Genomic DNA, 54,837 nt, shown 5'->3' with positions numbered 1-54,837 from the left:
CAACCGGCCTGCTGCTCGGTCTCGTCGGCGGCCGGCGGCGCGCTACGCAGGTCTTCCTGCCGGGGTGCGCGCGTACGGTCGTCGCGGCGGCCTTCGCGGCGCGGCGCGCGGGCTTCCTTGCGGACGTCCTCGCCCTCCTGGCGCTCGCGATCGTCGGCGCGCGCCTCGCGGTTGTCGCGCCGGCCGCGGTTGCCCTGGGCGTTGCGGCGGCGGTTGCGGTTGGCCTCGCGGTCTTCGCGCGATTCTTCCTTGCGCGGACGGGCGGCGGGCTCGACCGGCTCGGCGGCGCTGCCCTTGAGCCAGCCGAACAGGCGCGACATCAGGCCGGAAAAGCCGCCGGCAGCGGCCTCGGCGGGAGCCGGCTGCTTGCCGCGGGAGCCGTTCGCGCCGTTCGTCGCGGGAGCGGAAACCGGCGCGGGCTGGGCAGGCGTGATGCCCTTGACGATGGCCTCGGGGCGCGCCTTGACCTCGTGTTCCTGGGTGGAATAGGCGAGGTTGGTTTCGGGCGCCTCGGCCAGTTCGAAGCTGGCCTTGGTGCTTTCGAGGCGGGGATCGTCGTGCCGGAGACGCTCGATGCGGTGATGCGGCGTGTCCAGGTGCTTGTTGGGGATGAGGATGACGTTGACCTTCAGGCGCGCTTCCATCTTGGCGATGTCGGTGCGCTTCTCGTTCAGCAGGAAGGTGGCCACTTCCACGGGCACTTGGGCGTGCACGGCGGCGGTGTTCTCCTTCATGGATTCTTCCTGGATCAGGCGCAGTACCTGCAGGGCGCTCGATTCGGTGTCGCGGATGACGCCGGTGCCGTTGCAGCGCGGGCAGGTGATGTGCGAGCCCTCGTTCAGCGCCGGGCGCAGCCGCTGGCGCGACAGCTCCATCAGGCCGAAGCGCGAGATCTTGCCCATCTGCACGCGGGCACGGTCGAAATGGAGGGCTTCGCGCAGGCGCTGCTCGACGGCGCGCTGGTTCTTGCCGTCCTCCATGTCGATGAAGTCGATGACGATCAGGCCGCCCAGGTCGCGCAGGCGCAACTGGCGGGCCACTTCGTCGGCCGCTTCCAGGTTGGTGCGCAGCGCGGTTTCCTCGATGTCGCTGCCCTTGGTGGCGCGCGCCGAGTTGACGTCCACCGCGACCAGGGCCTCGGTGTGGTCGATCACCACTGCGCCGCCCGAGGGCAGGGGCACCGTGCGGGCGTAGGCGGTCTCGATCTGGTGCTCGATCTGGAAGCGCGAGAACAGGGGCACGTCGTCGCGGTAGCGTTTCACCCGCTGGACGTTGTCCGGCATGACCACGCTCATGAAGGCGCAGGCCTGGTCGGCGATGTCGTCGGTGTCGATCAGGATCTCGCCGATGTCGGGCGAGAAATAGTCGCGGATGGCCCGGATGACCAGGCTCGATTCCAGGTAAATCAGGATGGGGCCGGCATTCTCGCGGGCGGCGCCGTCGATGGCCGTCCACAGCTGCATGAGGTAGGACAGGTCCCATTGCAGCTCTTCCACGCTGCGGCCGATGCCGGCCGTGCGGGCGATGATGCTCATGCCTTGCGGAACCTGGAGCTGCTCCATGGTTTCGCGCAGTTCCTGGCGATCCTCGCCTTCGACGCGGCGCGAGACGCCGCCGCCGCGCGGGTTGTTGGGCATCAGGACCAGGTAGCGGCCCGCCAGCGAGATGAACGTGGTCAGGGCCGCGCCCTTGTTGCCGCGTTCTTCCTTCTCGACCTGGACGATCAGTTCCTGGCCCTCGCGCAGCACGTCCTGGATGCGGGCGCTGCGCACGTCCACGCCTTCCTTGAAGTAGGTGCGGGCGATTTCCTTGAAGGGCAGGAAGCCGTGGCGTTCTTCGCCGTAGTTGACGAAGCAGGCCTCCAGGCTGGGTTCGATGCGGGTGACGACGCCCTTGTAGATGTTGCCTTTGCGCTGTTCGCGGCCGGCGGTTTCGATGTCGAGGTCGATGAGCTTTTGCCCGTCGACGATGGCAACGCGCAGTTCTTCCTGGTGCGTTGCGTTAAACAGCATGCGCTTCATGTATGAAGTTCTCCGTGGTCGTGTCGCGCCGAAAAACCGGCGCGCAGCCTCGGGCCGTCGGGAAGATGCGCGATGCGCGGAGCGAGTGGAGGAAACCGGTGCGCGAAAAGCCGCACCCCGCGGACTCAGGTCACGATGACTGGCCGGGTGGGAATGCGCAAGGTCGGGAGAGAGCGCAGGCACCGTGGATGCCGCAGCCATCGCCCAGGAACCGCAGCCTGCGGTGGGGACGATGGACGATTGCGGGATCGAAAGCAGTGGTATTCACGGTTTTTGCGAGCCAGACAGACTCGCCTCATGGGCGAGCCTTTGCGTATACGACGACGGTTTCTCTGTACTAGCGTCCGCGGGCGCATATCCGTCGTTGCGTGGCTGGCTTCCATGTATTTGAGGCCATTGCGGTGCGACGAGCGGGCGACCATGACGGCCCGGAAGAATCCGGCGGGCGGGACGGGTACAATTCCGGCACACTTTGCGACCTGTCCAGACCCGGCGGCGTGCTGCAAAGGCTGCATGGCCAGCCGCGATACGTTCGGCGGCGTGCCGCAGCCCGATTGGGCACCGCGGCCAGGGTTCGGAAAGGTCTCGCGCACACCAGGCGGAAACGCCGCGAAAAGCGCGTCTCGACGCCGGAAGTGCGGACTAGGGACATGCGGTCAACGTGTGCGTCAACCCCTGTGCTCCAACCCGCCTGATTCCATCAGGCTTCAGGATTATATGTCGCTCCCATTGTTGCGCAAAGCGAAATCCTCGACCGGCCGGGACCGGCCGGCCAAGTCCCCGGAACCCGCGCCGGCGCCGTCGGTGCGCCTGGTCGAAGTGGACGAGGCGCACGATGGCCAGCGGCTCGACAACTTCCTGCTGCGCCTGTGCAAGGGCGTGCCGAAAAGCCACCTGTACAAGGCCATCCGCGGCGGGGAGGTGCGCGTGAACCGCGGCCGCGTGGCGGTCGACCACCGGATCGCGGCCGGCGACGTGGTCCGCGTGCCGCCATTCCGCCTGCCGGAGGCGCCGGTGCGCTTCGTGCCGGCCACCGAGTTTCCCACCGTCTTCGAGGACGATGCCCTGCTGGCGATCGACAAGCCCGCGGGCGTCGCGGTGCACGGCGGCAGCGGCGTGGACTTCGGCGTCATCGAGCAGTTGCGCCGCGCCCGCCCCCAGGCCAGGTTCCTGGAGCTGGTGCACCGCCTGGACCGGGACACTTCGGGGCTCCTCCTGGTGGCCAAGAAGCGCAGCGCGCTGCTGGGATTGCACCAGTCGCTGCGCGACGGCCTGTGGAACAAGCACTATCTGGCGCTGGTGGCGGGGGACTGGGTGAACGACCGGCAGCACGTGCGCAAGCCGCTCACCAAGTGGTCCACCCAATCGGGAGAGCGCCGGGTGAAGGTCGATCCGGCCGGCCAGCCGGCTCACACCATCTTCACCCTCAAGCGGCGCTACGGGTCGTATTCGCTGCTGGACGCCGAGCTCAAGACCGGGCGCACGCACCAGATCCGGGTGCACCTGGCCAGTTGCGGCTTTCCCATCGTGGGCGACGACAAATACGGCGACGAGCACGCCACCGCGGCGGCCGTCCAGCGCGGGTTTCGCCGGATGTTCCTGCACGCCCACACCCTGAGCCTGCCGCATCCGTCGACGGGAGAGCCGCTGGCGTTCGAGGCCCGTCTGCCCGAAGATTGCGTCAAATTCTTACAGCATCTGGAAAATCCATGATCCGACCCGTCCAGGGCTATTCGCTGATCGTGTTCGACTGGGACGGCACCCTGATGGACTCGACGCCGACCATCATCGCCGCCATCCAGTCCGCCTGCCGCGACCTGGGACTGCCCGTCCCCCCCGACGAGGCGGCCGCCTGGGTCATCGGCCTGAGCCTGCAGGATGCCCTGCTGGCCGCGGTGCCCACCCTCGAGCAGGCCCAGGTGCCGGCCTTCGTCGCCCGCTACCGTTTCCACTACCTGACGCGCGACCCGCAACTGAAGCTGTTCAGCGGCGCCGAGCAGATGCTGGCCGGGCTGGCCGAGCGCGGCGCCCGCCTGGCGGTGGCGACCGGCAAGAGCCGGGTGGGGCTGGAGCGGGCGCTGGACGCGACCGGCATCCGCCGCTACTTCGACACCACGCGCTGCGCAGACGAGACCTTCTCCAAGCCCAATCCGGCCATGCTGTTCGAGATCATGCGCGAACTGGACGTCGATCCGGCTGCAGCGGTCATGGTCGGCGATACCTCGCACGATCTCCAGATGGCGCGCAACGCCGGCATACATGGCGTGGGCGTGACCTACGGGGCGCATGCGAAGGAAGAGCTCGCCGGCTGTGCGCCCCAGACGCTGGTGGGCAGCATCGGCGAGCTCAGCGGCTGGCTGGCCGGACGTGTCGCGGCCAGGGCGGCGTAGCCGCCCCGCGGCTGTCGTGGCGGCAAGACTTGCCCTATCCTACGAATCCAGACCTTTCATAGCGAGTTTCTTTCCATGTCCCAGGATGTCCATTCCGCCCCGCCGCCCGACACGCCGCCCCGCAGCGCTCCGGGCGAGTGGGAGCGCGAAGTGCTGGAGAAGCTGGTCTTCGCATCGCTCAAGGAGCAGCGCGCCCGGCGCCGCTGGACCATATTCTTCCGCCTGCTGGCGCTGGCCATCGTGGTCCTGGTGGTGCTGACGGCCACCGGCGTGCTGTTCGGCGGGTCGGGTTCGGGCACGCCCGACCCGCATACCGCGCTGATCAACCTCGACGGCGTCATCGACGCCGAAGGCGAGGCGAGCGCCGAGAAAATCAACGCGGCGCTGCAGGCGGCGTTCGACGACAGCGGCGCCAAGGGCGTGGTCCTGCGGATCAACAGCCCGGGCGGCAGCCCGGTGCAGGCCGGCATGATCTACGACGAGATCCGCCGCCTGCGCAGCCAGAATCCCGACAAGCCCGTCTATGCCGTGGTCGAGGAAATCTGCGCCTCGGGCGGCTATTACGTGGCCGCGGCCGCCGACAAGATCTTCGTCAACCAGGCCAGCGTCGTCGGCTCGATCGGGGTCATCATGGAAGGCTTCGGCTTTACCGGCCTGATGGACAAGCTCGGCGTGGAGCGGCGCCTGGTGGTGTCCGGCGAGAACAAGGCGCTCCTGGATCCGTTCTCGCCGCGCAATCCCACCCAGCAGGCGCACGCGCAGGCGCTGGTCGAGGAGATCTACCGGCAGTTCGTGAGCGCGGTGCGCGAAGGGCGGGGCGAGCGCCTGCACGAGACCCCCGACATGTTCAGCGGCTTGATCTGGACCGGCGCCAAGAGCGTGGAGCTGGGGCTGGCGGATGAATTGGGCACCGTGGACAGCGTCGCGCGCGACGTCATCAAGGCGGATACCGTGGTGGACTATACCGTGCGCGAGAACTTTGCCGAGCGCTTCGCCAAGCGCGTGGGCGTTTCCTTCGGCGCGGGCGTGGCCAAGACCGGACTGGGCGGCGCCGGCGGCGTCTGGCACTGGAAATAGCGGGCGAAGGGCGGCGCGAACCGCCGCCCGTTCAGCGCCGCAACTGGCCGAGAATAGCGCTCTTGAGCTCGCCGAAACGAGGGTCGGCGCGGTCGCGGGGACGCGGCAGGTCCACGGTCGTCGCCCCGACGATGCGGCCCGGCCGCGGCGCCATGACGGCGACGGTATCGCTCAGGTAGACCGCCTCTTCCACGTCATGCGTGACGACGATGACGGTCACCTGGCGCTGCGACCAGATGCGCAGCAACTCCTCCTGGAGGTAGACGCGGGTGAGCGAGTCCAGCGCCCCGAAGGGCTCGTCCATCAACAGAATGTCCGGCTCGGAAACCAGCGCACGGGCGATCGCCGCGCGTTGCGCCATGCCGCCCGACAACTGGTGAGGATAGGCCGTGGCGAAGGCCGGCAAGCCCACCAGTTCCAGCATTGCCGCCACGCGCGCATCGCGTTCGCGGGCATGCAGGTCGAGGCTGTCCAAGCCCAGGGCGACGTTGCCCGCGATGGTCAGCCACGGAAACAGCCTATGGTCCTGGAACACCATGCCGCGCTCGGCGCCCGGGCCGGCGACGGGGCGGCCGTCGATCAGGATCTCGCCGTCGAAGGCGGAATCCAGGCCGGCGACCAGCCGCAGCAGCGTCGACTTGCCGCAGCCCGATGCACCGACGATGCTGAGGAACTCGCCCCGCTTCAGGTCGAGGCTGATCCGGTCCAGCACCGGCAGCGGCTGGTTGTCCACGGTGTATTGCTTGCCGACGCGGCGCAAAGAAAGCGCCGCGGGGGCGTGTACGGAAGAAGACGTCGTCATTCAGCGGTCCCGCCAGGTCACGATACGTGAAAAGATGCGCCGCGAAGCGCGATTGAAGGCATAGCCGACCAGCGCCAGCGCCACGACGCCGACCAGCACCAGGTCCATGCGGAACAGTTCGCGCGCGGCCACCAGGAACGCCCCTACGCCGCGGCCGACGCCGATCGCGTATTCCGAGCCGACCGTGCCGATCCAGGCGGTCAACAGCGCGATTTCCAGGCCGATCAGGATGGAGGGCAGCGCCGCGGGCAGCACCATCTTCGTCACCCGGCGCCAGGGCCGCAGCTTGAGCACGGCGGCCGTTTCCCAGTATGCGCGCGGGATCGCGCGCACGCCTTGCTCGGTGTTGAGGAAGGCGGGAAAGAATGCGGACAGCGAAATGAACGCGACCTTGGCCGTTTCCCCGGTGCCGAACCAGGCGGTGAGCAGCGGAATCCACGCGAAGAGGGCAATCTGGCGCAGGGTGTGCAGGGTGGGTGCGACGCTCCGCTGCAGCGGCCGCGAGAGTCCCAGGGCGATGCCCAGCGCCACGCCGGCCGTGCTGCCTATCGCCATGCCGGCGACGACGCGTCCAAGGCTGGCGGCGAGCGCGAGCCAGATCTGCCGGCCGTCGGGATCGAGAAAGGGAGCGCCCAGGATCGTGCGCAGGGGGACCAGCAGCGGCGTGCGGATGACCCCGCTATCGACGAATGCGAGCCAGCCCAGGACGAGTGCGGCCGGGACGGCGGCGCCGCGCCACGCACGCGAGGAGATGCGTGCGCGGCTGGCACGCGATGCGGGCAGGGCGGTTTCAGTCATGCGGCGGCACCCAACGGCTCAAGGTCTTTTCGATGCCCAGCAGCACCCGGTCCAGCGCGAAGCCGGCCAGCCCCACCACGATCATGCCCACGATCACCACGTCGGTCTGGAACTGCTTGCGGCCCCAGACCATCATGTAGCCGATGCCTTCGGTCGCGGCCAGCATTTCCACCACGATCAGGGCGATGAACGCGTGGCCCAGGCCGAGGCGCACCCCGCTGAAGACCGGACCCAGGCTGGCCGGAAGGACGAGGCGCGTGAAGCGGGTCCAGGGCCGCAGCCGTAGCGCCCGGGCGGCTTCCAGATAGGCATGGGGAATGTCGCGTATGCCCTGCGAGGTATTGATGACGATGGGAACGAACACCGCCTTGGCCACGATCAGGATCTTGAGCGTCTCGGCAATGCCGAAGATCAAGATAAGTATCGGAATCCAGCCGATGGAGGGTACCGCGAACAGCGCGCGCAACAGGGGGTCGGCATAGTCGCGGGCCGTGTCGGAGACGCCGAGCGCGATGCCTGTGGCCAGGCCCAGCGCGGCGCCGATGCCAAAGCCCAGGCCGATGCGATGCAGGCTGACGGCGAAGTTCGCGGCGATGTCGCCGCTCTCCAGCAGCTCCAGGAAGCTCGCCAGGACCAGCTCCGGCGCGGGCAGGATCTGCGGCGCCATCCAGCCGCGCGAGGCGGCCAGCTGCCACGCGCACAGCGCCACCGCGGGCAGCAGCAGGGGCAGCAGCGCCGAGCGCCACGCGCCGGCGTTGCGGGGCCGGGGCGCGGACGCGGCCGGGGCGGCGATGCGGTCCAGGCGGACGTCGGTACGGGCGGTCATCTCGTCGTCCTCCCGGTCAGCCTTCCAGCGGCTTGCCGTTCGCGTCGCGCCGCGGCCATGCCTGCTCGAGCTTGAGCTGCTGCAGCGCCTGGTTGACGTACTTGGGCTGGAACCATTGCTGCAGATCGATGCCGGCGCGTATCAGCTTCTGGTCCTTGCTGAAGGCGATGGCGTCGCGGTATTGCGAAACGAAGAAGTCGTCGATGCGCGGATTGAACACGTCCTTGAGCGGCACGCCGTCGTATTCGCTGCGCAGGGCTTCATAAGGTACGCCGGAGCGGGTCCAGATGCGCAGCGCTTCTTCGCGGTTCTGCTCCGCGCTCAGCCACGCGGCGGCGCGCACCAGGCCGCGCACCACGCGCTGCGTAGCCTCGGGATACTGCTGTTCGAACGACTCGGTCACCGTGATGGCGCCAAAACCGGCCGCCTTGGGCCCGATGTCGTGCGAGCTGTAGAACACCTTGACCAGGCCTTTGTCGCGCAGGGAGAGCAGGACGCTAGACCCGATGACCGCGTCCACGCTGCCCGCGGTAAGCGCCGCCAGCTGGTCGGCCGTGCTGAGGTCGAGCAGCGTGACGTCCTTGAGCGTCAGGCCGTTCTGTTCCAGCGCCTTGAGGAAGGCCCAGTGCAACACCGTGCCCTTGGCCACCGCCACCCGCTTGCCCTTGAGATCCTTGAACGACTTGACCGGCACGTCCGGCCGGGCCACGCCGAAGATGGTAGTGTAGCCGTAGGACGTCACGATGCGCGTGGGCAGGCCAGCGGCCTTGCCGACGATATTGGGCAGCGCGCCGTACTGGGCGAAGTCCAGGCGCTTGTTGGCGATCGCCTCGTTGATCGCCGGACCGGTGCCGGTGAAATACTCGAAGCTCAGCTTGACCGGCGTGTCCTTGAACTCCTCCGCAATGAAGCCCTTGCCTTGCGCGATGGCGAGCACCGCCAGCCCATACGGCTTGCCGAAACCCTGCCCGAAACCGCCGAAGCGTATCTGCTCCGGCCACGCCTGCGCCTGAGCGGTTGCTGACACAACGGCGAGCACCGCGGCCGCCGCAAATCGAATGAATTGCATTATCTGTCCTAAAGGAATGGCCCACTACGCGCTGACGCGCGCCCAGCATGGTGAGTCCCCTGGACCGGCGGAGCCGGATCCACCGCATCCTGGGTCTAGTACCGCTTTCTTGGAATGTGGCGCCGGTGCTTCGCTGGCTGCCAGCGGTAGCAACGGTGCACAAACCAAGAAACTCGTACTAGATCCAGGGCGCCGCGGATCCGGCTTTGCCGGTCCGCTAGCGCCGCCCCCTGGGGGGCGCGCGAAGCGCGTAGGGGGGTATTTATTAATGGGCGCGTTCAAGCAACTCGAAACTGCTGTCCCGCTTCGCCGTGGCCGTCCTTCCCGATCCCCAGCCTATGGAGGACCGGTAGCTGCCCATCAGGGCCTGCACGCGGGGAGCGGTTTCCACCGCGGTCGCATCGGGACGATCGGCCGAGGGCGCCACGTACAGCGCATCGGCAGGGCAGTACAGCTCGCACATGAAGCAGGTCTGGCAATCGGCCTGCCGGGCGATGCGCGGCGGGCCGCCGGGCACGGCGTCGAATACGTTCGTGGGGCAGGCGTGCACGCAGATGTTGCAGGCGGTGCACCGTTCGGCGCTGACGATCTCGATCATGCCGCGGCCCTGCCCCCGAACGCGCCGGGAATGGCCGGTGTCGGTACCGCCTGCGCCCGCACCCAGATCTCGTCCAGGCCGCCGCTGACGAGCCGGTGGTGCTGCGCCGGATCGAGCGCCGGGTGTTCCGCGCGCCGGTGCATGCCGCGCGTCTCCGTGCGCTGCAGGGCGCTGCGATACATCCAGCGCGAGGTCGCGAGCATGGCCGCCGCCTCGCGCGCCCGCACCACCTGCACGCCGCCCGCCGCGGGCCGGCCGCGGCGCACGCGCGTCCACCAGGCATCCAGCCGCCCCAGCGAGTCTTCGAGCAGTGCGCCGCTGCGGGTCCAGTTGCGCCCGGTAGGGAAGACCTCGGCCTGCACGGCGCGGATCACCTCGTCCGGGTCCCACACCTGGGCGGCATCTTCGCCGAGTCCCACCGTAGCCGTCCGATGCGCGCGCCGATGACTGAAGGCGCGCGCATCCCGGGCGAACGTGGCTGCGCCGGCGCCGGCCCAGAAGCCGGACGACATGGCCCAGGCGGCGTTGTGGCTGCCGCCGCCGGTGAAGGCGCCGCATATCAATTCCCGCGTGGCGGCGTCGCCGGCCGCGTACAGGCCGGCCACGGTGGTGGCGCAGCTTTCGTCGACGACGTGCAGGCCGCCTGTGCCACGAACCGTGCCTTCCAGCCTGAGGGTCACCGGGAAATGCTGCGTGAAGGGATCGATGCCCTGCCGGTCGAAGGGCACGAAGAAGTTGGGTTGGGCGGTGCGCATCCAGGCGCGGACCTGTTCGTCGGCCCGATCCAGGCACGCGTAGACGGGCTGGGTGGCAAGTGTCTTGGCGATGACGCCGCGTCCGCGCGAGGAGCCCGCGCCTTCGATGCGGCGTCCGTCGCGGTCGTAGAAGCTTGCCCAGTTGTAGAACAGCGACTTGGTGACCGAAGCGAAGGCCGGCCCCAGCCCGTAGGCATTGGAGAATTCCATCCCCGACAGCTGGGCGCCGACTTCGGCGCCCAGCAGATAGCCGTCGCCGGTCAGCACGTTGCAGCCGAGCGCGCGGCTGAGAAAAGCGCAACCGCCCGTCGCCAGCACCACTGCGCCGGCGCGCGCGATCCAGGTCGATCCGCTCTGCCGATTGATGCCGTACGCGCCGCAGACGGCGCCGCGGTCGTCCACCAGCAATTCCAGTACCGGACTGTGGTCGAGGATGCGCGCGCCGGCGCGCTTGGCGGCCTTGCGCATCAGCCGCATGTAGTCGGGGCCTTGCAGCGAGGTGCGGCGCAACTGGCCGTTCTCGTCGACGGGGAAGGGATAGCCCCATTCGGTGAGCGTATCGATGTTGACCCAGGTCTGTTCGAGCACGCGGTCCATCCAGGCGTGCTCTGCGAGGAAACCGCCCATTTCGAGGCGGCTGGCCTTTGCCTTCTCGCGCGCGGCGGCGTCCCGCGGGACGTGCCAGACGCCGGTTCCCGACGGCGCCGTCGCGCCCGAGGTGCCGCAATATCCCTTGTCGGCGAGCAGGACGCGCGCACCGCGCGCCGCCGCGCTGACCGCCGCCCACGTGCCGGCGGGGCCGCCTCCTATGACCAGCACATCGGCATCGTGGCGGACCGAGGCGTCGGCGCCGGACAGGACGTGCAAATCGTGTACTGCCATGTTCATCTCTCCTGGGACCGGCCCGCGGCCGGAATGGCGGGGACCGGATGGGGAGAGGGAAAGCCCCGCGCTCCGCATGCCGGCCATGAGCCGGATACTAGAGACGGGAGCCTGGCTGCCCAACGATTTCTTTCGCGCTTGGTTATCCGTTTATCGCATGTGACGAAGACGGCACGCGCAGGCGGGAATCATCCTTTTGCCAGGAACAGGAACAGCGTCGGCTGCTTGTCCAGCTGCGGCGGCGGCTGCCGCTTCCAGTCGGCGATGCTGCAGGTCCGCACCCATTCCTGGTCGGTCGTGAGCGAACGGGCGATGCACAGCAGCGTCGTCGGCCGCAATGCGGCCAGGAGCGCGCCGTACATGGCGGCATTGCGGTAGGGCGTCTCGATCAGCATCTGGGTCTGGTTGTGCCGCGCCGAGGCCTGTTCCCACTCGCGCAGCTGGCGCGCGCGCTCGCCCGCATCCACCGGCGCGTAGCCGTGGAAAGCGAAGCGCTGGCCGTCGAGCCCGCTGGCCATGAGACCGAGCAGGATGGAGGACGGGCCGACCCAGGGCTGCACCCGAATGCCCATTTCATGCGCTGCCCGGGCGACGCGCGCACCGGGGTCGGCCACGGCCGGGCAACCGGCTTCGGAGACGAGGCCGATCTGACCGCCCGCCGCGATGGGCTTGAGCCAGGCCGCGATGTCGCGGTCGCCGGTCTTGGCGTCGAGCGTGTGGATGGTGATTTCCTGGATCGGACGCACCGTACCGATGGCCTTCAGGAAGGCACGCGCGGTCTTGGCGTTCTCGGCGATGTAGGTGTCCAGCTGCCCGGCCAGGGCGCGTGCCTCGGCCGGCAGCCAGCGCTCTGGCGGCGCATTGCCGAGGGAAACCGGGATCAGGTGCAGGATGCCGTGCGGGGATGCGTTCACGCGCGCGCCTCCTCCAGAGCGTCCAGCGGGTCGAGGCCGAATTCGGCAAGCAGCCTGGTCAGCGCGATCAGGGGCAGTCCGATGAGGGCGGTGGGGTCGTCGCTGTCTATCCGCTCCATGAGCGCGATGCCGAGGGCCTCGGCCTTGGCGCTGCCGGCCGTATCGAAGGGCCGTTCGGCTTCGAGGTAGGCGCGCAGCGCCCGATCCGGCAGGTCGCGCAGCGTGCAGCGGGTCACGACCGTGGCGCTGGCGGCGCGCCGGCCGTCGTCGACGGCCACGGCGGTGTGGAACGTCACGGTCCTGCCCCGCATGGCGCGCAGTTGCTCCAGCGCCTTGTCGAAGCTGCCCGGCTTGCCGATCGGGGCGTCGCCCAGGGTCGCGACCTGGTCCGAGCCGACCACCAGCGCGCCGGGGCGCGTCCGGCTGACCGCCCGCGCCTTGGCCAGCGCCAGGCGCAGGGCCAGGGCGGCGGGTTCCTCGCCGGGCAGGGGAGTCTCGTCCACGCCGGGCGGGACGACGGAAAAAGGCAGGCGCAGGCGTTCGAGCAGCTCGCGCCGATAAGGGGAGGTCGACGCGAGTACCAGCGACCGGGGACGGGATTCGGGAGTTGCCATGGTTGCCACGGGAGGGGTAAGTATTTGACTTGTTTGACTCTTTTTGAGCTTTCGCGCTATTATCCAACGTTTTCCCGGGCAGCTTTTTCTTTTGCTTTGGGGGGGCTTTCCAGGTCCTTTTCTGGCCTTTAGCCGACCCGGGAGCGTGGCGGAATTTTCCGGGAAGCACGTCGTGAAAAACGTCAGCGAAGCCGGCGCGGTGCGCCATATCGATGCGTTCGAGTTCGTCAGGCTCGGCCGCTCGCTCGAGGGCAGCACGCCGCTGGCGCGCTTCGTGCGTCTTCTCGAAGGGCTGCCCGAGCAGGATCCGGCGGCAGTGGTGCGCTGGTCGGCCCGGGCCGATCGCGGTCCCCTGGGTGAACCTCTGATCCGGCTCGATGTCGAAACCGTGCTTACCTTGCAGTGCCAGCGCTGCCTGGGGCCGCTGGCGACGCCCATCGAATCCGAAGTCGCGCTGCAGCTGGTCGAAACCGAAGCCGAGCTCGACGATCCCGATGTGTTCGACGAGTCCGACATGGACGCCATCGAGGCGGGGCGCGATTTCGAAAAGGTGCTGGGATCGCGCAGGTTCGACCTGCTCGAGCAGGTCGAGGACGAACTGATCCTGAGTGTCCCGTACGTGCCCAGGCACGACGTGTGCCCCTCGGGGGGCGGGAAGTCCGGCGATGCGCCGGACGACAAGCCTTCGCCGTTCGCGGTGCTGGCCGGATTGAAGACCCGGCCGGACGATGTCGGCAAATAAGCGACAGTTTTTGTGTATAGTCGCACCGGGCCGCGCTGCCTTGCTTCTGCGGGCAGCTGGGCGCGATGCGGGCGAATAAGCGATTGTTGTAAGCGTTTTCGTAGCAGTTTGGGTTTTTGGACGGCGTTTCGGGCAAGCCTGCGCAGACCGCCGTCATCATTCGAAAAGCAGGTTTTAGAACTCGCGGCGGTCACGCGTAGGCTTCTGGCTTACAATGCGCGCCGTTCCTAGGAGTCCAGTCACATGGCCGTTCAGCAAAACAAAAAGTCGCCCTCCAAGCGTGGTATGCACCGCGCCCACGATTTCCTCACCAATCCTCCCATCGCGGTCGAGCCGACCACGGGCGAGACGCACCTGCGTCATCACATCAGCCCCAATGGCATCTACCGCGGCCGCAAAGTCATCAAGACCAAGAACGACGAGTGATACCGAGCGACCCCGGGCAGTACCTTGCACTGGGGTCGTCACTCAGGGGTGGAATGCGGACGCCGCAAGGTCAAGAAGTCGGCATTTCACCCCTGGGCACTTGCGGAACCTTTTTCCCGGTCTTGTCTGTCCCGCCGAGCCAGGTTTGCCGATGACCGATACAGCTTTCGTCTGTAGAAAGCCGGGCGGCCGTTGCGAACGCGGGCAGTCGTCTCTGCGTCCATGGCTATGATCCGTATCGCGATCGATTGCATGGGAGGCGATTTCGGCCTGCCCGTGACGATTCCTGCTGCCCTGGCGTTTTCCGCCCGCCACCCTGGCACCGAACTGCTGCTGGTCGGCCTGGCCGACCAGATCGAGGCCCGCCTGGCGCACGCCAAGGCGTCCGCTTCCCAGCGCGAGCGGCTGCGCATCGTGCCGGCCTCGGAAGTCGTCACGATGGACGACAAGGTCGAGGTCGCGCTGCGCCGCAAGAAGGATTCCTCGATGCGCGTGGCCGCCGAACTCGTGCGCGACGGCAAGGCCGACGCCTGCGTGTCGGCCGGCAACACCGGCGCATGGATGGCGATTTCGCGCTATGTGCTCAAGACGCTCGACGGCATCGATCGTCCCGCCATCGCCAAGGCGATTCCCAACCAGTCGGGGGGCATGACGGTCATCCTCGATCTCGGCGCCAACGTCGACTGCACGGCGGAGCACCTGCTGCAATTCGCCATCATGGGATCGGCGCTGGTATCCAGCGTCGGCCACCGCGAGCGGCCCACCGTGGGCCTGCTCAACATCGGCGAGGAAGCCATCAAGGGCAACGACGTCGTCAAGCAGGCGGCCGAGCTCTTGCGCGGCAGCCCGCTCAATTTCCACGGCAACGTCGAAGGCAACGACATTTTCAAGGGCACGGTGGACGTCGTCGTCTGCGATGGCTTTGTTGGTAACATCGTGCTCAAGTCTTCCGAGGGCCTGGCCAAGATGCTGGGCGTGTTCATCAAGGAAGAGTTCAAGAGAAACCTGTTCACGTTGTTGATGGGCGCCATCGCCACGCCGGTGCTGAACCGCTTCCGGCGGCGAGTGGATCCGCGCCGCTACAACGGGGCGGCGCTGCTGGGATTGCGCGGCGTCGTCATCAAGAGCCATGGTTCCGCCGACGCCTATGCGTTCGAATGGGCCTTGCAGGACGCCTACGACGCGGTCGAGAGCGGCCTGCTCGCCCGGACTGCGCAGACCATCGCGCAGATAACGAGCGTGCCGGCAGGCGGGGCCGAGCAAGAGGCTGGCCTGGTGTCATCCTCGCATGGAGATATTGCATGAGTGCAACAGCGGCGCGTCCGTCCGGCAGTCCCGCTCCCGCGGTGTGGTCGAGAATCGTCGGTTCGGGCAGCTGCCTGCCCGAGCGCGTGGTCACCAACGACGAGCTCGCCGCCGAGCTCGCCCAGCGGGGCGTGGAAACCTCGGATGCCTGGATCGTCGAACGCACCGGCATCCGCCAGCGCCACATCGCCGAACGCGGCGTCACCTCGAGCGAACTCGGCACCGAGGCTGCGCGCCGCGCGCTGCAGGACGCCGGCGTCGAGGCCGCCGACATCGACCTGATCGTGGTCGCCACCTCCACGCCCGATTTCGTTTTTCCCAGCACCGCCTGCCTGATCCAGGCCAAGCTCGGCGCCTCGCGCGCCGCCGCCTTCGACGTGCAGGCCGTGTGCACCGGTTTCATCTATGCGCTGACCACCGCCGACAGCTTCGTGCGGGCCGGCCGCGCCCGCAGCGCGCTGGTCATCGGCACCGAGGTTTTCTCCCGCATCCTCGACTGGAACGATCGTTCCACCTGCGTGCTGTTCGGCGATGGCGCCGGCGCGGTGGTGCTCCAGGCTTCGCCGGAGCCCGGGGTGATGGCCGCCAAGCTGCATGCGGACGGCAGCCAGACCAAGATCCTTTGCGCGGCGGGCAACGTCGCCTATGGCGAAGTCACCGGCGATCCGTTCCTGCGCATGGAAGGGCAGGCCGTCTTCAAGCAGGCCGTGACGGTGCTCGACCGTGTCGCGCACGAAGTGGTCGAAGAGGCGGGCGTGCCGCTGTCCGACGTGGACTGGCTCATCCCCCACCAGGCCAACGTGCGCATTATCAATGCCACCGCCAAGCGCCTCGGCATTCCCCTCGAGCGGGTCGTCTCGACGGTGGACCTGCACGCCAACACCTCGGCCGCCAGCGTCCCGCTGGCCCTGGACGCCGCGCGGCGCGATGGCCGCGTCAAGCGGGGCGACCTGGTGATGCTGCAGGGCGTGGGCGGTGGATTCACCTGGGGCGCGGTGCTGGCCCGCATGTGAGCACCCAGGAAAACCAGATACAGGGTTCTTCCCATGACTAAAATCGCATTCGTTTTTCCCGGCCAAGGCTCGCAATCGGTCGGCATGCTCGACGGCTTCGCCGGCAATGCCGCCGTGGCCGACGTCGTGTCCCGCGCCGGCGCGGCGCTGGGCGAGGACCTGGCCGGCCTGATGGCCAACGGCCCGGCCGACAAGCTCAATCTCACCACTTACACCCAGCCCGTCATGCTGACTGCCGGCGTCGCCGCCTATGCCGCCTGGCAGGCCGCGGGCGGGCCGGCGCCGTCGGTGGTGGCCGGTCACAGCCTGGGCGAATACGCGGCGCTGGTCGCCGCCGGCGCGCTTACCCTCGAGGACGCCGTGCGCCTGGTCCGCATTCGTGCCGATGCCATGCAATCGGCGGTGCCCGTGGGGCAGGGCGGCATGGCCGCCATCCTGGGGCTGACGGACGACCAGGTGCGCGCCGCCTGCGCCGCCGCGGCCCAGTCCGAGGTGGTCGAGGCCGTCAATTTCAACGCCCCGGCCCAGGTCGTGATCGCCGGCCACAAGACCGCCGTGGAACGGGCCTGCGAGGCCGCCAAGCAGGCGGGCGCCAAACGCGCCCTCCCGCTGCCGGTGTCGGCGCCGTTCCACTCCAGCCTCATGCAGCCCGCCGCCCAGACGCTGGCCAAGGCCCTCGAGGCGATCGACATCCAGTCCCCGCGCATCCCGGTCCTGAACAACGTCGACGTGGCCGCGCCGACCCAGCCGGCGGCGATCGCCGACGCGCTGGTGCGCCAGGCCTGGCATCCGGTACGATGGGTGGAGACCATACAGACCATGCAGTCCCAGGGGATCACCCATATCGTCGAATGCGGTCCGGGCAAGGTGCTGACCGGCCTGGCCAAGCGCATCGCTCCCGAATTGACGGCGCTGGCGGTTACCGACCAGGCGACGCTTCAAGCTGCCTTGGAGGCCGTAGCCTCCAGGGCAGCTTGAAGGGGCCCCCTACGCGCTTACGCGCGCCCCCCAGGGGCGGCACTGGCGGACCGGCGGAGCCGGATCCGCTGTGCCCTGGCAAGACCGAGGGGTTGGGAAGGATGAATGGCGCGGAGCGGTGGCCGCGCCGGGTTGAAAGAAGGAAAAAATCATGGAATTGCAAGGCAAGGTCGCGCTGGTGACGGGCGCGTCGCGGGGGATAGGCAGGGCGATCGCGGCGGAGCTGGCCGCGCGGGGCGCTACCGTGATCGGTACCGCCACCACCCAGGCAGGTGCCGAGGCCATCACCGAGGCGCTGGCGGGTTTTCCGTCCAAGGGGCGGGGCGCGGTGCTGCAGGTCAACGATGGGGCCGCGGTGGACGCCCTGGTGGACGAAATCGGCAAGGCCGAGGGCGGCCCTCACATTTTGGTGAACAATGCCGGCATCACCCGGGATACACTCGCGATGCGCATGAAGGACGAGGATTGGACGGCGGTGATCGATACCAATCTGACGGCGGTTTTCCGCCTCTCGCGTGCCGTCATGCGGGGGATGATGAAGGCAAAATGGGGCCGCATCATCAATGTCACGTCCGTGGTCGGCTCCAGCGGCAACGCCGGGCAGGCCAATTATGCGGCCGCCAAGGCGGGGGTGGCCGGCATGACCCGGGCCCTGGCCCGGGAGCTGGGCAGCCGGAACATCACCGTCAATTGCGTGGCGCCGGGGTTCATCGATACCGACATGACCCGGGCCTTGGGAGAGGAACAAACCGGTGCCTTGCTGGGCCAGATTCCGTTGGGCCGCCTGGGGCGTCCCGAAGACATCGCCCACTGCGTCGCGTACCTGGCTTCGCCGGGGGCGGGCTATGTGACCGGCGCCACCTTGCACGTCAACGGCGGCATGTTCATGAATTGATTTCCGCGTATTGCGACCGCGATATGCATTCGTCCGGCCGGGGCGCTTTAGACAGGCGAGCTTGGCTATAATTCAGTTAGATATAGACCCTTTTGGAGGATCTCCATGGATAGCATCGAACAGCGCGTGAAGAAGATCGTCGCTGAGCAACTCGGCGTCAACGAGGCCGAGATCAAAAACGAATCTTCTTTTGTCGACGACCTCGGTGCCGATTCGCTCGATATGGTGGAACTCGTGATGGCGCTCGAAGACGAGTTCGAGACCGAGATTCCCGACGAGGAAGCAGAGAAGATCACGACCGTGCAGCAAGCCATCGACTACGTCGGTGCGCACATCAAGAAGTAAATAGTCGCTATGCGATGACGCAGGCGGCTCATCGGCCGCCTTCGTTTTTTAGGTTCGGCGCGGCCATGCGCGACCTTGCCGGGATCACGGCGGGAGGGCAGCTGCCGGATTCGCTTTTTCTGCGCGCACTTGAGGAGTAGTCAGTGAAGCGACGCGTCGTCATCACCGGTCTCGGTATCGTTTCCCCCGTGGGCAATGACATCGCCTCCGCATGGGACAACATCGTCAACGGCCGTTCAGGCATAGACCGCATCACCCGCTTCGACCCTACCGATTTCAACTGCCACATCGCTGGTGAAGTCAAAGGATTCGATGCCAGCCAGTTCATTCCCGCCAAGGAAGTGCGCCAGATGGATACCTTCATCCATTACGGCATCGCGGCCGGCGTGCAGGCCTTGCAGGACAGCGGGCTGGAAATCACCGATGCCAATGCCGAGCGCATCGGCGTCATCGTCGGCTCGGGCATCGGCGGCTTGCCCCGCATCGAGGAAACCGAAGCCGAATACCTGCAGCGCGGCGCGCGCCGCATCTCGCCTTATTTCGTCCCCGCATCGCTGATCAACCTGATCTCGGGCCAGTTGTCCATCCGCTTCGGCATGAAGGGCCCGAGCTACGCCGTGGTGTCGGCGTGCACGACCGGCCTGCACAGCATCGGCGACGCGGCCCGCCTGATCGAGTACGGCGACGCCGACGTCATGCTGGCCGGTGGCGCGGAATCGACGGTTTCGCCGCTGGGTATCGGCGGCTTTGCCGCCATGCGGGCGCTCTCCACCCGCAACGACGACCCCAAGACCGCTTCCCGTCCCTGGGACCGCGACCGCGACGGCTTCGTGCTGGGCGAGGGCGCCGGCGTGCTGGTGCTCGAGGAATACGAACATGCCAAGAAGCGCGGCGCGCGGATCTACGGCGAATTCGCCGGCTACGGCATGAGTTCCGACGCCCACCACATCACGGCCCCCGATCGCGAGGGACCGTGCCGCGGCATGATCAACGCGCTGCGCAACGGCGGGATCAACAAGGACGAGGTCCACTACGTCAATGCCCATGGCACCTCGACGCCGCTGGGCGACAAGAACGAGACCGAAGCCCTCAAGCTCGCCTTCGGCGACCACGCCAAGCAACTCGTGGTGAGCTCGACCAAGTCCATGACCGGGCACTTGCTGGGCGCGGCGGGCGGCATCGAGGCCGTGTTTACCACCCTGGCCGTCCATTACCAGGTCGCGCCGCCTACGATCAACATCTTCAATCAAGATCCCGAGTGCGATCTCGACTACTGCGCCAACCAGGCGCGGCCAATGAAGATCGATGTCGCGCTGTCGAATTCCTTCGGGTTCGGCGGTACCAACGGCACCATGATCGTACGCAAGGTCTGATTTGAGCGACATCGAGGCGCCGGGGGCGCCATTTTCCAGCCTGTCCATGCTGGCGCGCCTGCGGCGTTCGCGTCGCGCCGGCATGCTGGGACGGGGCATGGCCGTGGCCGCCGGCTGGGCGGCCACGGCCGGCGCCTATTTCGCGCTGGCCGGCTCTCCGCTGGCCTGGGCCGCTGCGCCGGCCGTGGGGCTGACGCTCGCCCTGGGGGCTATCGCAGTGCAGCAACGCCGCGGCTCGGCGTACCGGGCGATCGCGGTCGACGCCGGCGGCAACTGGATGCTGGCCGACGACAGCGGCTGGCGGCGCTTGCGGCCGCGGCGGATCTGGAGGTCGCCGCTGGGTTGGCTGACGCTGCAAGGGGATCTCGCTCCGCCGCCGGGGCGTCTCCATCGCCCTGTCCGTGCCACCGTCACGGTCTGGTCCGACAGCCTGGACGCCCGCGACTGGCGCCTGCTGCGCATCGCCGCCGCCTGGACCGAGCAGCGCGGCGAAGGCCTGCTGGTGAGCCCGCAGGCCCGCGACCCGCGCCTGGGGAACCCGGCATGACGAGCGAGCGCGACATCGACGCCGAGCTGGTCGCCCGCGTGCAGCGGGGCGACAAGAAGGCTTTCGAGCTCCTGATGCTGAAGTACCAGCGCAAGATCCTGCGCCTGCTGTCGCGCTTCATCCGGGATCCCAGCGAAGTCGAGGACGTCGCCCAGGAGGCCTTCATCAAGGCCTATCGTGCGCTGCCGCAGTTCCGCGGCGAGAGCGCCTTCTACACCTGGCTCTACCGCATTGCCATCAATACCGCCAAGAACCATCTGGTGGCCTCGGGCCGGCGGCCCAGCTCGCCGTCCGAGTACGAGAACGAAGACGGTGAAACTTTCGACGAAACCGATAACCTAAGTGATATCAACACGCCAGAATCCATGATGGCGACTCGCGAAATTGCCGAAACGGTCAATTTGGCGATCGAGGCTCTCCCCGAAGAGCTGCGAACGGCTATCGTGTTGCGTGAAATTGAAGGAATGAGCTATGAGGACATCGCGCAGTCGATGGGATGTCCCATAGGCACCGTGCGCTCCCGAATTTTCCGGGCGCGCGAAGCGATAGCGGCCCGGTTGAGGCCCCTGTTGGGTACCCAGGACGACAAGCGGTGGTAGCCAAGGGGATGCGGGCTGGCATGAAGTTTAGGCAAAATGGCAGGTAACCGGGCTATCGGTAGCCCCGGAGGTTATGGAAATGCAGGTGACATCGCATCGGAGTGAGTCCGTCGGTTCAGGCCAGGCGGCGGCCGCGTCTGCTCTGGATGTCCAGGACGGACTGCAGCAGGCCCAGGTCGAGGAGTGGCTGTCGGCCTACATGGACGGCGAGCTCGACGCCGCCGACGGCGCGTTGGCCGCCGGCTCCGCCCGGTTGTCCGCCCACCTGGCGAGCGCCGAAGGCCAGGCCGACTGGGACCTCTATCATTTGATCGGCGACGTGGTGCGGACCCCCGAGCTGGCGCTGCCCGTATCGGCCGGTTTCCATCAGCGGTTCCTGGAGGCGCTCGAACAGGAGGCCTCCATCGTCGCCGCCCCCCGGCGGCCAGCTTCCCGCCGCTTCATGACACGCTACGGTTTCCCCGGCCTGGCCGCGGCGGCGGCTGTCGCGTCGGTCACATGGATCGCCCAGCCTTATTTCGGAGGGCAGGGCGTGCCGGTCGAGTTCTCCGCCAGCGCGCAACCGGCCGCCGCGCCGGCCATCGTCCCGGTGTCCGCGCCGGCGCGTGCGCGCCGGGCCGACCAGCAGGTCGACGTTTCGCTGGGCGAGTATCTCGACGCGCACAGGCAGATCGCCGGGCGCAGCGCCATTCGCCAGGTTTCCGCCACCTCTGTCGAATCCCCCGCAGGACAACGTTGAAGGAAGGTCTCGTGTCGGAGGTCAGTCGTTCGGTCGTGGTGTCGCCCACCCGTTTTCTGGCGTTTGCCGTACTTTGCCTGCTGCCGGTGGCCATCCAGGCGCAGACCCCGACCCCGGCGGCGCCGGCCAACGATATCGAATTGCTGCAGCGCATCCAGGCTTCGGCGCGCGAACTCGATTATTCCGGCGTCTTTGCCTACCAGCAGGGCGCGTCCATGCAGTCGTCCCGCATCACCCATGTGTTCGACGGCAAGAGCGAGCGCGAGCGGCTGGAGCTGCTCGATGGCCAGCCGCTCGAATTCCTGCGCAAGGACGACGAGATCAAATGCCTGTTGCCGGAAAAGCGCGCAGTCCTGGTCGAGACCCGTACCGCGCGCGACCGCTTTCCCGGCCTGATGATCGGCAACGCCGAGCAACTGGTCGAACACTACGAGGTCAGCGTCGAGCGCGAACCCCAGCGGGTGGCCGACCGCGACTGCCAGGTCATCACGCTGCGTCCCCGGGACAATGACCGCTACGGCTACCGTCTCTGTGCGGACAGCAGCTCGGGCCTGCTGCTGCGGGCGCAGACGCTGTCCCCCGAAGACGAGGTCGTCGAGCAAGTGGCCTTCATTGCCTTGCAGGTGGGGGCCGACGTCGACCGCAAGCAGCTCAAGCCGCGCTGGAAGACCGAGGGCTGGCGCGTGGTGCGCACCCACTTGAATCCGGTCAAGCTGGCCGACCTGGGCTGGAAGGTGGGGGAACCCGCCGGTTTCCACAAGATGATGGAAGTGCAGCGCTCGATGGGAGGCAAGCCCGACGTCAAGCAGGTCATGCTCTCGGATGGCCTGGCGGCGATATCCGTTTTCATCGAACCCTATAGCGAGGCGCATCCGCGCCAGGTCGGGCCGGGCTCGCGGGGCGCCATCCACGTGGTCGGGCGCCGGCTGGGCGACCACTGGATCACTGTACTTGGCGAGGCGCCGCTGGGTACCATTCAACAAATCGCCGATTCGATAAGCTACACGCCGGTTTCCGCGCGCAAGCCCTGATCGCGGCCGGCTTCTCGTCTTTCTTTACCCGGAGCTTACATGTCAGCAGTTCTCCACCCGGCTGCCCGCCACCCGCACGACATGAACCCTCGACACCCTTCACCCTCCGGCGTTCTCGCCCGGGGGCGCGGCGTCGCCCGCAAGGCCTTCCTGGCGCTGGCCGCCGCGCTGTTCCTGGTGGCGGGGCAGGTCGAGGCGCAGGCCCAGACCCGCGCCTTGCCCGACTTCACCGACCTGGTGGCCAAGGCCGACCCGGCCGTGGTCAACATCCGCACCACGGCCCGAGCCGTGGCGAGGGGCGGCCCGTTCGGCGGGGGCCAGGATCCGTACGAGCTGTTCCGCTGGTTCTTCGGCCCCGACTTCGTTCCGCCGGGCCGCAATCCCCGCGCGCCGGCCCCGCCCAACGACGAGGGGCAGGAAGTCCCGCGCGGCGTGGGCTCGGGTTTCTTCATCTCCTCCGACGGCTACATCCTGACCAACCATCACGTGGTCAACGGCGCCGATGACATCTACGTCACCTTGACCGACCGGCGGGAGTTCAAGGCCAAGGTCATCGGTTCGGACGAGCGTACCGACGTCGCGCTGATCAAGATCGACGCCACCGGCACCACCGCCCTGAAGGCGGGTGATCCCACCCAGCTGCGCAAGGGCGAGTGGGTCATGGCGATCGGCTCGCCGTTCGGGCTCGACTCCACGGTCACCGCCGGCATCGTCAGCGCCACCGGCCGCGATACCGGCGACTACCTGCCGTTCATCCAGACCGACGTGGCGGTCAATCCCGGCAACTCCGGCGGTCCGCTCCTGAACATGCGCGGCGAGGTGGTGGGGATCAACTCCCAGATCATTTCCCGCAGCGGCGGTTTCATGGGTATTTCCCTGGCCATTCCGATCGACGAGGCCATGCGCGTGGCCGACCAGCTGCGCGCTTCGGGCCGGGTCATACGCGGCCGCATCGGCGTGCAGATCGGCGAAGTCAGCAAGGAAGTGGCCGACGCCATCGGGTTGGGCCGCACCGCGGGCGCCTCGGTAGGCATGGTCGAGCCGGGCAGCCCGGCCGAGAAGGCTGGCATCGAGCCGGGCGACGTCATCCTGAAGTTCAACGGCAAGACCATCGAACGGTCGTCCGACCTGCCGCGCACGGTGGGCGAGACCAAGCCCGGCACCAAGGCGACCATCCAGGTCTGGCGGCGCGGTGGTACGCGCGACCTGACCATCACGGTGGGCGAGCTGGAGCCCGAAAAGAGCGCGGCGGCCCGTCCCGACGAAGGTGGCAGCCAGGCCCAGAAGACCAATGCGCTGGGCCTGGTGGTGTCGGACGTGCCGGCCGCCCGCCGCCGTGAGCTGCGGATCCGTGGCGGGGTGCAGGTGGATGCCGCCGACGGGCCGGCCGCCCGGGCGGGCATCCGCCAGGGCGACGTGTTGCTGGCGCTCGACAATACCGAAATCACCGGCGCCTCGCAGTTCAACGGCCTGGTCGCCAAGCTGGACCGCAGCCGGGGTCATGTCGTGCTGGTCAGGCGCGACGAACTCACCCAGTGGGTGCCGATCCGGCCCGCACGGTAGTCGGGCAGACATCCGCGCTCGGCGGTAAAATGCCGGGTCGCGGCAAATCACACCGGCGGCGGGGGTTCCCCCCCCGCGGCCGGGCACAGGCGGGGCGCGTTGCGCCCCCTTTTTTTGCAAGGGGTTCGCCCCGCGCGACAAAAGCTCGTACAACGCTGTCCCCAGGGCACAGCGGATCCGGCTTTGCCGGTCCGCCAGTGCCGCCCCCTCGAGGGGGAGCGGCCGCAGGCCGCGCAGGGGTGGGCTCACACCTTCGGATCGCATGCAGCACATTCGCAATTTCTCCATCATTGCCCACATCGACCACGGCAAATCGACGCTTGCCGACCGCATCATCCATCGCTGCGGAGGCTTGTCCGATCGGGAGATGGAGGCCCAGGTCCTCGACTCGATGGATATCGAGCGCGAGCGCGGCATCACGATCAAGGCCCAGACGGCGGCGCTGCGTTACGAGGCGCGCGACGGCAAGGTCTACAACCTGAACCTGATCGATACCCCGGGGCACGTCGATTTCTCTTATGAGGTAAGCCGGTCGCTGTCCGCCTGCGAGGGCGCCCTGCTGGTGGTCGACGCCTCGCAAGGCGTGGAGGCGCAGACCGTCGCGAATTGCTACACGGCGATCGAGCTCGGCGTGGAGGTGGTGCCCGTGCTGAACAAGATGGACCTGCCCCAGGCGGACCCGGAAGGGGCCAAGCAGGAAATCGAGGAGGTCATCGGAATCCCGGCGGACGATGCCATTCCCGCCAGCGCCAAGACCGGCATGGGGATAGACGACATCCTGGAAGCGGTGATCGCCCGCATCCCGCCGCCCGAGGGCAATCCGGATGCGCCGCTGCAGGCGCTGATCATCGATTCCTGGTTCGACAACTACGTCGGCGTGGTGATGCTGGTGCGCGTGGTCAACGGCGTGCTCAAGCCCAAGGAAAAGCTGCTGTTCATGGCCACCGGGGCCTCGCACCTGTGCGAGCAGGTCGGCGTGTTCACGCCCAAGTCCGAGTCTCGCACGCAGTTGTCGGCAGGGGAGGTGGGCTTCGTCATCGCCGGCATCAAGGAGCTCAAGCACGCCAAGGTGGGCGATACCATCACGCATGCCGGCAAGTCCGCCGCGGCGCCGCTGCCCGGCTTCAAGGAAGTCAAGCCGCAGGTGTTCGCGGGCCTCTATCCGGTGGAGTCCAGCGAATATGACGCCCTGCGCGACTCGCTGGAAAAGCTCAAGCTCAACGATGCCGCGCTGATGTACGACCCCGAGGTGTCGCAGGCGCTGGGCTTCGGCTTCCGCTGCGGCTTCCTGGGGCTGCTGCACATGGAAATCGTGCAGGAGCGGCTCGAGCGCGAGTTCGACATGGACCTCATCACCACCGCGCCGTCGGTGGTCTATGAGGTCGAGCTGCGCGACGGATCGGTGGTGATGGTCGACAGCCCCTCCAAGATGCCCGAGGTCGGGCGCATCGCCGATGTGCGCGAGCCCATCGTCACGGTGACGCTGTTCATGCCGCAGGAGTATGTCGGACCGGTCATCACGCTGTGCACGGCCAAGCGCGGCATCCAGGTCAACATGGCCTACCACGGCCGCCAGGTGCATCTGACCTACGAGATCCCGCTGGCCGAGATCGTCCTCGATTTCTTCGACAAGCTGAAATCGGTATCGCGCGGGTACGCCTCCATGGACTACGAGTTCAAGGAATACCGCAGTGCCGACGTGGTGCGCGTGGACCTGCTGATCAACGGCGACAAGGTCGATGCCCTTTCGCTTATCGTGCACCGCGCCAATGCCCGGGCGCGGGGACGCGACGTGACTACGCGGATGCGAGAGCTGATACCACGCCAGATGTACGACGTCGCGATCCAGGCGGCGATCGGCGCCGAGGTGATCGCGCGCGAAAACGTCAAGGCTCTGCGCAAGAACGTGCTGGCCAAGTGCTACGGCGGCGACATCACCCGCAAGAAGAAGCTGCTGGAAAAGCAGAAGGCCGGCAAGAAGCGCATGAAGCAGGTCGGCAGCGTCGAGATTCCGCAAGAGGCTTTCCTGGCCATTCTGCAGGTGGAGGACAAATGATTAATGGTGTGTTGAACCAAATTGGGGAGAAGGCGACATGAGCCTGAATTTCGCGCTGATTCTGTTCGTGCTGCTGATCGTGACGGGCATCGTCTGGGTGTTCGATCGCGTATCGCTGCGGCCGCAGCGTAACCAGCGCATGGCCCGTGCCGCCGCCGACTTCGATGCCGGCCGTGCCCAATCGGTGCGCGCCGCCAGCGGCGACGCGGAAGCGGCGCGCCAGCGCCAGGAAGCCGTCGACCGCGCGGGCAAGATGCCGTGGTGGGTGGAGTACTCGGTCAGCTTTTTCCCGGTCATCCTGTTCGTGTTCGTGCTGCGTTCGTTCGTGGTCGAGCCCTTCCGCATCCCCTCGGGATCCATGATGCCGACGCTGCAGATCGGCGATCTCATCCTGGTCAACAAGTTCTCTTACGGGCTGCGCCTGCCCATCGTCGACAAGAAAGTGGTTCCCCTGGGCGACCCCCAGCGCGGCGACGTCATTGTCTTCCGCTACCCGGTCGATCCGCAGGTCGACTACATCAAGCGCGTGATCGGGGTGCCGGGGGACGAGGTCGCCTATCTGAACAAACGGCTGACCATCAATGGACAGGAAATACCCACGACGTCGAAGGGGGAATATTTCGATCCCGACCGGGTCTCGTACGCCACGCTGTATGAGGAAAACATCAAGGGCGTAGAGCACCAGATATTGATAGATGAGCGCAGATCGCCGGAAATCGAGCCGTTCGGAAGCTTTCCGAACCGACAGGCGTGTCAGTATTCCCGCGAAGGGGTGCGTTGCAAAGTGCCCGCAGGCAATTATTTTGTCATGGGCGATAATCGGGACAACAGTGCGGACAGCCGGTATTGGGGGTTTGTGCCCGATTCGAATATCGTAGGAAAGGCGTTTTTCGTCTGGATGAATTTCGGAGACCTGAAACGGATTGGCCGCTTCCATTGATATTTTTCGCCATGCGCCACACTGCATGAAACAGACAACCATCTCCCTTGGCGCCGAGACGAGTGCGGCCTGGCCTGCCTGGCGGCCGCGCGCGGAAATCCCGTGCGCGGGTACCGGCAGCCGGGTCGCCTTGCGGGCCTCTTGTCCCAGGGCGCAGCGGATCCGGCCTGGCCGGCCCGCCGGCGCCGCCCCCCGGGGGGCGCGCGCGGCGCGCAGGGGGGGGAGATCTTGAACGCTCTGGAAACCAGCCTGGACTACAGCTTCAGGAACAAGAGCCTGCTGGAGCAGGCCCTGACTCATCGCAGTCATAGCAGCAAGCACAACGAACGATTGGAATTCCTGGGCGACAGCGTGCTCAATTGCGCGATCGCTTCCTTGCTCTACGACCGTTTCGCTCGCATCGACGAGGGCGATCTCTCGCGCCTGCGCGCCAACCTGGTCAAGCAGGCCTCCCTTGCGGAGATCGCGCAGCGCGTGGAACTGTCCCGTTTCCTGCGGTTGGGCGAAGGGGAGCTGAAAAGCGGCGGATTCCGCCGGCCCTCGATCCTGGCCGATACGCTGGAAGCCATATTCGGCGCCATTTTCATGGATGGCGGCTTCGATGCCGCCAGCAAGGTGATCGCGCGGCTCTACAAGCCGGTGCTCGAAACCGTGGATCCCAAGACGCTGGGCAAGGATGCCAAGACGCTGCTGCAGGAGTACCTGCAGGGCCGCAAGATCGCGCTGCCCGTCTACACGGTGGTGGCGACCCACGGCGCGGCGCACAGCCAGGAGTTCGAGGTGGAGTGCGCCATTCCGAAGCTGGAGGTCCAGGTGGTCGGTATCGGCGGCAGCCGCCGCGCCGCCGAGCAGGCGGCCGCCAAGCAGGCGCTCGAGGCCGCGCTGGCGGCCAATCCCACGCCCGCCAAGCGTGCCCCCCGAGCCCGCAAGACGGCGCAGTTGTCCCTGCCGGTCGCGGTAGCCCAGGAAGTGGCCGAGGAGCCCGCCGCCGCCCCCGTGGCGGCCGGCAAGGCTGCCACGGCCACCTCCCGGGCGCCTGCGGCCGAAACGGCCTCCGCCAAGGCCGCCCCTGAACCCGCTCCCGCCAAGCCTGCCGCCGCGGAGAGCGGTGGCACCAAGGCCGCCTCTTCCGATGGCGCCGGCGCCGCCAAGGCCCCGCCTTCGGCGGCCGCCGAGGCCAAGGTCGCACTCTCGGCGTCCGCGCCCAAGAAATGAACACATCGTCCGCATCTTCCGCCGCAAGCCGTTGCGGCTTCGTCGCCATCGTCGGCCGGCCCAACGTCGGCAAGTCCACCTTGTTGAACGCGCTCATCGGCGCCAAGGTCAGCATCGTTTCGCGCAAGGCCCAGACCACCCGTCATCGCATCCATGGCGTCTATACCCGCGGGCACGAACAGTTCGTGTTCGTCGATACCCCCGGTTTCCAGACCCGCCACGGGGGCGCGATGAACCGCATGATGAACCGCGTCGTCACGCAAGCCCTGGCCGACGTGGACGTGGTCGTGCACGTGGTGGAGGCGGGCAAGTGGTCCGAAGGCGACGCCAACCTGCTGCCGCTCCTGCCGGCGCGGGCGCGCCGCGTGCTGGCGGTGAACAAGACCGACCTGCTCAAGGACCGCGATGCGCTGTTTCCTTTCGTGGCGCGCATCACGCAGCAGCATCCCTATGATGCGGTGGTGCCGGTCAGCGCAGCCAAGTCCCGCCAGCTCGACCATTTGCTGGACGAGATCGCCAAGGGTCTGCCCGAAGGCGAGCCGATGTTCGAGGAAGACACGCTGACCGACCGGCCGGTGCGCTTTATCGCCAGCGAGCTGATCCGCGAGAAGATCTTCCGCCTGGTGGGCGACGAGTTGCCATATGGCTCGACCGTGGTTATCGAGCAATGGGAAGAAAAACCGCGGCTGACCCGCATCGCGGCCTGTGTCATCGTCGACCGCGACAGCCACCGGCCCATCCTGCTGGGGGCTGGCGGCGAGCGCATGAAGCGCATCGCCACCGAGGCCCGCCAGGACATTGCCAAGCTGCTCGACCAGCCCGTGCACCTGGAAATCTACGTGAAGGTGCGCAAGGGCTGGGCCGAGCGCGAGAGCGCGCTGCGCGACCTGGGCTATGAGTAAATCGCGGGAGCCCGCGGCGCCGGACGAGACCCTTGCCGGCGCCCCGGGATCGCTGTTCCGCAGGACGCCGCTACCCGATGCGCCCGCTCCCAAGCCGGCGCGGCGCAGCCGCGGCCATCGCGTGGACGAGGCGCCGGCTTTCCTGCTCCACAGCTATCCCTATCGCGAGACCTCGCTGATCCTCGACGTGTTTACCCGGTCGCACGGCAGGCTGGCGCTGGTGGCCAAAGGCGCCAAGCGGCCCCATTCGGCGCTGCGGCCGGTGCTCATCGCCTTCCAGCGGCTCAGCCTGTCCTGGACCGGAGCGGGCGAGATCAAGACCCTGACGCGGGCCGAGTGGTCGGGGCCGCCCCAGCGCCTGGAGGGTGCGGCGGCGATGTCGGGCTGGTACCTGAACGAGTTGCTGCTGCGCCTGCTGGGCCGCGACGATCCCCACGAGTCCCTGTACGACGCCTACGCCGACGCCTTGTCGCGCCTGGCCCTGCATCCGCGGCTATCGGCCGCCTTGCGCGAGTTCGAGTGGCGGCTGCTGTGCGAGATCGGCTATGGCTTCGATCCGGCCGCCACCGGCGAAGGGAGTCCCGTGCGGGCCGGCGCGCGCTACCGCGTGGCGCTGGAGGCGGGGCCGGAACCGGAAGAGGGCGATCCGCCGCCGCAGGGCACGCCCATCTCCGGCACGGCCCTGCTGGCCCTCGCCGAAGGCCGCTTCGATGACGCCGCGGCGGAGCCGGAGCTGCGCCGGCTGCTGCGCGAACGGCTGGACTATCATATGAGCGGCCGGCCTATGGCGACGCGGCAGGTGTTGCGTGACCTACAGGTTTTTGTCCCCCCCCTACGCGCTTACGCGCGCCCCCCGGGCGGCGATGCGAGCGGACTGGCGGAGCCAGATCCGCCGCATCCTGGAGGTGAATAGGGGGAGGGGTGATGAAACATGGAAATTGAGCTGCTTCACTATGATTGATCTGGGCGTCAATATCGACCACGTTGCCACGCTGCGCCAGCAGCGCCACGTTGCCTATCCGGACCCGGTCCGGGCGGCGCTGGTGGCGGAGGAGGCGGGGGCCGATCTGATTACCTTGCACTTGCGCGAGGACCGGCGGCATATCCAGGATGCCGACGTCGAGACCCTGCGCGGCAAGCTGCGTACGCGCATGAATCTCGAGTGCGCGATCACGCCCGAGATGCTGGAGATCGCGTGCCGCATCCGCCCGCATGATGTCTGCCTGGTGCCGGAGAAGCGCCAGGAGCTAACCACCGAGGGGGGGCTGGACGTGCTGGGCCACTTCGATGACGTGCGCGCCGCCGTTGCCCGGCTGCACGACGCGGGGGTGCGGGTATCGTTGTTCATCGACCCGCAGGCCGAGCAGATCGAGGCGGCCGCCCGGACCGGCGCGACGGTGATCGAGCTGCACACCGGCGCCTACGCGGAAGCGGAGGCCGCCGCGGCCGAGGCCGAGCTGGCGCGCATACGCGAGGCGGTGGCCGAAGGCCTGCGGCAAGGGTTGCGCGTCAACGCCGGGCACGGTTTGCATTACGAAAACGTGCAGCCGGTCGCGGCGCTGGATGGCATCGCCGAGCTCAACATCGGCCATGCCATCATCGCGCAGTCCGTATTCTGCGGGCTGGAGGCCGCCGTGCGCGACATGAAGGCCTTGATGGTGACCGCCCGCACCCAGGCGCAGCGCGGCGTGCTGCTGAGGCCGGCGCATTGACGCCGGATGCCTCGCCCGCCGGCATGCCGGCCGCCATCGCAGGCGTCGGCATCGACCTGTTGCGGGTCGAGCGGATCGAACAGGCGCTGGCCCGACACGGCGACCGCTTCGCGCAGAAGGTCCTGGGGCCCGAGGAGTTCGCCAAGTTCGTCGCCCGCAGGACCCGCGACCCGCGTCGCGGCGTGCGTTTTCTCGCCACGCGCTTTGCCGCCAAGGAAGCCTTTTCCAAGGCCGTCGGGCTCGGCATGCGCATGCCCATGAGCTGGCGCCGCATGCAGGCGCTGAACGCGCCAGGCGGGCGTCCGGTCGTGGTGCTGGCCGAGCCGCTCAAGACCTGGTACGAGGCGCGTTTCGGCGCCGCCCACGTTTCATTGACGGATGAGCATGACATGGTCGCAGCCTATGTCGTCGTCGAAACCCGTCGCACGCCATGAATCTGTCCATGACGATTGAATCGAAGACTTACGATGTTCCCGCCCCGGCCGCGCCCGGTCCGGTGATGGTCGACGTGGCCGGCACCGAGCTGACCGCCGCCGAGGTCCAACGCCTGCGCCATCCTCTGGTGGGCGGGGTCATCCTGTTCGCCCGCAATTTCCGCAACCGCGAGCAGTTGAGCGCGCTCACGGCCGACATCCATGCCGCGCGAGGAGAGGCCTTGCTCATCGCCGTCGACCACGAGGGCGGACGGGTGCAGCGCTTTCGCAGCGACGGCTTCACCGTGCTGCCCGCGATGCGGGCGCTGGGCAGTCTCTGGGAACGAGATCCGCTGGCCGCGATGCAGGCCGCCACGGATACCGGCAGGGTGCTGGCCGCGGAGCTGCGTGCCTGCGGCGTGGATCTGAGCTTCACGCCTGTGCTGGACCTGGACTTCGGCGAGAGCCGCGTCATCCGCGACCGCGCCTTTCATCGCGATCCGCGCGTGGTGGCGATGCTGGCGCGCGCATTGATCCAGGGCCTGGCGCTGGCGGGCATGTCGGCCTGCGGCAAGCACTTTCCCGGCCATGGCTATGCCGCCGCCGATTCCCACTACGAAATTCCGGTCGACGAGCGTACGCTGGACGAGGTGCTGAACGAGGACGCGATGCCCTACCGCTGGCTCGGCGACGCGATCCTGGGCGCGGTCATGCCGGCCCACGTCATTTATCCCAAGGTGGACAAGGCGCCGGCCGGTTTCTCCCGCAAATGGGTGACTTCCGTGCTGCGCAAGCGCCTGGGCTATGGAGGCGCCGTGTTTTCCGATGACCTGACCATGGAGGGCGCCGCGGTGGCGGGCGACATCCACGGACGTGCGCTGGCCGCGCTGCGCGCCGGTTGCGACATGGTGCTGGTATGCAACCGGCCCGACCTGGCGGATGACCTGCTCGCGCGCCTTGCGTGGACGTCCGATGGCGCGTCGGTGGATCGCATCCGCGCGCTCAAGCCGAAGTTCGCCGCGCCCGGTTGGGCGGCGCTGCAGGCGGATCCCGGCTACGAGAAGTCGCGCAAGGCCGTCCGGGCGCTGGCGCGGGCCGCGTCGGGGAGCTGAAGGAAAGGGCAGGCATGGCCAGGAGCAAGAAAGATCCAGCCGCCCGGGAGCCGGATAGCCAGGCGGCGCAGGAACAGGAGCCGGCGGCGCGGACGGAGGACCCGGTTCGGCCGCAGGAGGAACGAACCGGGGCGGCCGATTTCGACATCAAGGCGTTCCTGGCGCAACTGCCGCACTTGCCCGGCGTCTATCGCCACATCAATGCCGAAGGCGAGGTGATGTACGTCGGCAAGGCGCGCGACCTGAAGAAGCGTGTCTCCTCGTATTTCCAGAAGCAGGTGGGCAGCCCCCGCATCGCGCACATGCTGGCGCGCGTGGCGCGCCTGGAGGTCACGGTAACCCGTTCGGAAGCCGAGGCCCTGCTGCTCGAGAACAATCTGATCAAGTCGCTGGCGCCGCGCTACAACATCCTGTTCCGCGACGACAAGTCCTATCCGTACCTGAAGGTCAGCGGCCACGCGTTCCCGCGCATCTCGTACTACCGCGGCGCGACCGACCGTGCCAACCAGTATTTCGGCCCGTTTCCCAACGTCTGGGCGGTGCGCGAGAGCATACAGATCCTGCAGAAGGTGTTTCGCCTGCGCACTTGCGAGGACACCGTCTTCGCCAACCGCTCGCGGCCCTGCCTGCTGTACCAGATCCATCGCTGTTCCGGCCCGTGCGTGGGCCTGGTCTCGCAGGAGGACTATGACCGCGACGTGGAACGGGCCACCCAGTTCCTGCGCGGCCAGACCCAGGCGGTGCTGAAGGACATCGAGACGCGCATGTTTGCCGCTTCGCAGGACATGCGCTTCGAGGAAGCAGCCGTGCTGCGCGATCAGTTGTCGGCGCTCTCGCGCGTGCTGCACCAGCAGACCATGGAAGGCGGCAGCGGCGACACCGACGTGATCGCGATCGCCATGCAAGGCGGCAAGGCATGCGTGAACCTGGCGATGATACGGGGCGGCCGGCACCTGGGGGACAAGGCCTTCTTCCCGGCGCATACCGACGGCGATTCGCCGGCCGACGTGCTGGAGGCCTTTATGTCGCAGCACTACATCGAGCGTGCCTTGCCCGGCACCGTCGTGGTCTCGCACGCGTTGCCCGATCCCGACCTGGTCGACATGCTGGCCGAACAGGCGGGGTCCAAGGTGAATGTGATCAGGCAGCCTCAGGGCGTGCGCAAGAGCTGGCTGGAACAGGCCAGGAAGAACGCGGAGTTGGCGCTGGCCCGCGTGCTGGCCGAGGCCGGTTCGCAGCAGGCCCGCACCGAGGCGCTGGCCCAGGTCCTGGGCATCGCGGCCGACGAGGCCGCGCTCGAGACGCTCCGTGTGGAATGCTTCGACATCAGCCATACCGCCGGGGAGGCCACGCAGGCCTCGTGCGTGGTCTACCACCATCATGCGATGCAGCCCAAGGAGTATCGTCGCTACAATATCGACGACATTACCGGCGGCGACGACTATGCGGCCATGCGCCAGGTCCTGACGCGCCGCTACGAGAAAATCGCCGACGGGGACGGCATCATGCCCGACGTCGTGCTGATCGACGGCGGCAAGGGACAGGTCGAGGTCGCGCGCCAGGTGTTCGCCGAGCTCGGCCTGGACATCGGCCTGCTGGTCGGGGTCGCCAAGGGGGAAGGGCGCAAGGTGGGGCTGGAAACGCTGGTATTTGCCGATGGCCGGGGGCCGCTGGTCCTGGGGGGCGAGTCGGCGGCGCTGATGCTGGTCGCGCAGATCCGCGACGAAGCCCACCGGTTCGCCATCACCGGCATGCGGGCGCGGCGCGCCAAGGCGCGCAACGTATCCCGGCTGGAGGAAATCGAAGGCGTCGGCGCCAAAAGGCGGCAACGGCTGCTGGCGCGCTTCGGCGGGCTGCGCGGGGTCGTTGCGGCCAGCGTCGAAGACCTCGCCTCCGTCGACGGCATTTCCCTGGAGCTGGCCGAGCGCATCTACCGGCAACTGCACTGAGAACTTTTCCCCGTAGCCTGTTAGCATTCGACCATGCCTCTGAACTTGCCGATAATCCTGACCTGGGTGCGGATCGCGATGATCCCGCTGGTCGTCAGCGTGTATTACGTGCCGGAGCAAATGATGCCCCTGGTCGTGCGGGATGCGTTGGCGACGGGCATGTTCATCTTCGCCGCGCTCACCGACTGGCTGGACGGCTGGCTGGCGCGTCGTCTGAACCAGACTTCCTCGTTCGGCGCCTTCCTCGATCCGGTGGCCGACAAGCTCATGGTGAGCGCCGCGCTGCTCGTGCTGCTGAACCTGGGACGGGTCGACGCCATGATCGCCTTGGTCATCATCGGCCGCGAGATCACCATATCGGCCCTGCGGGAATGGATGGCCAAGCTCGGCGCCAGCACCAGCGTGGCCGTGCACTGGCTCGGCAAGTTCAAGACGGCGGCGCAAATGACGGCCATCCCGTGCCTGTTGTACGGCGGCCGCGTATTCGGTATCGACACGCTGTGGTGGGGATCGCGCCTGATCGAGATCGCCGCCGTGCTCACCGTGTGGTCGATGATGTATTACCTGCAGCGTGCCTGGCCGGTCATCAGAAAGTCGTCATAGGCGGGCCGTTGGCGGGCGTGGCGGAAGGTAGGAGACGACGTGCAACAAGTATTGGTCGCCCCCGGGCTGAAGTTTGCCCGGCGAAGGCTTGACTGGAAGGTCATCGGGCTGGTTGGCGTGGCCCATGCGAGTTCCCATTTCTTCCAGTTGGTGATTCCTTCCCTGTTCGCGCCGCTGGCGGCGGAGTTCGGCCTGGGTTTTGCCGAGCTGGGCGTGCTGGTGGCGGTCTTCTACGCCATCTCGGGAATCGGCCAGGCCAGTTCAGGCTTCGTGGTGGATCGCGCAGGCGCGCGGCCGGTGCTGTGGTTCGGGCTGTCGTGCTTCGTCGTCGCCGGCGCACTGCTGGGCGCTGCGCCCAGCTACGGATGGCTGCTGGCGGCCGCCGTCGTGGCCGGCGTGGGCAATTCCGTCTTCCATCCCGTCGACTTCTCCATCCTGAATCGGCGCGTCAGCACGCCGCGGCTCGGCCACGCCTTCAGCGCCCACGGCATTACCGGCAACCTGGGCTGGGCCACCACGCCGGTGTTCATCACCACGCTCACCCATTTATTCAACTGGCGGGTGGCGGCCTTCGGTGCCGGCTTGCTGGTGGCGATCATCCTGGCATTGACCATTGCCGGGCGGCGCCTGCTGGCGGTGGACCTGGTACGCACTCCCGGTCGCTCGCGGCGCACCACGGCTTCGCCGGCGGCCAGCGGCACGTCGCTGGGCGCGCTGCTGGTCAACCCCGTGGTATGGGGAGCCTTCCTGTTCTTCATGTTCTCGTCGATCGCGATCTCGGCTGTCCAGAACTACACCTTGCCCATCCTGACGGCGACCTACGGCATCTCCAGCGTGGCCGCCAGTACCGCCTTGTCCGGCTACATGGTGGCCGGCGCGGCGGGCATGGTGCTGGGCGGTTTCCTGGTGTCGAGCGGACCGCACAGCGAACGCATCGTCGGCATGTCCTTCGTGGCCGCCGGCATGTTGCTGGCGCTGCTCGCCATGGGGTGGCTTCCCGCCATCGCGGCCGTGCCCTGCGTTGCGTTGGCCGGCCTGTGCGCCGGAGTGGCCGGGCCTTCGCGCGACATGCTAGTGCGCCGCGTCACGCCGCGAGGCGCCACCGGGTCGGTCTACGGCCTGGTGTATTCGGGCATGGACACCGGCTCCGCGGTGGCCCCGTTGGCTTTCGGCGTCATGCTCGACGCCGGCCTGAGGCAGGGCCCCTACCTGGGCGCCTTCCTGGCCTTCCTGCTGGCGGCGTTCTTCGCCGCGCTGATCGCGGCCAGGGCGCGCCGCGTGCACTGACCCCGCCCGTTTCCGGAGAGTCCTCCGGAAACTTCCTGTCCCCCTTCGTGCGCCCGGCGGGCGCTTCCGCAATGTAAGCGTCGCTGAAACATGTTGCGCATGCCAAATTCGCATGTTTGTGACATTCTTTCCGATTGGAAAACTTTTGCAACGAGTTCAGCCTGGCGACGAATCGATAAATGATGTATTTAGATCACTGTAATTCGATGTAACGATGGTGGCAGAAAGCCCAGGCATGCTCGTCTGGGGCGCCACCCGCGTCAGGGCCAGACGCGTTGGAAAGCCGGCGCAGACCGGTCTTCTCAGGCCATCCTGATCTTCACTGCGCGATACCCCGGAAGCTATGCGATCTTCGCTGTCTTTGTACCTGTTGGGGCCCCTGGCCATGGAAAGCGCCGACGGGCCGCTTTCCATACGCTATAACAAGGCGCGCGCGTTGCTGGCCTACCTGGCGATGGAAAGCGGCTTCCACACGCGCGAGGCGCTGGCCTTCCTGCTGTGGCCCGACGCCAGCGCGCAGGGGGGCCGGGAGAACCTGCGGCGCATGCTGTTCCTGCTGAAGGACGCGCTCAGCCCCGACGCGATAGAAAGCAACCGCGAGGTGTTGCGCCTGCGCGCCGAGGCGGGGCTGTGGACCGACGTGGGCACGTTCACCGGCATCCTGGATGCCGAGCAGCGCTCCCTCGCCATCGGCGCCTCCATCGATTCCGAGCGCATCTCCCATGCGGTGGCGCTGTACCGCGGGGAGTTCCTGCAAGGCCTGGAGCTCGACGATGCGCCCGATTTCTGCAATTGGGTGCAGATGCGGCGCGAGCAGTACCACCAGCGCTATCTCCAGGCCCTGGGCATGCTGGTCGAGGGGCACGAGCGGGAAGGGGACCTGCATGCGGCCATCGAGCGCGCCCAGCAATGGACGTCGGTGGCGCCGCTGGACGATGCCGCCTGGCACCAGTTGCTGCGCATCCTGGTCAAGGCCGGCCAGCTCGAACGAGCCAGGCAGGAGTTCCAGCGCTATCGCCACGTGCTCGACATGGAGCTGGGCGCCGCGCCCGATGCCGCCGTGGCGGCGCTGCTGGATGCCTCCAAGGCCGGCCGGGTCGCTCCCGGTCCGCGCCATGGCCCGGGGCCGCTGGGCGAGCGGCGGCAACTGACCGCGCTGTCGTGCGAGTTCGAAGTCACCGGCGAGCCCGAAGACATCGCCGAAGTCCTGCAGGAACTGATCGCGTGCTGCGAACCGGTGCTGCGTGCCGCCGGCGCCCACCTGGTGCGTACTCCAGGCGGCCTGATCGCCTATTTCGGCTATCCGACCGCGCAAGAGGATGCCGCCCGCCGCGCCGTCACCACGGCTTTGGTCTGCCGCGACAGCGTCTGGGCTCGGCCGACGTGGGGGAACGGCGCGCTGCGGCTGCCGGTGCGGGTCGGCCTGGGCGTGCATACCGGCATCGTGATCAGCTCCGCCGAGGACGGCATTCCCGACGCCGGCGGCACGGTCTCGCGCCTGGCGCTGCAACTGGGCGCCATGGCGGGCGCCGCGGGCGTGGTGGTGAGCGAGACAACGCTGCGCCTGCTGGGGCAGGCATTTCCCGCCGATGCCGTCGGACAATTGATCGACCGCTCGCGCGACGTGCAGGTGCAGGCCTTTCTCATCAGCGGCGCGCGGGGGCAGGACCAGCCCGCGGCGGGGCGCGTGTTCTGCGGCCGCGATGCCGAGATGGCCAAACTGGTCGAGGCCCGCCGCAGCGGCGGCCGCCATGCGTGCCTCGTGCGGGGAGAGGCGGGCCTGGGCAAGTCTTTCCTCGTGGAGCACTACTGCGCCACCCTGCAGGTCGAGCGCGTCGTGCTGCAATGCGCGTCCGAGTTGCGGCAGATGCCGTTCCATCCTTTTGTGCGCTGGATGCGGGTCCTGCGCGACAAGTTCGGGGGCGAGCGCCAGGCCTGCCTGTCCGAGGGCGTGGAGCGCATACTGGATGCGATCGGCCAGCGCATGCTGCCTGCCGCGGACTCGGCCCGGAGCCTGGCACAGCCCGGCGGGAAGGACGAACTGGGGCCGCTGTTCTACGATCTGCTGGACGCGCTGGTGCCCCCGGATGGCGTCATCTGCTTCGACGACGTCCATTGGGCCGACCCATCCACGCGGGACGTCCTGGCGCTGCTGGTCGAGCGTCCCTTGCCCGGCCGCATGCTGATCATCACCGCGCGGCCCGAGTTCGTGCCGCCCTGGAAACACTCGGCATCCATCGACGACCTCGAATTGCAACCCATGGACGACTTTGCCGTCGTCGACTTGATTCATGCCGTGGCGCGCGGGGAGGACATCGATGCCGGACTGCTGCGCGACATCGTCAAGCTCTCGGAGGGCATCCCGCTCTACGCCGAGGAGCTGACGCGGGACCTGCTGGCCGGCCCGCGCGAGTCGGGCGCCTCGCGCGTTCTTCCCTGCAGCCTGCACGACCTGCTCATGGCCCGCATCGACAGCGTCGGCCGCGCGCGGCACGTGGCGCAATTCGCTTCCGTGGTGGGAGGCGAATTCACCATCGACCTGCTGGCCGAGGCGATGGGCGAATCGCGCGCCGAACTGGCCGAGGCGTTCGCGGTCATGCTGCGGCAGAACATCATCGTGAGGTACGACGACAAGACCTACGCGTTCCGGCATGCGTTGCTGCGCGAAGCCGCCTATCAGTCGCAGACAAGGATGGCGCGCGTGCAGGCCCATGCCCGGCTGGCGCGCCTGCTCGAATCCGGTCTGGGCGACGGCAGCCCGGAAGTGCTGGCCTGGCACTATTCCGGCGCGGGCAGCCGCGCTCCGGCGGTCAAGTACCTCCTGGAAGCGGCCCGCAAGGCGGCGGCCCAGTGCGCGTACCGCGAAGCCGTGGGCTACTACCGCAGCGCGCTGGAATGGTTCGAGCGGCAGGGCGAGGGCATCGACGCCATCATGGAGGAACTGCGCATACGGATGGAATTCGGCATCCAGCTCTGCGCGCTCTACGGCTTCGGTTCCGACCAGGCGGTGGAGACCTTCCGCGCGGCGCTCGCGCTGGCGCAGCCGCTGGGCGATGATCCGCGGCTGTTCCCGATCTACTGGGGGCTGTGGACCAGTTCCAGTTCATGGGCCAATTTTTCCATGACCCATGCGCTGGCCGAGACCTTGCTGCGCATGGCCGAGGCTTCCGAGGATGCCAACCTGCTGTCGCACGCGTACTATGCGCGCGGCTACAGCCATTTCTTCCTGGGGCGGTTCGCCGACGCCGTGGCGGACCTCGAACGCGGGACCCAGGTCTACCAGCCGCAGCATGCCAACCTGACACTGGGAGAAGACGCGAAGGTGACCAACCTGGCGGTGCTGTCGATCGCGTACTGGCATGCCGGCCGATTCGACGATGCGCTGCATGCGTCGCGCGAGTCGGTGTCGCATGCCCGGCGGCTGGGCCACCGCTATTCGCTGCTCTATGCGCTGGTGTCGGCCACCGAGTTGCACCGCCTGAGCCGCGACGTGGACGAAGTGGCCGTCCTGTCGGCCGAGGCGCTGCTGGTGGCCCGGGAGATGGACACGCCGCTATGGCTGGTGTGCGCGGAAACCAGCGAAGCGTGGGTCAAGGCGGTGCGCGGCAATGCCGCCGCCCTGGCCGAGATGGCATCCTGTGTGCAGCGCATCCCGGGCATCATGAAAGGCATCGCGCCCTTCCTGATCGCACGCTGGACCGATGCCTGCGACATGGTGGAGGACATCGGCGCCGGCCTGAACGCGGTGGCGCACGGGCTCAAGGAAGTCTCGCAGACCCAGGCCCGGTACGTGCAATCCGAGTTCGAGCGTATCAAGGGCAAACTGTTCTTCCGGCAGGGGCAGCCCGCCAGCGTGTTCCGGCCCTGGCTGGAACGGGCGCTCGCCAGCGCATGCGCGCTGGATTCCCCGCCCCTGGTGCTGCGCGCGTTGACGAACGTGGTGCGCTATGCCAGCCATCCTCCCAGCGCCGCGCATCTCAAGCTCATGGCCGACATGATGGCGCGGGTGCAAGGCGGCGACGGCATGTGGGAAGTCCGCGCCGCGCGCGACCTGCTGGCCCGGCACCGCGTGGCCGCGGTGCAGTCGGTGCGCTGATCCGGATCCTGCCTCGTCCTGCGCCGCCGTGCACCAAGGCGGAACGGCGCGGCGTGCTCCAAGGTGGTGCCGGAGGCCGGGAAACGGCCTCACAAAGGTGCCCGATGCCTGCGTGCGCGGCGTTTCACGCATGGCACAGCGATTGCTAAATCCCTTCCGTGGGCCTGGAAACAGGCCGTCAATCTCGCCAGCCGGAAGGGGCCATGTTCCACACCGTTCTCATTGCCAATCGCGGCGAAATCGCCGTGCGCATCATCCGCACCTTGTCCCGCATGGGCATCCGGAGCGTGGCCGTCTACTCCGATGCCGATCGCGACAGCGCCCACGTCAGGCTGGCCGACGAGGCCGTCGCACTCGGCAAGGCCGCGCCTTCGGAAAGCTACCTGCGGGGCGACCTCATCATCCAGGCGGCGTTGCGCACAGGCGCCCAGGCCATCATTCCCGGCTACGGGTTCCTCTCCGAGAATGCCGATTTCGCCCAGGCCTGCGAGGCGGCAGGGCTGGCGTTCGTCGGGCCGACCGCGCAGCAGATGCGCGACTTCGGCCTCAAGCACGCGGCGCGCGAACTGGCGCAGCAGGCAGGTGTGCCGCTCGCGCCGGGTTCCGGCCTGCTGGCCGATCTGGACGACGCCCGCCAATGGGCCGAACGCATCGGCTATCCGGTCATGCTCAAGAGCACGGCGGGCGGGGGCGGCATCGGCCTGACGCGCTGCGAGGACGAGGTGGAGCTGGCCGCCGCGTTCGAATCGGTGCAGCGCCTGGGCAAGAGTTTTTTCAGCGACGCGGGCGTGTTCGTCGAGCGCTTCATCGATCAGGCGCGCCACGTCGAGGTGCAGATCTTCGGCGATGGCCGCGGCGAAGTCGTGGCGCTGGGCGAACGCGATTGCTCCATCCAGCGCCGCAACCAGAAGGTCATCGAAGAGACGCCTGCCCCCGGCCTGCCGGACGCGACGCGCGCACGGCTGCTGGAGGCCGCGCGCCGGCTGGGCCGGTCCGTCGGCTATCGTTCAGCCGGCACGGTGGAGTTCGTCTATGACGCCGGACGCGATGAATTCTATTTCCTGGAGGTGAACACCCGCCTGCAGGTCGAACACGGCATTACCGAGGCCGTGACGGGCGTGGACCTGGTCGAATGGATGGTGCGCACCGCCGCGGGCGATCCGCCGGATCTCGGCCGCGATTATCCCGCCAGCGGGGCGGCGATCGAGGTCCGCCTGTATGCCGAGGATCCGCTCAAGGCGTTCCAGCCGTCGCCCGGCGTGTTGACCGAGGTGTCGTTCCCCGCGGACGCGCGCATCGATGGCTGGGTCGATACCGGCACCGAAATATCGCCGCACTACGATCCCATGCTGGCCAAGCTCATCGTGCACGGCAGCGACCGCGCCGAGGCCATCGCCAGGCTGGAAGCGGCGCTGTCCTCGACCCGCCTCGCCGGCATCGCGACCAACCTGGAATACCTGCGGCAGATCGTCGCCAGCGCCGGCTTCCGCGACGCCCGGCTGTCCACCCGCTTCCTGGAAGGCTTTGCTTTCCGCGCGCCTACCATCGAGGTCCTGGAGCCCGGCACCTATACGACGGTGCAGGATTATCCCGGCCGCGTCGGCTATTGGGACATCGGCGTGCCGCCGTCCGGACCGATGGACGACTGGGCATTCCGGCTGGCCAATCGCATCGTCGGCAATCATCCATCGGCCGCCGGCCTCGAGTGCACCGTCATCGGGCCCAGCCTGAAGTTCCATAGCCCCGCCATCATCGCCCTGACGGGCGCTCCCGCCGACGCCACGCTCGACGGTGTCCCGGTGCCATTCTGGCAGCCGGTCGAAGTGGCCGCCGGCCAGGTACTCAAGGGCGGGCGAGCGACCAGCGGCTGCCGCACCTACCTGGCGGTGCGCAACGGCATCGATGTGCCGGACTATCTCGGCAGCAAGTCCACCTTCGCGCTGGGCCAGTTCGGCGGCCATGCCGGCCGGCCGCTGCGCGGGGCCGACATGCTCGCCATCGGCAACCCGGCGCTGGCCGGGAGCGCGACGCCGGCCCCCACGGCCGACCCGGCCGCGCTGCCGCGCTCGCTGGTGCCCGTCTACGGGTCGCGATGGGAGATCGGCGTGCTCTACGGACCGCACGGCGCGCCGGATTTCTTCACGGAGGACTCCATCGAGGGTTTCTTCGCCGCCGAATGGGAAGTGCACTACAACTCCAATCGCCTCGGCATCCGCCTGACCGGCCCCAAGCCCACGTGGACGCGGACCGACGGCGGCGAGGCGGGCCTGCATCCCTCCAATATCCACGATTGCGAATACGCCATCGGCAGTGTCAATTTCACCGGCGACATGCCGGTCATCCTGACGCGCGACGGCCCCAGCCTGGGCGGCTTCGTATGCCCCGTCACCATCGCCAAGGGCGAACTGTGGAAGGTAGGCCAGGTCAAGCCGGGCGACAAGATCCGGTTCGTGCGGCTCTCGTTCGGGCAGGCGCTGGAGCTGGAACGCGTGCAGGACCGGATTGCCGAAACGCTGGAGGAGTTGCCGCTACCGGCGCCGACCGCCAGCCGGTTGGCGCACGCGCCGGTGCAAGGCACGCCCGCGTCGGCCGCCATCCTGGCCGAGGTTCCCGGCCGCGGTGCGACCCCCAAGGCTGTCTATCGCCAGGCGGGCGACAAGTACGTGCTGATCGAGTATGGCGAAAACGTGCTCGACCTGAATTTGCGCTTTCGTGTCCATGCGCTGATGGAGGCCCTGCGCGCCAGGCCCATGGCCGGCGTACTCGAGATGTCGCCCGGCGTGCGCTCGCTGCAGATCCGCTACGACAGCCGCGTCGTGCATCAGCGCGACCTGGTGCAGGGCCTGCTGGCGCTGGAGGCGCAACTGCCGCCGGTGGAGGACATGAAGGTGCGCAGCCGCATCGTGCACCTGCCGCTGGCCTTCGAGGACAGCGCCACGCTGGACGCCGTGGCCCGTTACCGCCAATCGGTGCGCGACAAGGCGCCGTGGCTGCCGAGCAATACCGAGTTCATGCGCCGCATCAACGGCCTGGCGTCCGTCGACGAGGTGCGCGACATCATCTATGCGGCAAGCTACATGGTGCTCGGCCTGGGCGACGTCTACCTGGGCGCGCCGTGCGCCGTCCCCATCGATCCGCGCCATCGGCTGCTCACCTCCAAGTACAACCCCGCGCGTACCTACACGGCGGAAGGCACGGTGGGGATAGGCGGGGTCTACATGTGCATCTATGGCATGGACTCCCCGGGCGGCTACCAGCTGGTCGGCAGGACGCTGCCGATATGGAACAAGTTCCTGAAGAACGAGGCCTTCATCGATGGCCAGCCATGGTTGCTGAAGTTCTTCGACCAGGTGAGGTTCTACCCCGTCGACGAGCCCACGCTGGATCACATGCGCGAGGAATTCCGCGCGGGCCGCAGGTCGATCGAGATCACCGAGGAACTGTTCGACCTGGGGCGCTACAACGCCTTCCTGCAATCCATCGAACCGGACCTTGCGGCCTTTCGCGCTCGCCAGAAGCAGGCGTTCGAGGCCGAGGTCGCGCGCTGGCGGACCGAGGACGAGATCGTCCAGGCCGAAACGGCCGCCGCGGGACCGCTCGAGATCGAGCTGGCCGAACCCGACGCCCACGTGGTGTCGGCCGACATCAGCGGCAACGTCTGGAAGCTCCTGGCCGAGCCGGGCAGCACGGTGAAGGCCGGCGATCCGCTGCTCATCCTCGAAGCCATGAAGATGGAGTTCCACATTCCGGCGCCCCGCGATGGCGTCGTGTCGTCGTTCCACTGCAGGACCGGCATGCTGATCAGCGCCGGGGACCCCCTGGTGTCGCTCAAGCCTGCCGCCTGACCTTCCACCCGCTGCATCACCCAAGGAAAGAAAATGCATAGACGCGAGGTTCTCAAGCTGGGTTCATTGGCCGGCGCCATGTCGCTGGCGGGCATGCCGACGCTCTCCTGGGCGCAGGACAGGTCGCCGATCAAGGTCGGCATACTGCATTCGTTGTCGGGAACCATGGCGATCTCGGAGACGTCGCTGAAAGACGTGGCGCTAATGGCCATCGACGAGATCAATCGCGGCGGTGGCGTCATGGGCCGCAAGATCGCGCCGGTGGTAGTGGACCCGGCATCGAACTGGCCGCTGTTCGCCGAGCGCGCGCGCCAGCTGCTGACCCAGGACAAGGTCGCGGCGGTGTTCGGCTGCTGGACCTCGGTCTCCCGCAAGTCGGTGCTGCCGGTGTTCGAGGAGCTCAACGGGCTGTTGTTCTACCCGGTGCAGTACGAAGGCGAGGAAATGTCGCGCAACGTGTTCTACACCGGCGCGGCGCCGAACCAGCAGGCCATTCCGGCGGTGGAATACCTGCTGAGCCAGGAAGGCGGCGGCGCTAGGCGCATCTTCCTGCTCGGCACCGATTACGTCTACCCGCGCACGACCAACCGCATCCTGCGCGCCTTCCTGATCGGCAAGGGCATCAAGGAAACGGACATCGAGGAGGTCTATACCCCGTTCGGCCACAGCGACTACCAGACCATCGTCGCCAACATCAAGCGCTTTGCCCAGGGCGGCAAGACCGCCGTGGTGTCCACCATCAACGGCGATTCCAACGTGCCGTTCTACAAGGAGCTGGGTAACCAGGGCCTGAAGGCTGCCGACGTGCCGGTGGTGGCATTCTCGGTGGGCGAGGAGGAACTGCGGGGAATCGATACGAAACCGCTGGTCGGCCACCTGGCGGCATGGAACTACTTCATGTCGGTGCGCAATCCCACCAACGACAAGTTCAAGAAGCAATGGGCGGACTGGGCCAGGTCGCAGAAGCTGCCGGGCGCCGACAAGGCCGTGACCAACGATCCGATGGAAGCCACCTATGTCGGCCTGCACATGTGGAAACAGGCGGTCGAGAAAGCCAGGAGCGCCGACGTCGACAAGGTCCGCGCCGCGATGATCGGCCAGAAATTCGATGCGCCGTGCGGCTTCACGCTCACCATGGACGGCAACCATCACCTGCACAAGCCGGTCATGATCGGCGAGGTCCGGGCCGACGGCCAGTTCAATGTGGTCTGGCGCACCAAGGGGCCGGTGCGCGCCCAGCCCTGGAGTCCGTTCATCGAGGGCAACAAGGGCAAGCCCGACGTCGTGGCCGGGTCGGGTCGCGGCAGCGCGCGAGCAGCCTGAATGCGGACCCGGGCACTGGAGTGGCTGCTGGGCGGGCTGCTGTGCTGGCATGCCGGGGCGGCAGCGCTGACGGCGCAAGACATCCAGCCACTGGCCGGGGACGACTACGCGGCCAAGGAGGAAGCGGTGGGCCGGCTGGTGGCCGATGCGGATCCCCGCGCGGCCGTCTTGCTGCAGGCGCTCGCCGATGGCGATGCCGCGGCGGGCGAGGCAGGACGGATCATCGTCGGTTCCCGTGACGGCAGCGTCGATGCCGTCACGGGCGAGCCAGTGGGCGAGCGCGAGGCGGCGGCCGCCGAGCCCATCATGCTCAACAACCGCCTGCGCGGACTGGTGGAGCGGGGCCTGGCCGCCGCCCGCCTGTCGGCGCCCGACCCCGTCATGCGGCGAGCCGCGGCCGATGCCCTGCTTGCCAATCCCGACGCCCGTTTCCAGCCGCTGGTGGAACGGGCACGCGCGCGCGAAGCCGATGCGGAAATCAAGTCCCGTCTCGATGCCCTGTGGGCGATGGCGGCGCTGCGCGATCCCGATCCCGAGGTGCGGCTGGCCGCGGTCGGCCTGGTGGCGGCGCGCCGGCAGCCCGAGCTGCGCGACCTGCTGCGGCCGCTGGCCGAACCGGCCGCCGCCGGCGGCCAGGGCGAGCCCGATCCGCGCGTGCGGGCCGCCGCGCGCGCCGGCATCGCCTCGCTGGATCGGCTCCAGTGGTGGGGCGATCTCGCCGCGACGCTGTTCTCGGGTCTCAGCCTGGGCAGCGTGCTGCTGCTGGCCGCGCTCGGCCTGGCCATCACCTACGGCCTCATCGGGGTCATCAACATGGCGCATGGTGAGTTCCTGATGCTGGGCGCCTACGCGACCTATGTGGTGCAGCAGGCCGTGCAGCGCCACGCGCCGGCGCTGTTCGACTGGTATCCGCTGCTGTCGGTACCGGCCTCGTTCGCCGTCGCGGCGCTGGCCGGGTTGGCGCTCGAACGCCTGGTGCTGCGCCATTTGTACGGCAGGCCATTGGAGACGCTGCTGACGACATTCGGCGTCAGCCTCCTGATGATACAAGCGGTGCGCATGACTTTCGGCGCCCAGAACGTGCAGGTCTCGAACCCGGACTGGATGACGGGCGGGATCGCGCTCCTGCCCAATCTCGTGCTGCCATACAACCGCCTCATCATCCTGGCGTTCTCGCTGGCCGTCGTGGCGCTTGCCTGGGCCGTGCTCAATCGCACGCGGCTGGGCCTGTTCGTGCGGGCGGTCACGCAGAACCGGGACATGGCCGCCTGCGTGGGCGTCAGGACCGGCAAGGTCGACAGCTACGCGTTCGCATTTGGCGCGGGCATCGCCGGCCTGGGCGGCTGCGCGCTCGCGCAGATCGGCAACGTCGGGCCGGACCTGGGGCAGGGATACATCATCGATTCGTTCATGGCGGTCGTGCTGGGCGGCGTGGGCCAGCTGGCGGGCACCATCGTCGGCGCGCTGGGCCTGGGCATGGCCAGCAAGCTGATCGAACCCTTCTGGGGCGCGGTGCTGGCCAAGATCGCGGTGCTGGTGTTGATCGTTCTTTTCATCCAGAAACGTCCGCAGGGCATGTTCGCCTTGAAGGGACGCAGCGCGGAGGCATGATGGCATATCGGCAATGTGCAGGACTGCCCGGGGCGGGCGGCGGAGCAGCTCGGCGGACCGCGGAGGGCGCGCCATGGCCGCGGTGATCGCTCCCGCGGGCGAGCCTTCGGCCCCGCGGTTCTCGCTGGGCCTGCCCGAACGGCCGGCCTTGCTCGGCCGCCGCGCATGGATTGCCCTGGCCGTGCTGGTGGTGGCGGTGGGTGCGGGCGCGCCGCTGTGCGCGCTCGTGCTGCCCGAGAGCCATCCGCTGCACCTGTCGGCCTATGGCATGACGCTGGCGGGCAAGCTGATGTGCTATGCGATCGCCGCGCTGGCCCTGGACCTGGTCTGGGGCTACTGCGGCATCCTCAGCCTCGGGCACGGTCTGTTCTTCGCGCTGGGCGGCTACGCGATGGGGATGTACCTGATGCGCGGCATCGGCCGCGACGGCAACTACCAGAGCGACCTGCCGGATTTCATGGTGTTCCTGAACTGGAAGGAGCTGCCGTGGTTCTGGCACGGCACCGAGCATTTCGCCTATGCCTTGCTGCTGGTGGTGCTGGTGCCGGCCGCGGTGGCGTGGGTGTTCGGCTATTTCGCCTTCCGCTCGCGCGTCAAAGGGGTCTACCTGTCCATTATCACGCAGGCCATGACTTTTGCGGCCATGCTGCTGTTCTACCGCAACGAGACGGGCTTCGGCGGCAACAATGGTTTCACCGACTTCAAGCGCATCCTGGGGTTCGGCATCACGCAGCCCGAGACCCGCACGGCACTGTTCCTGGCGACGTTCGCCGCGCTGGTCCTGGCCTTTCTGCTGGCCCGGGCGGTGACGACGTCCAAGCTGGGGAGGGTCGCCACCGGCATACGCGACGCCGAGTCGCGCCTGATGTTCCTCGGATACAGCCCGCTGGGCTACAAGCTGTTCGTCTGGACGCTATCGGCCGTGCTCTGCGGGGTGGCGGGCGCGCTCTACGTGCCGCAGGTCGGCATCATCAATCCCAGCGAAATGGCGCCGGTCAATTCCATCGAAATGGCGATCTGGGTAGCGGTGGGCGGACGCGGGACGCTGATCGGTCCCATCGTCGGCGCTTTCGCCGTCAATGGCGCCAAGAGCGTATTCACCACGCATTTCGCCGAGTATTGGCTGTTCTTCCTGGGCGCCATCTTCGTGCTGGTGCCGCTGTGCCTGCCGCGCGGCATTGCCGGCCTGTTCCAGCGTGGGAGGGCGAGGTGAAGGGCATGCACAAGCTGGAAATCGTCCACGACGGGCAAGCCGGCCCGAACGCGAGCGGCTCGGTCACCGGCCTGGGCCACGTGGCCCGCGCCGGCGAGATCGACGTATCGCACGGCACCATTCTCTACCTCGACGCGGTGACGGTCAGTTTCGACGGCTTCAAGGCGCTGAACGGCCTGACGCTGTCGGTCGACCAAGGCGAACTGCGCTGTGTGATCGGACCCAATGGCGCCGGCAAGACCACCATGATGGACGTGGTCACCGGCAAGACCCGTCCGACCACAGGCAAGGTGTTTCTCGGCCAGACCATGGATCTGGCGAGGATGGACGAACCGGCCATCGCGCGGGCGGGCATCGGGCGCAAGTTCCAGAAGCCAACCGTGTTCAGCCATCATCCGGTCTGGGAGAACCTGGAACTGGCCATGAACACGCGCAAGGACTGGTGGGCGGCGCTGCGCGCCCGCTTCGACCGTCCGGCGCAGCGGCGGGTCGAGGAGGTGCTGTCCATGCTGCACCTGGAATCCGAGGCTTACCGCCTGGCCGGCGATCTCTCGCACGGACAGAAGCAGCGCCTGGAAATCGGCATGCTGCTGATGCAGCAGCCTCGCCTGCTGTTGCTGGACGAGCCGGTGGCGGGCATGACCGACCATGAGACCATGGAGCTGGCCGGGCTGCTGGCGCGCCTGAAAGGGTCGTGCTCGATCGTGGTCGTCGAGCACGACATGGATTTCGTCGCCGAGCTGGCCGGCGACACGGGCCGCGTCACGGTCATGGCCGAGGGCAGCGTGCTGGCCGATGGCACGCTGGCGGCCGTGCGGGCGAACGAGGCCGTGATCGAGTCCTACCTGGGGAGATAGGCGCATGCTGGAAGTGTCGGGGCTCAATCAGTTCTACGGCGGCAGCCACATCCTGCGCGAGGTGTCGTTCACCGCGGGCGAGGGGAGGCTGACCGTCCTGCTGGGCCGCAACGGCGTGGGCAAGACCACCTTGCTCAAGACGCTGATGGGGCTGGTGGCGCCCCGGAGCGGCCACATCCGCTGGCAGGGGCGACCGGTGGACGGGCTGCCGCCCCACGCCCGCGTGGAGCGGGGCTTTGCCTACGTGCCGCAGGGCCGTGACATCTTTCCCCGCCTCACGGTGGAAGAGAACCTGCTGATCGGAGCCGCCAGCCGCAAGGCGCCGCGGCAGGTGCCGGCGCGCATCTACGAGCTGTTTCCCGTGCTCGAATCGATGAAGCGCCGGCGCGGCGGCGACCTGTCCGGCGGACAGCAGCAGCAATTGGCCATCGGCCGCGCGCTGATGAGCGAACCGCGGCTGCTGATCCTGGACGAGCCTACCGAGGGTATCCAGCCTTCGGTGATCAAGGATATCGGCCGTACGTTGCGCACCCTGGTGGACGACGGCGGGCTGACCGTGCTGCTGGTGGAGCAGTACTACGATTTCGCGCAGGAATTGGCGGACCATTACTGGGTCATGAGCCGGGGCGAGATCATCGACGGCGGGGAGGCCGCCTTGATGCACCAGCGGGGCGTGAAGGGCATGATCGCCGTTTGAAGCGGGATGTGCAGCGCACCATTCACGGCAGCCATACCCGGTATGGCTGAGCCTGCGTAGACACCGCAGCCTCCATTCCATAACTTTGACACATGTTCGACAGGGTCGTCGGCGCGCGACATCGGCCGCGCCGGCCAGCCGTCCTGCCGCCGTTCACGCATTCCCGGAGAACGATACATGAGTCGGAAGTGGTCCCCGCAGCAACTGGTCAATACCGAGCTCGGCACGGTCAGCCGCGAAGTCTATGTCAACGACGACATCTTCAAGGAAGAGCTCGAGCGCATCTTCACCCGCGCCTGGCTGTTCGTCGGGCACGAAAGCATGGTGCCGAATCCGGACGACTATTTCGTCAGCCGCATGGGCAACGATTCGGTCATCCTGACCCGCGACCGCCAGGGCCAGATTCAGGTCCTGCTCAACAGCTGCCTGCACCGCGGCATGAGGCTGTGCCGCTATGACCAGGGCAACAACCGCACCTTCACCTGTCCCTACCACGGATGGAGCTATTCCACGGACGGCAAGCTGGTCGAGCGCGCAGGCGAACTGGTGGGCGTGCCGGGATTCAAGACCCACTACTACGGCGAGCTGGACAAGAAGACCTGGGGCCTGAAGTCGGTAGCCAAGCTGGTCAACTACAAGGGCACGATCTGGGCGACGTGGGACGAAAATGCGCCGTCCTTCGAGGAGTACCTGGGCGACATGAAGCTCTACCTGGACTTCGCCCTCGACCACCGCGACGGCAGGCCCGGCGGCTCGGAGATGATAGGCGGGGTGCAGAAGTGGCGCATCCCCTGCAACTGGAAGACCGCGGCCGAGAACTTCAATGCCGATCTCTACCACGACATCAGCCACCGGTCGGTGGACGTGGTGGGCATCGGGCCCGGCGGCAAGGGCCGGCGCGATCCGACGCCGCACCGGGTCTCCATATCGTTCAAGGACCTGGGGCACGGACTGGTTGGGCGCGCGCCGTACTACGAAGAGAATCCCTATACGCCGCAGTTCGCCAACTATCCCGAGGTCGAGCAGTACTACCGCCAGGTGTACGAAGAACGCGAGAAGAACCTGGCCGGCACCATGCGCGTCCTGCACAGCGTGGGTACGATATTCCCGAACATGGCCGTGCACGGGCGCCAGCCTCGCACGATCGCGGTCTTCCATCCGGTGAGCGCGACCGAAACCGAGATGTGGCGCATCTACCTGGTGGACAAGGACGCCCCGCCGGCGGTCAAGGAAGCGGCGCGGGCCTATTACCTGCGCTATTCGGGGCCCGGCGGCATGACCGAGTCGGACGACATGGAGAACTGGTGCTACGCCACCGAGTCGAGCACCGGCACCATCGCCCGCACGCTGCACTACAACTATCAGATGGGCATGGGGCATGCGAAGCCCGTACCCGGCTTGCGGGGCGCGGTGACCACCGGCGAGTTCACCGAAGAGAACAATCGCAACTACTACGCGAGGTGGGCGCAGTTCATGGAAGGGCGCTCCTGGGAAGAGCTCATGCCCACCTATGACGAGTAAGCGGAGCGAACCATGACCGATACCCACTTGAACGCCGACCACGCTTTCCTGCTTCGCGACATCGAGCAGTTCTTCTACCGCGAGGCCGACCTGCTGGACGAACGACGCTTCGACGAATGGCTGACGCTGCTGCACGAGGACATCCGCTACTGGATGCCGATCGCGCGCAATGTGCGGCGCGACAACCGCGAGCGCGAACGCACACGGGAAGGGGTGGAGGCCGCGTGGTTCGACGAAGGCATCCAGACCCTGCGCCAGCGCGTGGAGCAGATCAACACCGGCATGCACTGGGCCGAGGAGCCGGCGTCGCGCACCTCGCATCTCATCACCAATGTCCGGATCCTGGCCTCGTCCGGCTCGGGTCCTGGCGAAGAGGTCCAGACCCGTTCGCGTTTCATCGTCTACCAGAACCGGCTGGATACCGAGGTGGCCTGGTTCGTCGGCAAGCGCAACGACACGCTGCGCCGCACCGAATCCGGATGGCGGGTGCTGCGGCGGGAAATCCTGCTCGACCAGACCGTGCTGCTCGGCAAGGCGTTGACCGTCTTCTTCTGATTTTTTGCCGCTGGGCCGCCCCAAGGCAAAACTGCCTCCAAAGGGGGCAGCGCCGCCGCAGCAGCGCGGCAGGCGTGGGGGGCTATTTCTTCGAGGGGTGCCTCAACATGGATCGTCGAGATGTGTTGAAGATGCTGGCGGGCGCCGCGGCGCTGGGCGGCTGTCCGGCCTGGGCGCAGGATGCGTTTCCGTCGCGCATGATGAAAGTCGTGGTCGCCTATCCCCCGGGAGGCGTGACCGACATTGCCGGCCGGCTCATGGCCGAGATCCTGAACAAGGAGTTCGGCAAGCCCGCCATCGTCGAGAACAAGGGCGGCGGCAGCGGCACCATCGCCCAGCAGTACGTGCTGCAACAGCCGCACGATGGCCATGTGCTGCTGTCGGGCGGTTTCGGCGGACTGATTCTGCCCGTCATCCTGAACCCCAACCTGCCCGTCAACCCGCAGGCCAGCTTCATTCCCGTGGCCCAGGTGGCGGAATTCGTCAACGTGCTGCTGGTCGGGCGCGACGTCAAGGCGCGCAACGTGGCCGAGCTGATTGACTACGCCAAGGCCAATCCCGGCAAACTCAACTACGCCACCAACGGCGTGGGCACGTCGGCGCATTTCACCTCGGAGCTGTTCAACCTGCAGGCGGGAACCAAGGTGGTCCACATCCCGTATCGCTCGAGCGGCGAAGTGATTTCCGGGCTGAGAAACGGCGACGTGCACATGGCCTTCGCCAACGCGCCGGCGGTCAATTCGCTGGTCAAGGCCGGCACGCTGCGCGCCATCGCTGTGACCAGCGGCAGCCGCACCAAGGATCTGCCGGACGTGCCGACGATGGTGGAGTCGGGCATGCCCGATTTCGTGGTGACCAGCTGGCTGGGCGCCTACGTGGCCACCGGCACGCCCCCCGAGATCGTCAAGAAGCTGGGGGACGCCATCGTCAAGGGCGCGCAGCAGCCCGAGAACGTGCAGCGCTTCGAGACGGCCGGGTTCCAGGTGTCGACCAAGGATGCCGCCGCCTACGCGGCATTCAACCGGTCCGAACTGGCGCGCTGGAAGGAAGTGGCCCGGCTGGCGAACATCCGCGCCGAGGCGTGAACGGCAACCGCGGGTGCCGAGCGCGGCATCCGCATGGAAACGGTGGACCATGAGCGGACACAACGCACTGAACCTGATCAACATCAAGCCCGGCGCCCGGCTGCGCACCAGCGAGGGCGCCGTGGTCGAACTCATCGAGAACCCGCAGGACGGCGTCTGGCTGATCTGCCGCTACGTCGAGCATCCGTCGGATCCCACGCTGGTCGGCGATGCCGAGCAGACGGTGTTCGCGCAGGACATCGTGGGGCTGGCCGACAACTGAGCGGCATGCGCCGCGCCCACATACCGATCAACATGGAGAAGGGTCGTGACCGTTACCTGGACCGATAGGAAGAATGCAGCTTGCCCGCGAGGCGTGGGGCTCGTGACCGACGTCTACGCCGCGCAGGCATCCGGCAGCGAGTTGACCGACGAATCGGGGCGCCGCTACATCGATTTCGCCGGCGGCATAGGCGTGCTGAACGTCGGCCACCGGCATCCCCGCATCGAGGCGGCCATCGTCGAGCAGGCGCGCCGCTTCACGCATACCTGCTATCAGGTGGTGCCCTATGCGGGCTACGTGACGTTGGCGGAACGGCTCAACGCGCTGGTGCCGGGCGATTTTCCCAAGAAGACCGTGTTCTTCACGACCGGTGCGGAAGCGGTGGAGAACGCCGTGAAAATCGCGCGGGCCGCGACGGGCCGGACGGCCGTGATCGGCTTTACCGGCGCCTTCCACGGACGCACGATGATGGGACTGGCGTTGACCGGGAAGGTCGCGCCCTACAAGAGCGGCTTCGGCCCGTTCCCGGGCGACGTCTATCGCGTCCCGTTCCCGGCGGAGGATACGCCCGAGGCCGTCGCGCGCTCCATGGGGGCGCTGGAAGACCTCTTGCGCTATGACGTCGAGGCGGCGCGGGTGGCGGCCATCATCATCGAGCCGGTCCAGGGCGAAGGCGGATTCCATCCCGCGCCGCCGGCGCTGATGCGGAGCCTGCGCGCGCTTTGCGACCGGCATGGCATGTTGCTCATTGCCGACGAGATCCAGTGCGGCATGGGCCGTACCGGCAAGATGTTCGCGATGGAGCACTTCGGCGTGACGGCCGACATCACGACCGTGGCCAAGAGCCTGGCCGGCGGCATGCCGCTATCCGCGGTGGTCGGGAGGGCCGAGATCATGGACGCGGTGCCGCCGGGCGGGCTGGGCAGCACCTATGCCGGCGCCCCGCTGGCGATCGCGGCCGCGCACGCCGTGCTGGACGTATTCGAAAAAGAAGGGCTGCTGGAGGCCGGGAACCGCCTGGCCCAGGTCATGCGGCGCCGGCTCGAAGCGGCACGGGCGCGCCACCGCTGCATCGGGCAGGTGCGCGGCCTGGGGCCCATGCTGGCCATGGAACTGGTCGACGAGCAGGGCCGCCCGGCGGCGGCGCTGGCGCAGGCGGTGCGCGAGCAAGCGCTGGCGCGAGGCCTCATCCTGCTGGTGTGCGGCAGCTACGGCAACGTCATCCGCTTCCTGTTCCCGCTCAATACCCCCATGCCGGTATTCGAAGAGGGGCTGGACATC

Annotated in this window: 48 protein-coding genes; 39 read left to right on the top strand and 9 right to left on the bottom strand. The window is 67.6% G+C overall.

Going from position 1 to position 54,837, the window contains the following annotated elements:
- Window positions 1-2,021, bottom strand: a 2,021-nt coding sequence (locus CDO44_RS03880; protein ID WP_233146031.1) for an Rne/Rng family ribonuclease, incomplete at its 3' end; no start/stop codon positions are given.
- A 717-nt stretch (window positions 2,022-2,738) separates the two neighbouring features.
- On the opposite strand from CDO44_RS03880, the gene CDO44_RS03875 reads away from it, so the two are divergent.
- From CDO44_RS03875 to sppA, 3 genes are all read left to right on the top strand, one after another.
- On the top strand, window positions 2,739-3,734 hold the full coding sequence (locus CDO44_RS03875; RefSeq protein ID WP_087779088.1) for an RluA family pseudouridine synthase: 996 nt from the start codon (window positions 2,739-2,741) through the stop codon (window positions 3,732-3,734).
- The gene (locus CDO44_RS03870; protein WP_087779086.1) at window positions 3,731-4,411 is read left to right on the top strand and encodes an HAD-IA family hydrolase; all 681 of its coding nucleotides are present in this window, start codon (window positions 3,731-3,733) and stop codon (window positions 4,409-4,411) included. The genes CDO44_RS03875 and CDO44_RS03870 overlap by 4 nt, the downstream gene beginning before the upstream one ends.
- A 75-nt stretch (window positions 4,412-4,486) precedes the next feature.
- On the top strand, window positions 4,487-5,488 hold the full coding sequence (sppA, locus tag CDO44_RS03865) for a signal peptide peptidase SppA (RefSeq protein WP_087779084.1): 1,002 nt from the start codon (window positions 4,487-4,489) through the stop codon (window positions 5,486-5,488).
- A 31-nt stretch (window positions 5,489-5,519) separates the two neighbouring features.
- On the opposite strand, the gene CDO44_RS03860 is transcribed toward sppA, so the two are convergent.
- The 8 genes from CDO44_RS03860 to CDO44_RS03825 form a co-directional block, all read right to left on the bottom strand.
- Window positions 5,520-6,290: an ABC transporter ATP-binding protein gene (locus tag CDO44_RS03860; protein WP_087779082.1), complete on the bottom strand. Its 771-nt coding sequence runs from the start codon at window positions 6,288-6,290 to the stop codon at window positions 5,520-5,522.
- Complete coding sequence (locus CDO44_RS03855) at window positions 6,291-7,088, bottom strand: ABC transporter permease (RefSeq protein WP_087779080.1); 798 nt, start codon at window positions 7,086-7,088, stop codon at window positions 6,291-6,293.
- Window positions 7,081-7,914 (bottom strand): ABC transporter permease, encoded by an 834-nt coding sequence (locus CDO44_RS03850; protein WP_087779078.1) that lies wholly within the window; start codon window positions 7,912-7,914, stop codon window positions 7,081-7,083. The genes CDO44_RS03855 and CDO44_RS03850 overlap by 8 nt, the downstream gene beginning before the upstream one ends.
- 16 nt (window positions 7,915-7,930) lie before the next feature.
- A complete protein-coding gene (locus CDO44_RS03845) occupies window positions 7,931-8,983 on the bottom strand; it encodes an ABC transporter substrate-binding protein (protein ID WP_087779076.1) in 1,053 nt (350 codons plus the stop codon).
- 265 nt (window positions 8,984-9,248) lie between these two features.
- Window positions 9,249-9,581 carry a ferredoxin family protein gene (locus CDO44_RS03840; RefSeq protein ID WP_087779074.1) on the bottom strand — a complete coding sequence of 111 codons (333 nt, stop codon included), beginning with the start codon at window positions 9,579-9,581 and terminating at the stop codon, window positions 9,249-9,251.
- Window positions 9,578-11,218, bottom strand: a complete 1,641-nt coding sequence (locus tag CDO44_RS03835) for an FAD-dependent oxidoreductase (protein ID WP_198951291.1) — start codon at window positions 11,216-11,218, stop codon at window positions 9,578-9,580. The genes CDO44_RS03840 and CDO44_RS03835 overlap by 4 nt, the downstream gene beginning before the upstream one ends.
- A gap of 188 nt (window positions 11,219-11,406) precedes the next feature.
- Window positions 11,407-12,132: an SAM-dependent methyltransferase gene (locus CDO44_RS03830; protein WP_198951290.1), complete on the bottom strand. Its 726-nt coding sequence runs from the start codon at window positions 12,130-12,132 to the stop codon at window positions 11,407-11,409.
- On the bottom strand, window positions 12,129-12,746 hold the full coding sequence (locus CDO44_RS03825) for a Maf family nucleotide pyrophosphatase (protein ID WP_087779072.1): 618 nt from the start codon (window positions 12,744-12,746) through the stop codon (window positions 12,129-12,131). Before CDO44_RS03825 ends, CDO44_RS03830 begins: the two co-directional genes overlap by 4 nt.
- Window positions 12,747-12,918: 172 nt before the next feature.
- Here CDO44_RS03825 and CDO44_RS03820 point away from each other — a divergent pair, with 172 nt between their 5' ends.
- The 36 genes from CDO44_RS03820 to gabT all read left to right on the top strand — a co-directional run.
- Window positions 12,919-13,488: a DUF177 domain-containing protein gene (locus CDO44_RS03820; RefSeq protein ID WP_087779070.1), complete on the top strand. Its 570-nt coding sequence runs from the start codon at window positions 12,919-12,921 to the stop codon at window positions 13,486-13,488.
- Between the two features lie 243 nt (window positions 13,489-13,731).
- On the top strand, window positions 13,732-13,914 hold the full coding sequence (rpmF, locus tag CDO44_RS03815) for a 50S ribosomal protein L32 (protein ID WP_087779068.1): 183 nt from the start codon (window positions 13,732-13,734) through the stop codon (window positions 13,912-13,914).
- Window positions 13,915-14,142: 228 nt separating this feature from the next.
- Window positions 14,143-15,219, top strand: a complete 1,077-nt coding sequence (gene plsX, locus CDO44_RS03810; protein WP_087779066.1) for a phosphate acyltransferase PlsX — start codon at window positions 14,143-14,145, stop codon at window positions 15,217-15,219.
- Window positions 15,216-16,232 (top strand): beta-ketoacyl-ACP synthase III, encoded by a 1,017-nt coding sequence (locus CDO44_RS03805; RefSeq protein WP_087779064.1) that lies wholly within the window; start codon window positions 15,216-15,218, stop codon window positions 16,230-16,232. The genes plsX and CDO44_RS03805 overlap by 4 nt, the downstream gene beginning before the upstream one ends.
- Before the next feature lie 33 nt (window positions 16,233-16,265).
- On the top strand, window positions 16,266-17,210 hold the full coding sequence (gene fabD, locus CDO44_RS03800) for an ACP S-malonyltransferase (protein ID WP_087779062.1): 945 nt from the start codon (window positions 16,266-16,268) through the stop codon (window positions 17,208-17,210).
- A 151-nt stretch (window positions 17,211-17,361) separates the two neighbouring features.
- Complete coding sequence (gene fabG / locus CDO44_RS03795; protein WP_087779060.1) at window positions 17,362-18,105, top strand: 3-oxoacyl-ACP reductase FabG; 744 nt, start codon at window positions 17,362-17,364, stop codon at window positions 18,103-18,105.
- Between the two features lie 105 nt (window positions 18,106-18,210).
- Window positions 18,211-18,450 carry an acyl carrier protein gene (acpP, locus tag CDO44_RS03790; RefSeq protein ID WP_087779058.1) on the top strand — a complete coding sequence of 80 codons (240 nt, stop codon included), beginning with the start codon at window positions 18,211-18,213 and terminating at the stop codon, window positions 18,448-18,450.
- 143 nt (window positions 18,451-18,593) lie between these two features.
- Window positions 18,594-19,823: a beta-ketoacyl-ACP synthase II gene (gene fabF / locus CDO44_RS03785; RefSeq protein ID WP_087779054.1), complete on the top strand. Its 1,230-nt coding sequence runs from the start codon at window positions 18,594-18,596 to the stop codon at window positions 19,821-19,823.
- Window position 19,824: 1 nt separating this feature from the next.
- A complete protein-coding gene (locus tag CDO44_RS03780; RefSeq protein WP_087779052.1) occupies window positions 19,825-20,370 on the top strand; it encodes a hypothetical protein in 546 nt (181 codons plus the stop codon).
- Window positions 20,367-20,969, top strand: coding sequence for an RNA polymerase sigma factor RpoE (gene rpoE / locus CDO44_RS03775; protein WP_087779050.1), 603 nt, complete (start codon window positions 20,367-20,369; stop codon window positions 20,967-20,969). Before CDO44_RS03780 ends, rpoE begins: the two co-directional genes overlap by 4 nt.
- Window positions 20,970-21,111: 142 nt before the next feature.
- Window positions 21,112-21,708: a sigma-E factor negative regulatory protein gene (locus tag CDO44_RS03770; RefSeq protein WP_369824506.1), complete on the top strand. Its 597-nt coding sequence runs from the start codon at window positions 21,112-21,114 to the stop codon at window positions 21,706-21,708.
- A gap of 11 nt (window positions 21,709-21,719) precedes the next feature.
- The gene (locus CDO44_RS03765; RefSeq protein ID WP_158213199.1) at window positions 21,720-22,739 is read left to right on the top strand and encodes a MucB/RseB C-terminal domain-containing protein; all 1,020 of its coding nucleotides are present in this window, start codon (window positions 21,720-21,722) and stop codon (window positions 22,737-22,739) included.
- An 81-nt stretch (window positions 22,740-22,820) separates the two neighbouring features.
- The gene (locus CDO44_RS03760; protein ID WP_087779046.1) at window positions 22,821-24,302 is read left to right on the top strand and encodes a DegQ family serine endoprotease; all 1,482 of its coding nucleotides are present in this window, start codon (window positions 22,821-22,823) and stop codon (window positions 24,300-24,302) included.
- Between the two features lie 262 nt (window positions 24,303-24,564).
- Window positions 24,565-26,358, top strand: a complete 1,794-nt coding sequence (gene lepA, locus CDO44_RS03755; RefSeq protein ID WP_087779044.1) for a translation elongation factor 4 — start codon at window positions 24,565-24,567, stop codon at window positions 26,356-26,358.
- Window positions 26,359-26,395: 37 nt separating this feature from the next.
- Window positions 26,396-27,298 carry a signal peptidase I gene (gene lepB / locus CDO44_RS03750; RefSeq protein WP_087779042.1) on the top strand — a complete coding sequence of 301 codons (903 nt, stop codon included), beginning with the start codon at window positions 26,396-26,398 and terminating at the stop codon, window positions 27,296-27,298.
- Window positions 27,299-27,526: 228 nt separating this feature from the next.
- On the top strand, window positions 27,527-28,513 hold the full coding sequence (gene rnc / locus CDO44_RS03745) for a ribonuclease III (RefSeq protein ID WP_233146029.1): 987 nt from the start codon (window positions 27,527-27,529) through the stop codon (window positions 28,511-28,513).
- Entirely contained in the window at window positions 28,510-29,415 is a 906-nt protein-coding gene (era, locus tag CDO44_RS03740) for a GTPase Era (protein WP_087779040.1), read from the top strand. Before rnc ends, era begins: the two co-directional genes overlap by 4 nt.
- Complete coding sequence (recO, locus tag CDO44_RS03735; protein ID WP_087779038.1) at window positions 29,408-30,328, top strand: DNA repair protein RecO; 921 nt, start codon at window positions 29,408-29,410, stop codon at window positions 30,326-30,328. Before era ends, recO begins: the two co-directional genes overlap by 8 nt.
- Window positions 30,329-30,368: 40 nt before the next feature.
- Window positions 30,369-31,127 (top strand): pyridoxine 5'-phosphate synthase, encoded by a 759-nt coding sequence (pdxJ, locus tag CDO44_RS03730; protein WP_087779036.1) that lies wholly within the window; start codon window positions 30,369-30,371, stop codon window positions 31,125-31,127.
- Between the two features lie 23 nt (window positions 31,128-31,150).
- Complete coding sequence (acpS, locus tag CDO44_RS03725) at window positions 31,151-31,561, top strand: holo-ACP synthase (RefSeq protein WP_087779096.1); 411 nt, start codon at window positions 31,151-31,153, stop codon at window positions 31,559-31,561.
- Window positions 31,562-31,569: 8 nt separating this feature from the next.
- A complete protein-coding gene (gene nagZ / locus CDO44_RS03720) occupies window positions 31,570-32,652 on the top strand; it encodes a beta-N-acetylhexosaminidase (protein WP_087779094.1) in 1,083 nt (360 codons plus the stop codon).
- A 14-nt stretch (window positions 32,653-32,666) separates the two neighbouring features.
- Window positions 32,667-34,601 carry an excinuclease ABC subunit UvrC gene (gene uvrC / locus CDO44_RS03715; RefSeq protein WP_087779035.1) on the top strand — a complete coding sequence of 645 codons (1,935 nt, stop codon included), beginning with the start codon at window positions 32,667-32,669 and terminating at the stop codon, window positions 34,599-34,601.
- Between the two features lie 33 nt (window positions 34,602-34,634).
- A complete protein-coding gene (gene pgsA, locus CDO44_RS03710; RefSeq protein ID WP_087779033.1) occupies window positions 34,635-35,204 on the top strand; it encodes a CDP-diacylglycerol--glycerol-3-phosphate 3-phosphatidyltransferase in 570 nt (189 codons plus the stop codon).
- Window positions 35,205-35,243: 39 nt separating this feature from the next.
- Window positions 35,244-36,491, top strand: a complete 1,248-nt coding sequence (locus tag CDO44_RS03705) for an MFS transporter (RefSeq protein WP_087779031.1) — start codon at window positions 35,244-35,246, stop codon at window positions 36,489-36,491.
- Between the two features lie 385 nt (window positions 36,492-36,876).
- On the top strand, window positions 36,877-40,587 hold the full coding sequence (locus CDO44_RS03700) for an AAA family ATPase (protein WP_158213198.1): 3,711 nt from the start codon (window positions 36,877-36,879) through the stop codon (window positions 40,585-40,587).
- Window positions 40,588-40,790: 203 nt separating this feature from the next.
- Window positions 40,791-44,432 carry an urea carboxylase gene (gene uca / locus CDO44_RS03695; protein WP_087779027.1) on the top strand — a complete coding sequence of 1,214 codons (3,642 nt, stop codon included), beginning with the start codon at window positions 40,791-40,793 and terminating at the stop codon, window positions 44,430-44,432.
- Window positions 44,433-44,465: 33 nt separating this feature from the next.
- Window positions 44,466-45,755, top strand: a complete 1,290-nt coding sequence (gene urtA, locus CDO44_RS03690; protein ID WP_087779025.1) for an urea ABC transporter substrate-binding protein — start codon at window positions 44,466-44,468, stop codon at window positions 45,753-45,755.
- Window positions 45,756-47,366, top strand: coding sequence for an urea ABC transporter permease subunit UrtB (urtB, locus tag CDO44_RS03685; RefSeq protein ID WP_087779023.1), 1,611 nt, complete (start codon window positions 45,756-45,758; stop codon window positions 47,364-47,366). It abuts the gene before it with no gap.
- Between the two features lie 73 nt (window positions 47,367-47,439).
- Entirely contained in the window at window positions 47,440-48,579 is a 1,140-nt protein-coding gene (gene urtC, locus CDO44_RS03680; RefSeq protein ID WP_087779020.1) for an urea ABC transporter permease subunit UrtC, read from the top strand.
- Window positions 48,580-48,584: 5 nt separating this feature from the next.
- Window positions 48,585-49,436 carry an urea ABC transporter ATP-binding protein UrtD gene (gene urtD / locus CDO44_RS03675; protein ID WP_087779092.1) on the top strand — a complete coding sequence of 284 codons (852 nt, stop codon included), beginning with the start codon at window positions 48,585-48,587 and terminating at the stop codon, window positions 49,434-49,436.
- Window positions 49,437-49,440: 4 nt separating this feature from the next.
- Window positions 49,441-50,133, top strand: coding sequence for an urea ABC transporter ATP-binding subunit UrtE (urtE, locus tag CDO44_RS03670; RefSeq protein WP_087779018.1), 693 nt, complete (start codon window positions 49,441-49,443; stop codon window positions 50,131-50,133).
- Between the two features lie 177 nt (window positions 50,134-50,310).
- Entirely contained in the window at window positions 50,311-51,654 is a 1,344-nt protein-coding gene (locus CDO44_RS03665; RefSeq protein WP_087779016.1) for an aromatic ring-hydroxylating dioxygenase subunit alpha, read from the top strand.
- 12 nt (window positions 51,655-51,666) lie between these two features.
- Window positions 51,667-52,209, top strand: a complete 543-nt coding sequence (locus tag CDO44_RS03660) for a 3-phenylpropionate/cinnamic acid dioxygenase subunit beta (protein ID WP_087779014.1) — start codon at window positions 51,667-51,669, stop codon at window positions 52,207-52,209.
- Between the two features lie 107 nt (window positions 52,210-52,316).
- Entirely contained in the window at window positions 52,317-53,294 is a 978-nt protein-coding gene (locus CDO44_RS03655) for a tripartite tricarboxylate transporter substrate binding protein (RefSeq protein ID WP_158213197.1), read from the top strand.
- A gap of 49 nt (window positions 53,295-53,343) precedes the next feature.
- Window positions 53,344-53,556 (top strand): hypothetical protein, encoded by a 213-nt coding sequence (locus tag CDO44_RS03650; RefSeq protein ID WP_087779010.1) that lies wholly within the window; start codon window positions 53,344-53,346, stop codon window positions 53,554-53,556.
- Window positions 53,557-53,601: 45 nt separating this feature from the next.
- A partial coding sequence (gene gabT, locus CDO44_RS03645; protein ID WP_087779090.1) for a 4-aminobutyrate--2-oxoglutarate transaminase occupies window positions 53,602-54,837 on the top strand: 1,236 nt, incomplete at its 3' end.

The sequence above is a fragment of the Pigmentiphaga sp. NML080357 genome (assembly GCF_002188465.1).
GTDB lineage: Bacteria > Pseudomonadota > Gammaproteobacteria > Burkholderiales > Burkholderiaceae_B > Pigmentiphaga.
Note: the sequence above shows the minus strand (reverse complement) of the source record. Positions and strands in the feature narration are given on the sequence as shown.

Coding starts and splice junctions, on each gene's coding strand:
- CDO44_RS03760 (WP_087779046.1), top strand. CDS start 22,821: ATGAACCCTCGACACCCTTCACCCTCCGGCGTTCTCGCCCGGGGGCGC.
- CDO44_RS03665 (WP_087779016.1), top strand. CDS start 50,311: ATGAGTCGGAAGTGGTCCCCGCAGCAACTGGTCAATACCGAGCTCGGC.
- CDO44_RS03660 (WP_087779014.1), top strand. CDS start 51,667: ATGACCGATACCCACTTGAACGCCGACCACGCTTTCCTGCTTCGCGAC.
- CDO44_RS03700 (WP_158213198.1), top strand. CDS start 36,877: ATGGAAAGCGCCGACGGGCCGCTTTCCATACGCTATAACAAGGCGCGC.
- CDO44_RS03870 (WP_087779086.1), top strand. CDS start 3,731: ATGATCCGACCCGTCCAGGGCTATTCGCTGATCGTGTTCGACTGGGAC.
- urtC (WP_087779020.1), top strand. CDS start 47,440: ATGGCCGCGGTGATCGCTCCCGCGGGCGAGCCTTCGGCCCCGCGGTTC.
- rpmF (WP_087779068.1), top strand. CDS start 13,732: ATGGCCGTTCAGCAAAACAAAAAGTCGCCCTCCAAGCGTGGTATGCAC.
- plsX (WP_087779066.1), top strand. CDS start 14,143: ATGATCCGTATCGCGATCGATTGCATGGGAGGCGATTTCGGCCTGCCC.
- pgsA (WP_087779033.1), top strand. CDS start 34,635: ATGCCTCTGAACTTGCCGATAATCCTGACCTGGGTGCGGATCGCGATG.
- acpP (WP_087779058.1), top strand. CDS start 18,211: ATGGATAGCATCGAACAGCGCGTGAAGAAGATCGTCGCTGAGCAACTC.
- CDO44_RS03860 (WP_087779082.1), bottom strand. CDS start 6,290: ATGACGACGTCTTCTTCCGTACACGCCCCCGCGGCGCTTTCTTTGCGC.
- uvrC (WP_087779035.1), top strand. CDS start 32,667: ATGGCCAGGAGCAAGAAAGATCCAGCCGCCCGGGAGCCGGATAGCCAG.
- era (WP_087779040.1), top strand. CDS start 28,510: ATGAACACATCGTCCGCATCTTCCGCCGCAAGCCGTTGCGGCTTCGTC.
- rpoE (WP_087779050.1), top strand. CDS start 20,367: ATGACGAGCGAGCGCGACATCGACGCCGAGCTGGTCGCCCGCGTGCAG.
- CDO44_RS03850 (WP_087779078.1), bottom strand. CDS start 7,914: ATGACCGCCCGTACCGACGTCCGCCTGGACCGCATCGCCGCCCCGGCC.
- acpS (WP_087779096.1), top strand. CDS start 31,151: ATGCCGGCCGCCATCGCAGGCGTCGGCATCGACCTGTTGCGGGTCGAG.
- CDO44_RS03855 (WP_087779080.1), bottom strand. CDS start 7,088: ATGACTGAAACCGCCCTGCCCGCATCGCGTGCCAGCCGCGCACGCATC.
- CDO44_RS03825 (WP_087779072.1), bottom strand. CDS start 12,746: ATGGCAACTCCCGAATCCCGTCCCCGGTCGCTGGTACTCGCGTCGACC.
- lepA (WP_087779044.1), top strand. CDS start 24,565: ATGCAGCACATTCGCAATTTCTCCATCATTGCCCACATCGACCACGGC.
- CDO44_RS03840 (WP_087779074.1), bottom strand. CDS start 9,581: ATGATCGAGATCGTCAGCGCCGAACGGTGCACCGCCTGCAACATCTGC.
- pdxJ (WP_087779036.1), top strand. CDS start 30,369: ATGATTGATCTGGGCGTCAATATCGACCACGTTGCCACGCTGCGCCAG.
- CDO44_RS03835 (WP_198951291.1), bottom strand. CDS start 11,218: ATGGCAGTACACGATTTGCACGTCCTGTCCGGCGCCGACGCCTCGGTC.
- urtD (WP_087779092.1), top strand. CDS start 48,585: ATGCACAAGCTGGAAATCGTCCACGACGGGCAAGCCGGCCCGAACGCG.
- uca (WP_087779027.1), top strand. CDS start 40,791: ATGTTCCACACCGTTCTCATTGCCAATCGCGGCGAAATCGCCGTGCGC.
- sppA (WP_087779084.1), top strand. CDS start 4,487: ATGTCCCAGGATGTCCATTCCGCCCCGCCGCCCGACACGCCGCCCCGC.
- urtE (WP_087779018.1), top strand. CDS start 49,441: ATGCTGGAAGTGTCGGGGCTCAATCAGTTCTACGGCGGCAGCCACATC.
- CDO44_RS03845 (WP_087779076.1), bottom strand. CDS start 8,983: ATGCAATTCATTCGATTTGCGGCGGCCGCGGTGCTCGCCGTTGTGTCA.
- fabG (WP_087779060.1), top strand. CDS start 17,362: ATGGAATTGCAAGGCAAGGTCGCGCTGGTGACGGGCGCGTCGCGGGGG.
- CDO44_RS03650 (WP_087779010.1), top strand. CDS start 53,344: ATGAGCGGACACAACGCACTGAACCTGATCAACATCAAGCCCGGCGCC.
- CDO44_RS03655 (WP_158213197.1), top strand. CDS start 52,317: ATGGATCGTCGAGATGTGTTGAAGATGCTGGCGGGCGCCGCGGCGCTG.
- CDO44_RS03875 (WP_087779088.1), top strand. CDS start 2,739: ATGTCGCTCCCATTGTTGCGCAAAGCGAAATCCTCGACCGGCCGGGAC.
- fabD (WP_087779062.1), top strand. CDS start 16,266: ATGACTAAAATCGCATTCGTTTTTCCCGGCCAAGGCTCGCAATCGGTC.
- recO (WP_087779038.1), top strand. CDS start 29,408: ATGAGTAAATCGCGGGAGCCCGCGGCGCCGGACGAGACCCTTGCCGGC.
- nagZ (WP_087779094.1), top strand. CDS start 31,570: ATGACGATTGAATCGAAGACTTACGATGTTCCCGCCCCGGCCGCGCCC.
- CDO44_RS03805 (WP_087779064.1), top strand. CDS start 15,216: ATGAGTGCAACAGCGGCGCGTCCGTCCGGCAGTCCCGCTCCCGCGGTG.
- urtB (WP_087779023.1), top strand. CDS start 45,756: ATGCGGACCCGGGCACTGGAGTGGCTGCTGGGCGGGCTGCTGTGCTGG.
- lepB (WP_087779042.1), top strand. CDS start 26,396: ATGAGCCTGAATTTCGCGCTGATTCTGTTCGTGCTGCTGATCGTGACG.
- urtA (WP_087779025.1), top strand. CDS start 44,466: ATGCATAGACGCGAGGTTCTCAAGCTGGGTTCATTGGCCGGCGCCATG.